General features: G+C 44.3%; 65 protein-coding genes and 2 pseudogenes (2 of these 67 cut by a window edge). 10 read left to right on the top strand and 57 right to left on the bottom strand.

The annotated features are described in order from the left end of the window. Window positions 1-1,932: the 3' portion of an ATP-dependent DNA helicase gene (locus LRC_RS01720; RefSeq protein ID WP_014072891.1), read on the top strand. It extends 423 nt beyond the left edge of the window; 1,932 of the gene's 2,355 nt are visible here — the last part of the coding sequence; its start codon lies beyond the left edge, outside the window; its stop codon occupies window positions 1,930-1,932. A 537-nt stretch (window positions 1,933-2,469) separates the two neighbouring features. Here LRC_RS01720 and LRC_RS01715 read toward each other — a convergent pair. The 4 genes from LRC_RS01715 to LRC_RS01700 form a co-directional block, all read right to left on the bottom strand. Then, window positions 2,470-4,023, bottom strand: a complete 1,554-nt coding sequence (locus tag LRC_RS01715) for an ATP-binding cassette domain-containing protein (RefSeq protein WP_014072890.1) — start codon at window positions 4,021-4,023, stop codon at window positions 2,470-2,472. Further along, complete coding sequence (locus LRC_RS01710) at window positions 4,016-5,629, bottom strand: ATP-binding cassette domain-containing protein (RefSeq protein WP_014072889.1); 1,614 nt, start codon at window positions 5,627-5,629, stop codon at window positions 4,016-4,018. The genes LRC_RS01715 and LRC_RS01710 overlap by 8 nt, the downstream gene beginning before the upstream one ends. Before the next feature lie 107 nt (window positions 5,630-5,736). After that, window positions 5,737-7,113 (bottom strand): flavocytochrome c, encoded by a 1,377-nt coding sequence (locus LRC_RS01705; protein WP_014072888.1) that lies wholly within the window; start codon window positions 7,111-7,113, stop codon window positions 5,737-5,739. A gap of 73 nt (window positions 7,114-7,186) precedes the next feature. Beyond that, window positions 7,187-7,717 (bottom strand): TetR/AcrR family transcriptional regulator, encoded by a 531-nt coding sequence (locus tag LRC_RS01700; protein WP_014072887.1) that lies wholly within the window; start codon window positions 7,715-7,717, stop codon window positions 7,187-7,189. Window positions 7,718-7,905: 188 nt separating this feature from the next. Here LRC_RS01700 and LRC_RS01695 point away from each other — a divergent pair, with 188 nt between their 5' ends. Continuing rightward, window positions 7,906-8,823, top strand: a complete 918-nt coding sequence (locus LRC_RS01695; RefSeq protein ID WP_014072886.1) for an L-lactate dehydrogenase — start codon at window positions 7,906-7,908, stop codon at window positions 8,821-8,823. 441 nt (window positions 8,824-9,264) lie between these two features. Next, entirely contained in the window at window positions 9,265-10,119 is an 855-nt protein-coding gene (locus LRC_RS01690) for an undecaprenyl-diphosphate phosphatase (RefSeq protein ID WP_180376256.1), read from the top strand. An 85-nt stretch (window positions 10,120-10,204) separates the two neighbouring features. Here the strand turns inward: LRC_RS01690 and LRC_RS01685 are convergent, their stop codons facing one another. From LRC_RS01685 to LRC_RS01675, 3 genes are all read right to left on the bottom strand, one after another. Beyond that, window positions 10,205-11,584 (bottom strand): threonine/serine exporter family protein, encoded by a 1,380-nt coding sequence (locus LRC_RS01685; RefSeq protein WP_014072884.1) that lies wholly within the window; start codon window positions 11,582-11,584, stop codon window positions 10,205-10,207. A 109-nt stretch (window positions 11,585-11,693) separates the two neighbouring features. Then, window positions 11,694-12,866 carry an SAM-dependent methyltransferase gene (locus LRC_RS01680; RefSeq protein ID WP_014072883.1) on the bottom strand — a complete coding sequence of 391 codons (1,173 nt, stop codon included), beginning with the start codon at window positions 12,864-12,866 and terminating at the stop codon, window positions 11,694-11,696. An 81-nt stretch (window positions 12,867-12,947) separates the two neighbouring features. Continuing rightward, window positions 12,948-15,128 carry an AAA family ATPase gene (locus LRC_RS01675; protein WP_014072882.1) on the bottom strand — a complete coding sequence of 727 codons (2,181 nt, stop codon included), beginning with the start codon at window positions 15,126-15,128 and terminating at the stop codon, window positions 12,948-12,950. Window positions 15,129-15,222: 94 nt separating this feature from the next. Between LRC_RS01675 and LRC_RS01670 the strand changes: the two genes are divergently transcribed. Then, window positions 15,223-15,483 (top strand): DUF454 family protein, encoded by a 261-nt coding sequence (locus LRC_RS01670; protein WP_014072881.1) that lies wholly within the window; start codon window positions 15,223-15,225, stop codon window positions 15,481-15,483. A 161-nt stretch (window positions 15,484-15,644) separates the two neighbouring features. On the opposite strand, the gene LRC_RS01660 is transcribed toward LRC_RS01670, so the two are convergent. Further along, window positions 15,645-17,717: a DNA topoisomerase 3 gene (locus LRC_RS01660; RefSeq protein ID WP_014072880.1), complete on the bottom strand. Its 2,073-nt coding sequence runs from the start codon at window positions 17,715-17,717 to the stop codon at window positions 15,645-15,647. After that, window positions 17,714-18,289: a DapH/DapD/GlmU-related protein gene (locus tag LRC_RS01655; RefSeq protein WP_014072879.1), complete on the bottom strand. Its 576-nt coding sequence runs from the start codon at window positions 18,287-18,289 to the stop codon at window positions 17,714-17,716. The genes LRC_RS01660 and LRC_RS01655 overlap by 4 nt, the downstream gene beginning before the upstream one ends. 62 nt (window positions 18,290-18,351) lie before the next feature. On the opposite strand from LRC_RS01655, the gene LRC_RS01650 reads away from it, so the two are divergent. Further along, entirely contained in the window at window positions 18,352-18,888 is a 537-nt protein-coding gene (locus LRC_RS01650; protein ID WP_014072878.1) for a sugar O-acetyltransferase, read from the top strand. 112 nt (window positions 18,889-19,000) lie between these two features. Next, window positions 19,001-19,150: a hypothetical protein gene (locus LRC_RS11640; RefSeq protein WP_191976270.1), complete on the top strand. Its 150-nt coding sequence runs from the start codon at window positions 19,001-19,003 to the stop codon at window positions 19,148-19,150. A 26-nt stretch (window positions 19,151-19,176) separates the two neighbouring features. On the opposite strand, the gene LRC_RS01645 is transcribed toward LRC_RS11640, so the two are convergent. From LRC_RS01645 to rpsJ, 37 genes and pseudogenes are all read right to left on the bottom strand, one after another. Beyond that, window positions 19,177-20,142: an alpha/beta fold hydrolase gene (locus LRC_RS01645; protein ID WP_241531297.1), complete on the bottom strand. Its 966-nt coding sequence runs from the start codon at window positions 20,140-20,142 to the stop codon at window positions 19,177-19,179. Between the two features lie 237 nt (window positions 20,143-20,379). Next, complete coding sequence (gene rpsI, locus LRC_RS01640; RefSeq protein ID WP_003698908.1) at window positions 20,380-20,772, bottom strand: 30S ribosomal protein S9; 393 nt, start codon at window positions 20,770-20,772, stop codon at window positions 20,380-20,382. Between the two features lie 18 nt (window positions 20,773-20,790). Beyond that, entirely contained in the window at window positions 20,791-21,234 is a 444-nt protein-coding gene (gene rplM / locus LRC_RS01635; RefSeq protein ID WP_003698907.1) for a 50S ribosomal protein L13, read from the bottom strand. Window positions 21,235-21,389: 155 nt separating this feature from the next. Then, window positions 21,390-22,142 (bottom strand): tRNA pseudouridine(38-40) synthase TruA, encoded by a 753-nt coding sequence (truA, locus tag LRC_RS01630; RefSeq protein ID WP_003696781.1) that lies wholly within the window; start codon window positions 22,140-22,142, stop codon window positions 21,390-21,392. Next, window positions 22,142-22,939: an energy-coupling factor transporter transmembrane component T family protein gene (locus tag LRC_RS01625; protein ID WP_014072876.1), complete on the bottom strand. Its 798-nt coding sequence runs from the start codon at window positions 22,937-22,939 to the stop codon at window positions 22,142-22,144. Before LRC_RS01625 ends, truA begins: the two co-directional genes overlap by 1 nt. Further along, on the bottom strand, window positions 22,932-23,798 hold the full coding sequence (locus tag LRC_RS01620; RefSeq protein ID WP_014072875.1) for an energy-coupling factor ABC transporter ATP-binding protein: 867 nt from the start codon (window positions 23,796-23,798) through the stop codon (window positions 22,932-22,934). The genes LRC_RS01625 and LRC_RS01620 overlap by 8 nt, the downstream gene beginning before the upstream one ends. Further along, window positions 23,774-24,613 carry an energy-coupling factor ABC transporter ATP-binding protein gene (locus tag LRC_RS01615; protein WP_014072874.1) on the bottom strand — a complete coding sequence of 280 codons (840 nt, stop codon included), beginning with the start codon at window positions 24,611-24,613 and terminating at the stop codon, window positions 23,774-23,776. The genes LRC_RS01620 and LRC_RS01615 overlap by 25 nt, the downstream gene beginning before the upstream one ends. A gap of 97 nt (window positions 24,614-24,710) precedes the next feature. After that, window positions 24,711-25,862 carry a hypothetical protein gene (locus LRC_RS01610; RefSeq protein ID WP_014072873.1) on the bottom strand — a complete coding sequence of 384 codons (1,152 nt, stop codon included), beginning with the start codon at window positions 25,860-25,862 and terminating at the stop codon, window positions 24,711-24,713. 325 nt (window positions 25,863-26,187) lie between these two features. Beyond that, window positions 26,188-26,571, bottom strand: coding sequence for a 50S ribosomal protein L17 (rplQ, locus tag LRC_RS01605; RefSeq protein ID WP_014072872.1), 384 nt, complete (start codon window positions 26,569-26,571; stop codon window positions 26,188-26,190). A gap of 30 nt (window positions 26,572-26,601) precedes the next feature. Then, window positions 26,602-27,546: a DNA-directed RNA polymerase subunit alpha gene (locus tag LRC_RS01600; RefSeq protein ID WP_003692979.1), complete on the bottom strand. Its 945-nt coding sequence runs from the start codon at window positions 27,544-27,546 to the stop codon at window positions 26,602-26,604. Window positions 27,547-27,631: 85 nt separating this feature from the next. Next, window positions 27,632-28,018, bottom strand: a complete 387-nt coding sequence (gene rpsK / locus LRC_RS01595) for a 30S ribosomal protein S11 (RefSeq protein WP_014072871.1) — start codon at window positions 28,016-28,018, stop codon at window positions 27,632-27,634. 26 nt (window positions 28,019-28,044) lie between these two features. Next, window positions 28,045-28,410, bottom strand: coding sequence for a 30S ribosomal protein S13 (gene rpsM / locus LRC_RS01590; protein WP_014072870.1), 366 nt, complete (start codon window positions 28,408-28,410; stop codon window positions 28,045-28,047). A gap of 22 nt (window positions 28,411-28,432) precedes the next feature. Further along, window positions 28,433-28,546 carry a 50S ribosomal protein L36 gene (rpmJ, locus tag LRC_RS01585; protein ID WP_003696792.1) on the bottom strand — a complete coding sequence of 38 codons (114 nt, stop codon included), beginning with the start codon at window positions 28,544-28,546 and terminating at the stop codon, window positions 28,433-28,435. Between the two features lie 34 nt (window positions 28,547-28,580). Next, window positions 28,581-28,799 carry a translation initiation factor IF-1 gene (gene infA / locus LRC_RS01580; protein ID WP_003692975.1) on the bottom strand — a complete coding sequence of 73 codons (219 nt, stop codon included), beginning with the start codon at window positions 28,797-28,799 and terminating at the stop codon, window positions 28,581-28,583. Between the two features lie 211 nt (window positions 28,800-29,010). After that, window positions 29,011-29,670: an adenylate kinase gene (locus tag LRC_RS01575; RefSeq protein ID WP_014072869.1), complete on the bottom strand. Its 660-nt coding sequence runs from the start codon at window positions 29,668-29,670 to the stop codon at window positions 29,011-29,013. 164 nt (window positions 29,671-29,834) lie between these two features. After that, window positions 29,835-31,133: a preprotein translocase subunit SecY gene (secY, locus tag LRC_RS01570; RefSeq protein WP_003692973.1), complete on the bottom strand. Its 1,299-nt coding sequence runs from the start codon at window positions 31,131-31,133 to the stop codon at window positions 29,835-29,837. Window positions 31,134-31,136: 3 nt separating this feature from the next. Further along, window positions 31,137-31,571, bottom strand: coding sequence for a 50S ribosomal protein L15 (gene rplO, locus LRC_RS01565; RefSeq protein ID WP_003698906.1), 435 nt, complete (start codon window positions 31,569-31,571; stop codon window positions 31,137-31,139). A 33-nt stretch (window positions 31,572-31,604) separates the two neighbouring features. Continuing rightward, window positions 31,605-31,787 carry a 50S ribosomal protein L30 gene (rpmD, locus tag LRC_RS01560; protein WP_003696799.1) on the bottom strand — a complete coding sequence of 61 codons (183 nt, stop codon included), beginning with the start codon at window positions 31,785-31,787 and terminating at the stop codon, window positions 31,605-31,607. A 17-nt stretch (window positions 31,788-31,804) separates the two neighbouring features. Next, window positions 31,805-32,305, bottom strand: a complete 501-nt coding sequence (gene rpsE, locus LRC_RS01555; RefSeq protein WP_003692966.1) for a 30S ribosomal protein S5 — start codon at window positions 32,303-32,305, stop codon at window positions 31,805-31,807. 21 nt (window positions 32,306-32,326) lie between these two features. After that, on the bottom strand, window positions 32,327-32,692 hold the full coding sequence (rplR, locus tag LRC_RS01550; protein WP_003692965.1) for a 50S ribosomal protein L18: 366 nt from the start codon (window positions 32,690-32,692) through the stop codon (window positions 32,327-32,329). Between the two features lie 37 nt (window positions 32,693-32,729). Next, complete coding sequence (gene rplF, locus LRC_RS01545) at window positions 32,730-33,266, bottom strand: 50S ribosomal protein L6 (protein WP_014072868.1); 537 nt, start codon at window positions 33,264-33,266, stop codon at window positions 32,730-32,732. A 31-nt stretch (window positions 33,267-33,297) separates the two neighbouring features. Next, window positions 33,298-33,696, bottom strand: coding sequence for a 30S ribosomal protein S8 (gene rpsH, locus LRC_RS01540; RefSeq protein ID WP_003692961.1), 399 nt, complete (start codon window positions 33,694-33,696; stop codon window positions 33,298-33,300). Window positions 33,697-33,727: 31 nt separating this feature from the next. Next, window positions 33,728-33,913: a type Z 30S ribosomal protein S14 gene (locus tag LRC_RS10380; RefSeq protein WP_003692960.1), complete on the bottom strand. Its 186-nt coding sequence runs from the start codon at window positions 33,911-33,913 to the stop codon at window positions 33,728-33,730. A 12-nt stretch (window positions 33,914-33,925) separates the two neighbouring features. After that, window positions 33,926-34,468, bottom strand: coding sequence for a 50S ribosomal protein L5 (rplE, locus tag LRC_RS01535; protein ID WP_003692959.1), 543 nt, complete (start codon window positions 34,466-34,468; stop codon window positions 33,926-33,928). Window positions 34,469-34,496: 28 nt separating this feature from the next. Further along, window positions 34,497-34,817 carry a 50S ribosomal protein L24 gene (gene rplX, locus LRC_RS01530; protein ID WP_003692957.1) on the bottom strand — a complete coding sequence of 107 codons (321 nt, stop codon included), beginning with the start codon at window positions 34,815-34,817 and terminating at the stop codon, window positions 34,497-34,499. 35 nt (window positions 34,818-34,852) lie between these two features. Then, a complete protein-coding gene (rplN, locus tag LRC_RS01525) occupies window positions 34,853-35,221 on the bottom strand; it encodes a 50S ribosomal protein L14 (RefSeq protein ID WP_004050293.1) in 369 nt (122 codons plus the stop codon). Between the two features lie 62 nt (window positions 35,222-35,283). Then, entirely contained in the window at window positions 35,284-35,550 is a 267-nt protein-coding gene (rpsQ, locus tag LRC_RS01520; protein WP_003692954.1) for a 30S ribosomal protein S17, read from the bottom strand. 27 nt (window positions 35,551-35,577) lie between these two features. After that, window positions 35,578-35,772 (bottom strand): 50S ribosomal protein L29, encoded by a 195-nt coding sequence (gene rpmC / locus LRC_RS01515; RefSeq protein WP_003696805.1) that lies wholly within the window; start codon window positions 35,770-35,772, stop codon window positions 35,578-35,580. After that, complete coding sequence (gene rplP / locus LRC_RS01510) at window positions 35,762-36,193, bottom strand: 50S ribosomal protein L16 (protein ID WP_003692951.1); 432 nt, start codon at window positions 36,191-36,193, stop codon at window positions 35,762-35,764. Before rplP ends, rpmC begins: the two co-directional genes overlap by 11 nt. A gap of 3 nt (window positions 36,194-36,196) precedes the next feature. After that, a complete protein-coding gene (gene rpsC, locus LRC_RS01505) occupies window positions 36,197-36,853 on the bottom strand; it encodes a 30S ribosomal protein S3 (protein WP_003692949.1) in 657 nt (218 codons plus the stop codon). A gap of 13 nt (window positions 36,854-36,866) precedes the next feature. Beyond that, window positions 36,867-37,216 (bottom strand): annotated as a pseudogene (gene rplV, locus LRC_RS01500) (50S ribosomal protein L22). A 17-nt stretch (window positions 37,217-37,233) separates the two neighbouring features. Next, window positions 37,234-37,512, bottom strand: coding sequence for a 30S ribosomal protein S19 (gene rpsS, locus LRC_RS01495; RefSeq protein WP_003692946.1), 279 nt, complete (start codon window positions 37,510-37,512; stop codon window positions 37,234-37,236). 48 nt (window positions 37,513-37,560) lie between these two features. Beyond that, window positions 37,561-38,394 (bottom strand): 50S ribosomal protein L2, encoded by an 834-nt coding sequence (gene rplB / locus LRC_RS01490; protein ID WP_003692944.1) that lies wholly within the window; start codon window positions 38,392-38,394, stop codon window positions 37,561-37,563. A gap of 24 nt (window positions 38,395-38,418) precedes the next feature. Next, window positions 38,419-38,706 carry a 50S ribosomal protein L23 gene (rplW, locus tag LRC_RS01485; RefSeq protein ID WP_003692943.1) on the bottom strand — a complete coding sequence of 96 codons (288 nt, stop codon included), beginning with the start codon at window positions 38,704-38,706 and terminating at the stop codon, window positions 38,419-38,421. After that, window positions 38,706-39,329, bottom strand: a complete 624-nt coding sequence (gene rplD / locus LRC_RS01480; protein WP_003692941.1) for a 50S ribosomal protein L4 — start codon at window positions 39,327-39,329, stop codon at window positions 38,706-38,708. The genes rplW and rplD overlap by 1 nt, the downstream gene beginning before the upstream one ends. Window positions 39,330-39,354: 25 nt before the next feature. Further along, window positions 39,355-39,975 carry a 50S ribosomal protein L3 gene (rplC, locus tag LRC_RS01475; protein WP_014072866.1) on the bottom strand — a complete coding sequence of 207 codons (621 nt, stop codon included), beginning with the start codon at window positions 39,973-39,975 and terminating at the stop codon, window positions 39,355-39,357. Window positions 39,976-40,006: 31 nt separating this feature from the next. Further along, entirely contained in the window at window positions 40,007-40,315 is a 309-nt protein-coding gene (gene rpsJ / locus LRC_RS01470) for a 30S ribosomal protein S10 (RefSeq protein ID WP_003692937.1), read from the bottom strand. Window positions 40,316-40,598: 283 nt separating this feature from the next. On the opposite strand from rpsJ, the gene LRC_RS01465 reads away from it, so the two are divergent. Beyond that, window positions 40,599-41,144, top strand: a complete 546-nt coding sequence (locus LRC_RS01465) for a cysteine hydrolase family protein (RefSeq protein ID WP_014072865.1) — start codon at window positions 40,599-40,601, stop codon at window positions 41,142-41,144. Window positions 41,145-41,601: 457 nt separating this feature from the next. Here the strand turns inward: LRC_RS01465 and LRC_RS01460 are convergent, their stop codons facing one another. From LRC_RS01460 to rpsL, 10 genes are all read right to left on the bottom strand, one after another. Next, window positions 41,602-42,750, bottom strand: a complete 1,149-nt coding sequence (locus LRC_RS01460) for a hypothetical protein (protein ID WP_014072862.1) — start codon at window positions 42,748-42,750, stop codon at window positions 41,602-41,604. 2 nt (window positions 42,751-42,752) lie between these two features. Further along, the gene (locus LRC_RS01455) at window positions 42,753-43,922 is read right to left on the bottom strand and encodes an ATP-grasp domain-containing protein (RefSeq protein WP_014072861.1); all 1,170 of its coding nucleotides are present in this window, start codon (window positions 43,920-43,922) and stop codon (window positions 42,753-42,755) included. After that, entirely contained in the window at window positions 43,919-45,175 is a 1,257-nt protein-coding gene (locus LRC_RS01450; RefSeq protein ID WP_014072860.1) for an ATP-grasp domain-containing protein, read from the bottom strand. Before LRC_RS01450 ends, LRC_RS01455 begins: the two co-directional genes overlap by 4 nt. A gap of 11 nt (window positions 45,176-45,186) precedes the next feature. After that, window positions 45,187-46,359 carry an MFS transporter gene (locus tag LRC_RS01445; RefSeq protein ID WP_014072859.1) on the bottom strand — a complete coding sequence of 391 codons (1,173 nt, stop codon included), beginning with the start codon at window positions 46,357-46,359 and terminating at the stop codon, window positions 45,187-45,189. A 214-nt stretch (window positions 46,360-46,573) separates the two neighbouring features. Then, window positions 46,574-48,133, bottom strand: a complete 1,560-nt coding sequence (tnpC, locus tag LRC_RS10375) for an IS66 family transposase (protein WP_082271488.1) — start codon at window positions 48,131-48,133, stop codon at window positions 46,574-46,576. A 29-nt stretch (window positions 48,134-48,162) separates the two neighbouring features. Beyond that, window positions 48,163-48,495, bottom strand: a complete 333-nt coding sequence (tnpB, locus tag LRC_RS01430) for an IS66 family insertion sequence element accessory protein TnpB (protein WP_014073767.1) — start codon at window positions 48,493-48,495, stop codon at window positions 48,163-48,165. Between the two features lies 1 nt (window position 48,496). Beyond that, window positions 48,497-48,697 carry a hypothetical protein gene (locus tag LRC_RS01425; RefSeq protein ID WP_014073217.1) on the bottom strand — a complete coding sequence of 67 codons (201 nt, stop codon included), beginning with the start codon at window positions 48,695-48,697 and terminating at the stop codon, window positions 48,497-48,499. A gap of 225 nt (window positions 48,698-48,922) precedes the next feature. Further along, window positions 48,923-51,013, bottom strand: a complete 2,091-nt coding sequence (gene fusA / locus LRC_RS01420; RefSeq protein ID WP_014072856.1) for an elongation factor G — start codon at window positions 51,011-51,013, stop codon at window positions 48,923-48,925. A gap of 97 nt (window positions 51,014-51,110) precedes the next feature. Beyond that, window positions 51,111-51,581 (bottom strand): 30S ribosomal protein S7, encoded by a 471-nt coding sequence (gene rpsG, locus LRC_RS01415; protein ID WP_003692838.1) that lies wholly within the window; start codon window positions 51,579-51,581, stop codon window positions 51,111-51,113. A 55-nt stretch (window positions 51,582-51,636) separates the two neighbouring features. Beyond that, window positions 51,637-52,053 (bottom strand): 30S ribosomal protein S12, encoded by a 417-nt coding sequence (gene rpsL / locus LRC_RS01410; RefSeq protein ID WP_003692835.1) that lies wholly within the window; start codon window positions 52,051-52,053, stop codon window positions 51,637-51,639. Between the two features lie 272 nt (window positions 52,054-52,325). Here rpsL and LRC_RS11785 point away from each other — a divergent pair. The 3 genes and pseudogenes from LRC_RS11785 to rihC form a co-directional block, all read left to right on the top strand. After that, window positions 52,326-52,544, top strand: a pseudogene (locus LRC_RS11785) (prepilin peptidase); the annotation flags it as partial. A gap of 60 nt (window positions 52,545-52,604) precedes the next feature. After that, complete coding sequence (locus LRC_RS11780; protein ID WP_235315735.1) at window positions 52,605-53,039, top strand: hypothetical protein; 435 nt, start codon at window positions 52,605-52,607, stop codon at window positions 53,037-53,039. A 30-nt stretch (window positions 53,040-53,069) separates the two neighbouring features. Beyond that, window positions 53,070-53,981, top strand: a complete 912-nt coding sequence (gene rihC / locus LRC_RS01400; RefSeq protein WP_014072854.1) for a ribonucleoside hydrolase RihC — start codon at window positions 53,070-53,072, stop codon at window positions 53,979-53,981. A gap of 69 nt (window positions 53,982-54,050) precedes the next feature. On the opposite strand, the gene rpoC is transcribed toward rihC, so the two are convergent. After that, window positions 54,051-57,504 carry the 3' portion of a DNA-directed RNA polymerase subunit beta' gene (gene rpoC, locus LRC_RS01395; RefSeq protein WP_041819799.1) on the bottom strand. The gene runs 221 nt beyond the window's last position, so only the last 3,454 of its 3,675 coding nucleotides appear in the window; the start codon falls outside the window, past its right edge; its stop codon occupies window positions 54,051-54,053.

Below are 57,504 nucleotides of genomic sequence, written 5' to 3'. Positions count from 1 at the left end.
TCCAAAAAAACCGTTGTCGTCACGCGCAAAGAAGCTTCAGAAATTTTCAACCAGGCCGTGTCCGAATATCAAAAGTGGCTCGAACTTGAAAACGTTCTGCGTGAACAAAGGCAGAAAAGTCTCAAAATGCTCAAGTTTCCCTTTGATAAATACAGAAAAAACCAACGCGAGCTGGCCGTTTGCGTCTATAAGACCATCGCTTCGAAAAAACGCCTCTTCGTTGAAGCTCCGACCGGGACCGGAAAAACCGTTTCAGTGCTTTTTCCTGCCTTAAAGGCCATGGGCGAAGAAAAATGCAGCCGCATCTTCTACCTCACTGCCAAACAAAGCACGCGCAAGTCCTGCGAGGACGCAATTGCGTTGATGAAACCCAATCTTCGTTCAATTACTCTGACTGCCAAAGACAAGATTACGTTTGACGAGGAAAAAGATCTGCCGGACGATCAAAACCCTTATTTTATCGGATACTACGATCGCATTCGCCCGGCCATGCAGGACGTTTTGAAACATGAAACGATGATTACGCGAGACGTCATCGAACGCTATGCCAGACTGCATCAGGTCGATCCGTTTGAGTTTTCGCTTGACCTCAGTCTTTTTTGCGACGTCATCATCTGCGATTACAACTATCTTTTTGATCCTTTGGTCTATTTGCAGCGTTTTTTTACGGACGAGCATCCGGACTGCTGCTTTTTGATCGATGAGGCTCACAACCTTGTCTCAAGAGCAAAGGAAATGTACGCCTCAAGCCTTTTGGAAGAATCGTTTCTTCTTGCCGAATCGGAAGTCAAAAAACTCGCCCGCACGAACAATATTGCAAGAAAGATCAAGGATGTTTCGGCAGTCTTTGAAACGCTCAAAAAACCCATGCAGGAATTCAATCAAGCGTCTTTGATCATGAAAGAACAGCTCGACAGCCTGTTTGATCCGCTTGAAAAATTCATCGACTTCACCCAGGAATGGATGCGCGACAATCCCGATCAAAGCCAATACCCCAATCTTTTGAACTGCTTTTTTGAAGCCTATTCCTTCGTTAAAATCAGCGGCTTTTACAATGAAACTTTCAGAACGAAACTTGTCTATGATAACGATAACCGGTTGCTTGATTTAAAAATTTTTTCGCTCAATCCTTCTGCTTTGCTTGACCAAAGCCTGAACCTCGGCGGATCAAGCGTCTTGTTTTCTGCAACGCTCAGTCCGCTTGAATACTATCAGGAAATGCTCGGCGGATTCGACAGTCTGATTTATTCTTTGCCGTCTCCGTTTGATTCAAATCACTTGAAAGTTTTGATTGACGACAAAACGCAGGTTACGTACCGCAAAAGAGAAGAAAATCTTCCAACGATCGTTTCAAAACTCAAGATCATGGTTGAGGCCCATTGCGGCAACTACCTCGTTTTTTGCCCGTCATACTCCTATCTTGAAAAGCTCCACGAAACATTCCGCACTGCATTTCCAAACGTCAAGACCATCATTCAGGAAAACTCCATGTCTGAAGAACAAAGGCGAGCTTTTTTAGAAAGTTTTGCAGAAAAGCCAAAGGAGCCTTTGATCGGATTCGCAGTTCTCGGCGGCATCTTCTCCGAGGGAATCGACCTCAAAGGAACCAGACTTTCCGGCTGTGCCATCATCAGCGTCGGGCTTCCGATGCTAAACGACGAAACGGATGAGCTCAGAAAATACTTTGATGAAAAAAATTTCGACGGCTTTCAGTATGCCTATCAGCTGCCGGGCCTGAACAACGTTTTTCAAGCTGCCGGACGCGTCATCAGAGGCGAACGCGACGTCGGCGTCGTCTTGCTGATCGACGAGCGCTTTGCTGAACGCAGGTATGTTCAATTCTATCCGCAATTTTGGAACAACCTGGAATACGTGCACGGAAACGAGCAGCTGAGAAATTCGTTGAATAACTTCTGGAACATTCAGGGCTGAACAAACAGTCCCCGGAAGCGGATTTCCTTTGCCAAATGCAGCAATTGATAAATCAGCGCGCCAAGATTTTCGGTTATTTCCATCATGGCAGGAAATTTCGGGTCTTTGTCAAATGGTGTTGATGACCTCGAAAACTTCACTTCAGAAATGGAGTGGAGTTTTTTGTTCTCGTCGGTTTCTCCTGTGTTTTTTCAAATTGGTACAGTTACGTATCAACACCGCCTGCGTTTCCGCTGGCGTAGATTCATGTATGAATTCCTGCCGTTGATTCGCAGAGGTCGCAGCGCGTTCGAGCTTTGCGAATCAACGGTGGATGTTACGCAACGTTAGACGGAAACGAAGGTGGGAATGATAGATTCAGCTGCATTGGTATAGTTTCATTTTATCGCATTGCGAAGATATTTTGTGAATACAAAAAATGGTGTTGAAAAATCATCATCAACACCATTTAGTATAGACCCATGAAATTCGCAATCAATTGCAAATCATCCGGTTTTTCGATTTGAGGCATAGTTTTTTTCAAAGCCTCTTTGTCAGTTATTCCATCTGCATCACCGAAAAACTTCCGGAAAGCCCTTCCGTTCTGTGCGTGACCATCAGCACGCTGCAATCAAGTCCGCTTAAAACGGAAACCACCCTTCTTTCCGTTTTGGCGTCAAGATTTGCAAGGGGCTCGTCCAATAGAATCAATGGCTTGAAATCAACAAGAACCCGGGCAATTCCGATCAGCTGGCGTTGCCCGGCCGAAAGGTTTTTGCCGCCGTTTTCAAGCTGATGGTCCATTCGATCTTCAAAGGATGCGCACAAGTCGTCAATTCCTAAAACTTCGGTCACGTGACGCAGCTTTTCTTCTGAAATATTTCTGCCAAGCAGGATGTTTTCCTTCACGCTTCCTTTGAAAATCTGATTTTTTTGCGGAATGAGCGAAACGAGTTCCGTTGAATCGACATATTCTTTGGGAATGACGATTTCCCCGGAATCAGGAATCAGATCAACGTTTAAAAGTTTCAAAATCGTCGACTTGCCGCAGCCGCTTTTCCCGACAAGCGCAACCTTGACGTTTTGGGCAAGATCCAAAGAAAAGCTCAGATTGCTCAAAACCTTTTCTTTTCCGTTCTCATAGGAGAAATCGACTCCGTCAAATGCAACGCATTGATCATCAACGTGTTTTTGAATGCCTCTGACCTCTTTTTGATTCAGAAATCCTTCGATGCGTTTTTCAGAAACCCTTTGGCGTTTCAAATCGGCATAATAGCTCGGCGCCTCATAAAACATCCAGGTAAAACTGTTCGTCAAAAGCGTAAAACTGATGAACTGTCCGACAGTCAGCTGATTGATGCTGATCAGATAAACCTCCGTGACAAGCGACAACACGTCAAACAACAATCCGAAAAAGACCGAACTTGTTGCCAAACGCCACTGAATCATGCTGTTTTTGTACTGGTTTTCCAAAAATTCCTGGTACGAACGCTTGAACAGATCAACTCCGAATGACTTTCGGTCGTTGATTCTCAAATAATCTTTCGCATTGAACAAAGATGACAGCATCGTTTGCAATTTTTCCTGGCTGCTTTGTTTTTCCTCTTGGCTTGACAAAATCAGCTTGCCAAAAATTTTGGGTCCAAAAAACGACATCAATGACAGCACGATAATAATCAGCGTCAACGGAACCGATGTAAAGACGCCAAAGAACAACGCAGCGACAAATGAGCTGATTCCGCTCAACAGGCTCGTCAGCGTGAGCGGAATTTCTGAAGCAAATAACTGACAATCGGACAAAACCAAAGTCAGCCACTTCGAATCATCGTTTGACAAAGGCTTTTTTTCTTTTAGCAGCAAAAAATCAGACAGTTTCTTTTCAAAGTCAAACGCGATCATTTTGCCTTTTTCAGCCGCAAAATACCTCAGCAGGATGATTGCAAAACAAAGCAGCAGCAATGGTCCGATCAAATGCCAAACAGCGTTCAGACCGTTTTTTTCATCAATTCCTGCCAAAAAACGTGCCAGAAAGAACTCAAGCATCGCGCAAAGAATCGCGCATGTCCAGACAACGGACGTTTTTTTGACTGTTTCCTTAATGCTTTCAGTCATTTTTCTCACCCCCAAGCGAAATGACAGCGTCTTCTTTTTCGATAAGATCAAAGGTATGAGCAATGATCACGATGCCGCGTTTTCTTTTTTCTCTTCTCAACACCCTGAGCAGTATCTCCTGGCTCTTGGCATCAATATCGGAAAACGGCTCATCCAAGAAAATGAACGGCTTGTCTTCCAAAAGCGCGCGCGCAATCGAAATCCTTCTGATCTGACCTCCAGAAAACATCCCCTCATCATCGATTTTTGTTTCCAGTCCCTTCGGCAAGTCCGCGATTCTTTGCCACATGTCCAGTTCTGACAAAACTTCCTTGATTTTTTCTTCTCTGACGTTGTTTTTGCCAAGCGTAAGATTTTCTTTCAAAGTCGTTCTAAAAAGCGTGCTTTCCTGCGGAACGAACGAAATCTGAGATGAACCGATGCAATCAATCGATTCTTCGCGGCAAACAAATTTGATCTGACCTGAAGTCGGCAAAAGCTCTCCTGCGATGAGTTTTAGCAGCGTCGTTTTGCCGGCACCGTTTTTTCCGACCAGAAAATACAGGGTTCCGCGCTCAAGCAGCAATGAATAATCATCGATGACTTTCTTCTCTGCATTTTCATAAGCGAAATCAACGTGACTCAGTTCGATTTTGTCGCAAGTTTTTGCCACGGCTTCGGCTTTTTTGGGTACGTTTTCGTTCAGCTGATGTTCAACTCGCTTGTATGAGGCATCCTGTCTTGCCAACGCATCAAGCGTATACGGCAGATAGAGGAATTGGTAAAAGATCGACCCGATGCCGGCATTCCAAAGTCCGATCATCGTCCCCGTTTCAATCATCCCCCTGCTGACAAGCACGATGCCCAAAGCAACCGTAATAATTTCAGCAACGTATACGCCGCCAACCATCAGTCCTTGGTTTCCTGAAGCATAGCGCGCGTAACGCTCATAACTGCCGCGTTTTTCGTCAAAATATTTTCCGTGTTCGTTCATTGCCCAGGGAAAAACTTTTAAATTCCGCAAAACGGGAAAACCTTTGCTGATTTCTTCCAAAAAAGTCTTGTGAACGTCGTCTTTTCCAAGGTACGCCCCATTTTCCGCGCTGCTTCGTTTAAAGAAGTACTTGCTCAAAAAATAAAAGACGACACTGATCGCAATAAACGCAAACCCGTACGGGACCGAAAAACAAACGATGTAGATCATTCCGTACAAAACGTTGAATGAAAAATCAAGCATCGGCAAAACGCCCGCAATAAATGAGGAAGAAAGCACCTCAGCATCGTTGTTTATCATGTTCAAAACGTTTCCGCTCGTTTTGCCCTTGGAATCCGCGCCAAACATGTCTTCGACGATTTTGACCCCGATTCCCATGCTGAGCGTCATTTTGACCTTTTCCTGGATGCATGCGGACCAGTAATACGTCAAAATATAGATGATGACGCCGACAATCATCAGACAAAGCGCGTCAAAAACTTCCGAAACCTTGCCGGACATTGCGGAAGAAATTCCTTTTTGAAGCAAAAACGAAACGTAAACGTTGAATCCCGCCATGATAAAATGCACGAAAAAAAGCAGCCAGACGCTTTTTTTGTCGGAAAACTCGATTAGCTTAAGATATTTTTTCATTAAAACTCCCCCCTCCCAAGTTATATTTTATTGTTTTTTTATTTTTTTGCAATCTTTTTCTAATAAAAAAACAACCCGCTTTTTTTGCGGATTGCCCTTCATTTTGCCTATTTATTTTTGCTCTCAGCTGCAGCCCGCATCCCTGCCTGACGACCGAAGATGATCGTTTCAGAAATCGAATTGCCGCCGATTCTGTTGTTGCCGTGCAGACCGCCGCAAACTTCGCCGCATGCGAACAGCCCGGAAATGACGTTGCCGCTCTTATCCAAAACGTGCGTCTGCTTATCGATGTGAAGACCGCCCATCGTGTAGTGAATGGCAGGCGCAATATGAATCGCATAGTAGGGAGCCTGATTCAATTCGCGTTCCATGCCCGTCTTTCTGCCGAATTCAGAGTCCTGTTTCTTTTCGACGGCTTGATTCCACTTTTCAAGCGTCTGCTTCAGATCATTTTCCTTGACGTTAAGTTTTTTGGCAAGCTCTTCCAAAGTTCTGGCCTCAACGACCAGACCTTGTTTTTGATAAAAATCAACGGCTTTGACGCGTTTTTTGACTTGCGAATCAAACACCAGATAAGCACTCTTTTCTTTGAGAGCAGTGATTGCGTCAGAAACGATGCGGCGCGTGGACAGTTCATTGACGAACCTCTTGCCGTTTCCGTCGACCAAAACGGCGCCTTCTCCGCGCACTGCCTCACCGATCAGATAAGCGTGATCCGTATCCTGTTGAACGGTCGGATGAACCTGAACCAGATCCATCTGCACGACTTCTGCTCCGACCTCTTCCGCGAGCTTGATTCCGTCGCCCGTAGCTCCGGCGTGGTTCGTGGTTCTGTATGCTTTAAGATCAGGACGATACTTGGCAATCAGGTCTTTTGAAGCGGAAAAGCCGCCCGTCGCAAGGACCACCGCCTTGGCATAAACGTTTCTTCGGGCCGTTTTGACGCCGCAGACCGCACCCTTTTCATCCGTCAGAAGACGTTCGGCCTTCACGCCGCAGACAACGGGGATTTCGAGTTCTTTGGCTCGCTTCATCAAATTGTTGACCAAAAACGCGCCGATCGGTGCCAGACTCTTCGGTCGATGCGTTCTCATCCTGCTCATGCCGCCGGTAATCGTCAGATCGTCCAGTACGATGCCGTGAGCAGCAAGCCAGTCAATCGCAAGCGCACCGTGCGATGCAAAATATTCCAAAAGCTCCGGATCGTTGAGCTTTCCTCCGCCCTTGTACGTTTCTTCATAGAAGTCATGCCAGTCTTCGACAATGCCGTGCTTAAGCTGAACGATTGTTTCGGAAGCATTCATCCCGGAAGAAGCGCGCATGGAATTTCCGCCAAACGTCGCCATCTTTTCAAGAATCACCGGCTTTACCCCCAGCTCGCGCGCCTGAATCGCACACGTCAGGCCTGCGCACCCTGAGCCGATTACAATCAAATCGTAGTCTTCTTTAACCGAATCGTTCGGTTTATTTGCAGTATTCGCCAAAATAATGCTCCTTCTTTCGTATATTCTACTATAATCTTAACGAAAACCGACTTTTACCGCAACAATCTTTTGATTACAAATGCTTCATATTCTTCACGAACTCGCTGAGCTCTTTTGGACTCATCTGATAGTTGCTGTCGACCCACTCAAACATGAGCGTCAGACATGCGCCGGAAATCATTTTGGCCGTAAGTTCCTTATTCGTGGAAGATTCAATCTCACGTTGGACCCATCCGATGCTGTGCAGCCTTCCCTCTTCGTCAGCTTTGAGCAGCTGACGGCTGAGCATCTTGACCATCATCCAAAACAGCGTTCCGTTGTTGTTATTGATGGAAACGTTTCTGAACAGTTCCTTATCGTTGACGATAATTGCAATAATTGAATCAATCACGTCGTTTTCATCAATTCTTGCAATCATCAGCCTTTCAAACGAATAGTACATCAAATCATATTTATCCGTAAAATAGCGATAAAACGTGCTCCTGTGCACTTTTGCTTCCTGACAAATCTGATCGACGGTAACTTTTTCAATCGCCTCATGCTTGAGCAAATCGCGCAGACTGTCTGCCAGAGCCTCTTTTCTTTCTTCTTGTTGTTGAGTCAATTAAAACACCTCGCAAACCATTACTGACTTGATTTTATCATGAAAATACAGTGCATGGCACTAAATCGTCAACGGGCGCCTAAAAAATCGGACATTTTGTCAAAAGACTGAATTTGCCCTTTAATTTTGATTAAAGGAGGATTATAATTAACTAAATTAGATCAATAAATTAATTGGGGGCTTTCTTTATGAGAAAATTTGCCGTTATCGGTTTGGGCCACGTTGGCGCAACCGTTGCATATACTCTTGTCACAAAAGGTTTGGCTGATGAACTTGTTCTGATTGATTCAAACGATGACAAATGCATGGCTGAACAATACGATCTGCTCGACTCTCTTGGTCGCCTTGATACTCATACGAAAATCAAGGTGCAGGATTATTCCGAATTAAAGGACGCAGACATTATCATCACTGCATTTGGCAACATCGCCGCATTGTCCTTGGACGGCGATCGTTTCGGAGAATTCAACTTCAACACTGCCGCAGCTGCAGACGTCGGTCCAAAGATCAAGGAATCAGGATTCAACGGCGTTATCGTCAACATCTCCAACCCGTGCGACGTTATCGCAACGCTGCTCCAAAAGTACACGGGACTTCCAAAGAACCAAGTCTTTGGTACAGGGACCTTCCTTGACACGGCACGCATGCAGCGCGCCGTTGGTCAAGCACTCAATCAGGATCCAAAGAACGTTACCGGCTACGTCATGGGCGAACACGGCGAATCACAATTTACGGCATGGTCAACGGTTCGAGTTGCCGGCCATCCGATTGCCGAAGTTGCAAAAGAAAACAATCTTGACCTTGAAGACCTTGACAAGCAGGCTCGTCGCGGCGGCTGGCTCGTCTTCTCAGGCAAACGCTACACTTGTTATGCCATCGCAACTTGTGCCATCAAGCTTGCCTTAGCAGTTCTCTCTGATGCGCACCTTGCATGTCCGGCCTCAGTCTACCTTGAAAAGTACGGCTGCTACGTCGGCTATCCTGCCGTTATCGGTGCTGAAGGCGTCGTTTCGGTAAATTACACGGAACTTCCTGCCGAAGAAGAAGAAAAGCTCCAGAGCTCCGCTGAATTTATCGCAAAAAAGGTCAAGTCTCTCGAAGACTGATTCATAAATTGTTTTGATGAGGCTTGAAAAAACTCTGCCTCAAATTAAAAGAGGCCGGAAAAAAATTCTGTCTTAAATCGAAAAACCGGATGATTTGCAATCAATCGCAAATCTGATCCGGTTTTTTTGCGTATGCAGGACGATCGCCTTCAATGATGGAAATTACCCAAAAATAGTTTGGCGCGCTGATTTATCAGGCACTGCATTTGGCAAAAGCTCTGCCGTTTACGGACACATCGATAAAAATTGGCTCTTTGTCCGTAAAACTTGAATGAAATTCTGGCACATTAGTCGAACAGCCACGCTGCATATTCCGATTTGCCTAACCATTTCTTAAACTTTATGGCTCATTCTTTTCAAACGCTTGTCAGCCATATTTTCATAGACTATAATAAGGAAGTTAATCAATCAAGATATATTCAGAAAGGACTTTTAATCATAATGATAATTGAACTAATCAAAGCCTTCCTGTTCGGTATCGTTGAAGGCATCACCGAATGGCTTCCGATCAGCAGCACGGGGCACATGATCCTGCTTGATCAATTTGTCAAATTGGACGTTTCAAAATCATTTTACAGCATGTTTGAAGTCGTCATTCAGCTTGGAGCCATCATGGCCGTTGTCGTCATCTACTGGAACAAAATCTGGCCGTTCCATAAAAGCAGGCAAACGGGTCCGCTGGCTCCGACCGGAATTTGGCGCTATGTCGACAAGGACATCATCATCATGTGGATCAAAATCGTGATTGCCTGCCTTCCAGCCGGCATCATCGGCGTTGCTTTCAACGACACGTTTGAAAAACTTTTCTATAACCCGGTCAGCGTTGCAATTGCGTTGATTGTTTTCGGGATCGCGTTCATTTGGGTCGAAACGGTTCACAAAAACAAGCGCGCCAAAATCAGTTCGCTTGCCGAGCTTTCATACTATACGGTTATTTTGATCGGTTTCTTCCAGTTGATTGCCGCTGTTTTCCCGGGAACGTCTCGTTCAGGCGCAACAATCGTCGGGGCCTTGATTCTTGGCGTTTCAAGAACCGTTGCCACAGAGTTCACGTTCTTCCTGGCAATCCCGGTCATGTTCGGCGCTTCATTGTTCAAGCTGTTGAAATTCGGTTTCGTCTTCTCATCTGCTGAACTTTTGATTTTGATCGTCGGTTTGATTACTGCATTCGTTTCATCAATCATCGTTATCAAATTCTTGATGCAATATATCAAAAAACACGACTTCAAGGTCTTCGGATGGTATCGCATCGTCCTTGGCCTGCTGGTGCTGCTTTACTTCTTGGTCATCAAGTAGATTTTTGGCACTGCATTTTTCATTAAAATGACAACAAAAAAAACCAGGATTCAAAAATGAGTCCTGGTTTTTTTGCTTTCAAAAATCAGTTGCAATATCTCCACTTGTCATCCGTGATGATTCGGGCAACGATCAGCCCGAGCGGCAAGAACATGACGATCAAAAGCGCCTTCGTCAGCCACAATGCCCCGTCAGAAATCGACGTGACGCCGATGTTGTAGATTGCACGGTACATGTAAAGCCCGGGAACCATGATGACGATTGAAGGCACCGTCAGCGAAATGCGCGGATAGTGCATCCTCTTATATACGTATGATGCGAGCAGTCCGGCGGTCAAGGCGCCGAAAAATGCAGCGACGCCGGGCGCCATCCCGCATAAATCAACCAGTTCAAGGCGAAGCGTATTGGCAACGGCTCCGATGCAGCCTGCAATGGCAGCCATTTTACGCGGAGAATTGAACATGATCGAGAAACCGTAGACCCCGCAAAAACTGGCAATGACCCGTAAAAACATCAATTGCAAAACGGTCAATTGAAGCGGCATGAAGTTTTCCGGCTGCAAGTGGACCACAAGCGCGGTTACCCAGCCGACAAGCGTTGCGACCCCGATGATGACGATTGCGTGAGCCAGTCGCTCAAGACCTGAACGCATGTCCATTTTGGCAATGTCAAGGCCGCTCGTAATGAACGGAAATCCCGGGATAACGAACAGCATTGCACCGATATAGCCGGCTTCGTGTCTGGCCGCAACGTTAAACAAAAGCTCCATCGCATGAAAAGACAGCGTATATGACAGGCAGGCGACCATTACGCTGACTGCCACGCACGCCAAAAGCGTAATGTGCTTGTCAAGCATCTTGCGTCTCGTATAATTTCCTAATCCGGCTCCGATAAACGAACCGATCATTTCAATAATGCCGCCGCCAAGCAAAAAGACGAAGGCACAGCATGCAAGCGCAGATGCCAAGCCGACTTGATACGGTTTGTAATTGCCAGGAGTTGCCTGAATCTTGTCGAGTTCGTCATGAATCTCTTCAAGCGTCATCTTAGTTTCCTTGCGGTTGATTCTTTTGACAAAATGCTCCATTCGGGTCAATTTATCGGTATTGACGCCCGTCGTCGGAAGAGACAGGGCTTGCGTATAGGACTGACCGTCCTTGTCGATGCATGTGAACTCGATTGAAATCAATCCGATATCTGCCGAACAGACAAGGCCTAATTTTCTGGCCATGACGTTCATTGAATCACGAACACGCCATGCTCCGGTTCCGCAAGAAAGCATCATCAATCCAACTCGTCCCACGACGGCTGCTTTTGCCGGAAGACTGGCCGTTCTGGCCAAATCATGATCGTCTTCCGGAATAAAGTCGTGCCAAGGCATCGCCATGTGATGTTTGTGATGCTTTTGATGCTTCTGAGACAAGTGAATGCTGCTTCTTTGCCTCAGCTCTTCTTCTTTGCTCATGTCAATTTCCTCCAAATATCTTCCTCTTAAAAACACCTTCAATTTTAGCACAGTTTGAAAAACTGAAAAAGACTCGGAAAAGATGTAAGCGCATCCCCGAGTCTTTTTGTTATTTGTACATGTATTCTCTGGTCCAAGGCAGGTTTTTGCCACTTGCGCCTTTTGAAATCAAGTATTGAACAACGTCAATATTGCCTGATGCAAACGAAGCCGCGCATGCCTGCAGATAAAGATCCCACATTCTGATAAAGCGTTCGTCTTCTATTTTTTTGACTTCGGGAAGTTCTTTTCTGAAATTCTCATCCCAAATTTCCAATGTTTTCTGATAATGTCTGCGAAGCATCTCAAGATCTGCCACCTGCATGCCGGCGTCAATAATGTGCTGAATGTTTTCACAAAGCCCCGGAACGTATCCGCCCGGGAAAATGTACTTGTCGATCCAGGCATTGGATGCTCCGCCCTGTTGGCGCGTGATTCCGTGAATCAGTGCTACACCGTCATCTTTCAAATAATCGGAAACGACTTGAAAATATTGGCCAAGATTTTCTTTTCCGACGTGTTCGAACATTCCGACGCTGGTAATGTAATCAAACGGTTCATGCTTTAATTCGCGGTAGTCTTCAAGATACACGTGTGCTTTGTCTTCCAGGCCTTCGACTCTGATTCTCTTTTTGACGAATTCGTACTGCTCTTCGCTCAGCGTGATTCCGGAAACCTCAAGTCCGTACTCTTTGCATGCGCAAAACATCAAAGTACCCCAGCCGCAGCCGATGTCAAGCAACGTCTTGCCAGGTTTTGGCTGCAGCTTGTTCAAAATATGGTGCACTTTGTTCAGCTGAGCCTTTTCAAGCGAATCATCCGAATGCTTAAAATAAGCACAGGAATAAGTCATCGTCCGATCAAGCCAGAGCTTATAAAAATCATTGCCGATGTCATAATGGCTCTGCACGTCTTCCATGCTCTTTTTTTCGGTATGGGCATGCTTTTCGACAAAATGCGCCAGCTTTGAATCGTTCATGAAGCTTCCTGCTGATTCGTATGCCGACTCAATTAAAGCTTCAATCGAGCCTTCAATCTCTATTTCTTTGTTCATGTAAGCTTCGCCAAGAGCAAGCGAGGCATTGCTCAATAAATCCTTTGGTCCAAAATTTCTGTGAAAGATAATTTTAACGACAGGTTCTCCATCACCATACTTTTCAACATTGCCATTGGCATAGGTAACCTGAACGGGAATATTGAACGAGTGCCTGAGAACTTCTTTCAAAAAAATATTATCCAGCATACAAGATGCCACCCTTCTGAATTTTACATAACATCGACCTTATCCTAACATTGTTTTTTGAAAAATTCACGCAATAAGGCTTCAGAAAGCATAAATGTTAGCTTTTTCTCGTGTCGGAGTTTCCAGCGCCAGACACAAATCATCAAGCGTCATCTCAACGAAACACAGCTCTTTTTTCGTTCTGGAAACCGCCGTATAGGCAAGTCCGTAATCAACCGCTTCAAGCACGTAAACGCGTTTGGCGCCGCTTCCCTGTGCTTTATGAATCGTCAGCGCATACGCCAAGAGCAGATCTTCCTTGGCGCGCCAAATCGGCAGCACATATTCCTTTTGGTCCGTTTTGACGACGACTTTGCCGTTTTTGTTCTTTTCGCCCGGAAGTTCAAGGGAAACGATCTTGCCAAATTCAGAGTTCGTATAGCCATACTTTTGATACTGATCGTCGTTTCTATAGAAGACGACCTCTGCTCCAACAAAAAAGCCGCCACGTCCGTAACCGTTCTTATACTCGAAGGGGACAACGTTTTGTTTGCCTTTTGAAAGCACTTTGAAAAACTGTTCGTTGATTCTGCCGACCGTTGCATTGCGATAAGCAATAATCATGCAGTCCTCAAGCGGCAGGTGCTTCAGCTTGTAAGCAATCATGTCGTCTGCTTTTGACTGCTTGAAGACGTGCAGCTGCTTGAGGTTTTTCGTATTCTTATAGCGGCACTGCGCAATAAACATGCGCACTCGTTCATCCTTGCAGCGCAGGTTGGCCTGAAAATCAAAGTGCGATCCGGATTGAATCAACAGCTGCATGACGTTGCCGCATACTTCAAGCGCATCCTCATCCTGACTGACCGGAGGAAGCTGCTTGTCATCGCCTAAAAAGATGAAGCGATAGTCGTTTCCGACGTATTGCAGCAGCGTTTTCAGCATGTCCTGCGTAACCATTGAAATTTCATCAATCACGATAACGTCATAGTCGTCCCCGTCGATCAGCTCGCTTTGACTGTTTTCAAGCTCATAGATCACTTTTTGAATCGTTTCGTTGTGCTTGAAACCGCACTTTTCCAGATTGATTCGCGCTTTGTGCGTCGGGGCAAGCGCCAAAACCCGCTCATGATCCAAAATCTGCCCAAGCGTATACGTCTTGCCGCTTCCGCCGACTCCAAGCAGGCTGATGATGCGATGCTTGTTTTGAAAGATCCAGTGGATAAACCTGAACTGTTCTTTTGTCGGCCGATATTCTTTTGGAGGATGCCGGAACGGCAGCTTTTGTCTGGTCGTTTGCTTCAAAAGCTTTTTTATCAACCGTTCACCCAGACATTTTTCTTTAAGGTGCACCGTATTTTGGCAATTTTTGTCGCAAATAAAGCCGAATTTCCTCAGCTGCTCTGCATTTTCCAAAACGTGCTCGGAAGAAAGCGGCATGACCTCGCCCTGTTTCTTCAAATAAACCAGATCGTCGCAGCCTTTGAGGTGACGTTTGGCCTGCGTGTCGAGCAGGTCGTTTTGAAGCAAAAGTTTTTCGATCATCTCACGTGAAAAGATTTTCGTCAGCAAAAGCGCAAAAACCTTTGACTTCTCCCACTTTGTCTTGAAAAAGCGATCTTCTTCCAAATAATCATTGAACGAGGAGCGCAGATACAAGCTTCCGATTTCAGGCAGGTATTTTTTGTAATAGCCTCGATCGTCCAAAAGCGCAACCGACATGAACCCTTTGAACTTGACCTTTTTTGGCTTCGTGACCTCTAATTCGTGCCACTTGCCGTCACAAAATTTTTTCTTTTGCTCGTCGGTCATCCCGTTGATGAAAAATTTCACCTTTTCATATTCCTTGAGATCCGTTTTGGCAATCGGCGTCTTGTTTTTGGCGAGCTGCAAAAATTTGAAACGCATCTTTTTTGAAAAAGAAGTTTCATCAATTTTTGCGATTTTCTCCTTTAAGCCGGCAAGTTTTTCAGCACCATGCTCTGATGCCTCCTGCAAAGAAGATGCCGCTTTTTCCTTATCTTGCCTGCTTACATAAATTTTTGTCAGCAGTTTCCATGCCTGCCCTTGATTTTTCTCCGTGTCGTTTTTCGTATGCAGTTCAAGGAATTCTTCTGCTTCGTCAAATTCCCGCAAAAAATAATGGCACTTGCCCAAGTAGTAGCAAACGGACAAAAAGCCGGCATTTTCTTGAAAAACGCGCTCAAAAAATGCCATGGCCTGCTGATAATCTTTTGCCTTGATTTTGGCGATTCCTTTTTGATACGTTTCGGCAAGCTTATCCATGAAAGCATTTCCTTTCTTAACAAATTCTTATTTCATTTATAATACTTTTTCCTAGAATAATATGATACGCTTTATCCCAGAAAAGTTTCAAGGAGTGATTTTTTTGGTACGTCGTTTATTATGGTTGCTGATGTCTGTCATAAGTTTTTTGCTCCTGGTCGTCGGAATTGTTTTTCCGATCGTGCCGCAAGTCCCGTTCCTTCTCGCATTTTTATACAGTCTTTCAAAATTTTCGCCGCGGTTTCACAAGTGGCTTTTGAACACGAGAGTTTACCGCTGGCTAAAAGGCTTCATGAATAATGAAAAAGAAAAAATCGGCATGAAACGCTTGTCAAAAAGCAAAGTCAAGATTTAAAAAAAGAGGTCGGAAACGGCCTCTTTTTTGTTTGCTCTTGATGCCGCATGCAGTGTCTGCACCGCCAAAAGCAAAAGAACACCCCACGCAAGCGAAGCGTTCTTTTGACGACTGCTGAAAACGAGTCTGATTTGCCGACAAATGATTCTCGTTTCCGTTGATCATTTTTCTTCCATGGCTTTTTTCAATGCCGCAGCCAATGCGCTTTCCTGCGGCTCGTCGTCTTGATTGATTTTTTTCAGCAAGCGACGTTCTTCGTGCCTGCTCATCTTCTTTTTGCCTTTTTTGCCGCCGAGTTTTTCAGTCGTTCCGTCATACTTGCAGCGGAAATATTCGCCTTTTTCTCCGGAGACGATCAGCATCTTCTTGTGGCACTGCGGACAGCGGTGATTGGAAACTCTGGCTTCGGCACGGCGTTTGTAGTCGCACTCTGCATTTGAACAGACCAAAAGCTTGCCGTCCCTGACCTTCTTTTCCTTCAAGAAAGCTCCGCATTCAGGGCATTTCTTTTGCGTCATGGAGAAGTCCTGGTACTTTTTGGTCGAATTCTTGACTTCGCTGACGAGTTTTTTCGTATCGTCTTTGATTTCTGCGATGAACTTCTGGCTTGAAAACTTGCCCAAAGCAATTGCTTCAAGCTGCTTTTCCCATTTTTCGGTCAGTTCCGGCGTCACCAGGGACGGATTGACCAGTTCGAGCAGCTGGCGGCCTTTGCGCGTTACGCGCAAAAAGTTGCCGGAGCGTTCCATTAGTTCTGACGACACGAGTTTTTCGATGATTTCTGCGCGCGTTGCCGGAGTTCCCAGACTGTATCTTTCCATCAAAGCAAGCAGGCCGCCTTCGGTCAATGGATTCGGTGGCGTCGTCAGCTTTTCCTTGACTTCAAAAGTTCCCTTGATTTGTTGTCCTTCTTTAAAATGCAGTGCTTCGCCCGACGTCTGCGCATTTTCTTTCCATCCCTTTTGCAAAACGGTCGTCTTGGAAAAATTGAACCTGCGATTGGCAAAGGAAACGGTGATTTTTTCTTTTTGCTCGCGATACTCAGGCGCAAAAAGCATTACGAACCGTTTGACGATCATCCCGTAAATTCGATGCTCATCGCTTGACAGCTTGGCATAGTCGGGACGCTGCTCAGTCGGGACGAGCGCATGGTGATCGGTCACTTTTTCGTTGTTGAAGACCTTTTTTTGAACGACTTTTGCGCCCTTTTTAGCATATTCCAAAGCTTCCGGCACCATTGAGCCGACTGCCTGCAGGCGTTCTTTCATCGTCGAAATCATGTCGGTCGACAAATATTTGCTGTCCGTTCGCGGATAGGAGACGATTTTGTGAACTTCGTAGAGACTTTGCACGACGGACAAGGTCTTTTTGGCAGAATAGCCGTACTTTTCGTTCGCCGCACGTTGAAGCTCGGTCAGATCATAAGGCAAAGGTGCTTTTTCGGAGTGCTCCTTGACGGTGATTTTTTCGACCTTGCCGATTGTTCTTTCAAGTTCCGAAACGATTTTTTGCGCTGCTTCTCTGTTCTTGATGCCGTAAGGATTTTTTTGTTCCATCAGTGCCTTTTGATTCGATGCGTTCAACGCAATCTGATAGTATTTTTGCGGAATGAAGCTTGAAATTTTGTCTTCCTGCTTCAAAACCAAGGCCAAAGTCGGCGTCTGCACGCGCCCGGCCGACAAATTGTCCTGATATTTCACGGTCAAGGCACGCGTCACGTTGAGGCCGACAAGCCAGTCTGCAGTTGCGCGCGCCAATGCCGATTGATACAGATCATCATAATCAGAAGCAGGTTTCAGCCTGGCAAACCCTTCCTTGACGGCTTTTGTCGTCTGAGAAGAGATCCACAAACGCTTGACCGGCTTGTTGAACCTGACGTACTGCAGAATCCAGCGTGCCACAAGCTCGCCTTCTCTTCCCGCATCCGTTGCGATCACGGCTTCCTTGACGTCCGATCTCTTTGCCAGACGTTCGATTGCCTGCAGCTGATGCCTCGTTTTCGGCAAAGGCTTCGTTCCGATGAACTTCGGAAGCATCGGCAAAGTCTCAAGCTGCCATTTTTGCCAATCCTTGTTCAGATCTTCCGGCATTTTGAGCCCGAGCAGGTGCCCCAATGCCCAAGTGACGATCACGCCATCTCCTTCAAAATAATCCTTATGTTTTTCCGTTGCTCCGAGAATCTGACTCAAATCTCTGGCAACGCTCGGCTTTTCAGCCAAAATCAGTTGTTTCATTTACTTTCCCTTCTTGCGGGATCGCCCGCACAAATGCTGTCTGCTTCAATTCTGCCCAAAACGACGCTGCCCGGTCTAATCCAGACATTGTCTTCAATAATCGTCCCCGGCAAAACGACCGAGTTGCTTTCGATCACAACGTTGTTTCCGATTCTGATCGGAAGCTCGCTGCACCAGTGATCGCAACGCAGCTTGGGATCTTTTGCATGATTGCTCGTGTAGATTCCGACGTTTTCTCCGATGGTGACGTTGTTTCCGATCGAAACCTCGTTGCAGTCGATGATTTTTAAGCCGCAGCCTGCGTCAAAGTCGTCGCCGATGCTCAGATTAAAGCCGAATTCGGTAATGAACCCGTCAGCGATGCTTGGATTTTTGCCCAGTTTTTCAAACAAGGACCTTAATTCGTCAATGTCCGTTTCATTGCGGTTGTAGCGTCGACACGTCTCATAGGCAAAATTTCTTGCGCTTTCAATCAGCGGATCGTAATCATAATAGAGACGTCCGCTATTCGTAATCTTTTTGACGTGTTCTGTTTCTTCTTTGGTTAATTTATGTCGTCTGTTCAGATCCATTGCAAATTCCTCTTTTTTAATTATAACAGTTTTTTGCTAAAATATAATTTGAGGTGATGATTATGGAAAATTACTACAGCCTTACGGATGAAAAAATCATCCAGGCAAGGAAAAGAGCACAAAAATTGTGCGTTGAATACAACGAAAAAGTCAATCAAAAAAATTTTTATGATGAAGCATTGCTTAACGCGCTGCTCAAAAAAGTCGGCAGAGATCCCTACGTTGAACCGAATTTCCGCTGCTTTTTGGGTTCAAGGATCGAACTTGGCGATGAGGTGTTTTTGAACCATGACGTTACGCTTCAGGACATGGCGGAAATCACAATCGGAAACAACGTCAACATTGCGCCGAGAACAGGCATCTTCACTGAATTCTGCCCGAAAGACAAAGAACTCAGAAGGAAAAAAATACGCTACGCCAAACCGGTCGTGATCGAAGACGGCGTCTGGCTCGGCGGAAACGTGACCGTCTGGGGCGGAGTCACGATCGGCAAAAACAGCATCATCGGAGCAGGTTCGGTCGTCACGGCAGACATTCCGGAAAACGTGATCGCAGTCGGCAATCCTGCCAAAGTCATCAAAAAAATCGAAGCAGACTAAAAGCTCGCGACCTGGGGGTGTCGCGAGCTTTTTTCGGGTATTCAAAACTACTGTTTGTCGTTTAATTCAACCAGATGACCGTTTTTGCTGTAGACGATCCGAACACGCCTTTGTGGATCAAAACCAACCGCGGTTTCGGCTATTCGTTTGCAGGCAAGATAAAAATCAAGGCATAAAAAAAGCCGAACAGGGCGGTTCGGCATTTTTTGCCAAATTCAGTGCTGCGCATCCACTGCTCAAAAACCCGGATGATTTCCAGTAAATTGCAAATCATCCGGGTTTTTCGTTTTATTCGTAAAATTTCAGCAAAGTCGCATAGTATTCTTCCAGAATTTCAGCCGAACAGTTGAACAATTCGTGCTTTGCTTCAGGAAACTGCTTGAGTCTGACGAATCTGCTTTTCTCGGCAAATTCCGTTTGTCCCGAAACGTCAACCATCGCATCGTTTCCTGACGAACAAAGCAGCACGGGACATTTGATCCTGCCTGCATTTTGCATGAGCTGTTTTTCCGCGTTCAACGCTGCCAAAACCCATGAATAGGTTGCGCCGTTCGTTTGATACTCTGCATTTTTCAGGCGCTGCTTGAACTGATACGAATAGCGCGCCTCGGACAACGCGCAGCTGTTCTTGAAATCAGGCCGTTCGTCGAATCTTTCCTGTCCGATTGCCAGTCGCTTGGCGCGATGAAGAGCTTTTTGCACCAGGCAGAGCGGCCTGGCGACCTTTTTTAACCGCGGCTCAAGTGCCATCCTCATCATCGGCGAGCTCAGCACTGCTTTTTTGAACGTTTCCGGGTATTTTTCCAAATACAGCGCACCGACGCAGCCGCCCATCGAGTGCGCAAACAACATCAAATCAAGCTTTTTTTCCATCATTTTGGAAACCTCATCGGTAAACAATTTCAAGTCTTCGACATACTCGTCAAAATTTCCGACGTAAACCGCATCCTTGTCCGAAACTTCGCGAAAAGACTTCCCGAATCCTCGCTGCTCATAGAAGAACACGGCATATCCCGCATGATAAAAATCGTAAAACAGCTCGTGATACTTGCCAAAAAATTCGCAAAAACCATGCACGAAAACAAGCGCTTTTTTTGGTTTTTCCGGAATCGCACAGTATGCTTGAAGCTTTTTTCCGTCATAGCTGTCAAACGCAAAATCCGTGACGTTTTCTTCAATCCACGGCTTGACTTCCTGCTCCATAAAACGTTCACAGTCCTCGTCCTTGAACGGAACCATCCTTACTTCGTTCAAATCATGTACCCCTTCCAAAGCATCTTTTCGAAACTGAAATTAAAAAATAGTTTCCAAAGGAAATTATACTATGGAATTCGGCTCTTTTTATGTACAGAGTTGGTAAAATGTCGGTAAGGGAATATGCTTTTACGAAAAGTTGCCCACTCGTTGCCGAATCACCAGCGCATCCCCAAACACGCCAAAAAAGCACCCGCCCCCATAGAGCGAGTGCTTTTTCCTTGCGATAATCGAAAATTAACGCTTGGAGAATTGTGAAGCCTTACGAGCTTTCTTAAGACCTGGCTTCTTACGTTCTTTCATACGTGCATCACGTGTCAAAAGACCTGCACGCTTGAGAACGCCACGGAAATCTGGGTCAACTTCGAGCAATGCACGAGCGATACCATGACGTGTAGCGCCTGCTTGGCCGGAGAAACCACCGCCGTTTACGTTTACCAAAACGTCATATTGACCTTTTGTTTCCGTAACAGCAAATGGTTGTACCATAACTTCGCGTAAGTTTGCAAACGGAACATATTCTTCTGCAGGTTTGCCGTTCATCGTGATCTTGCCTGTACCAGGAACTAAGATTACACGAGCGACAGAGTTTTTACGACGGCCTGTGCCGCGATATTGTACTTGTGCCAAAATCGTTTTCCTCCTAGGTTAGATTAAGTTAGTGATATCCAAAACTTCTGGGTTTTGTGCTGCATGCTTGTGATCTGCGCCACGGTATACATGAAGCTTCTTAGCTTGTTGACGGCCAAGGGAACCCTTTGGAAGCATGCCCTTAACGGACAATGCGATAAGCTTTTCCGGATCCTTTTCACGGTAATCACCAGCTGTACGAGCCTTCAAGCCGCCTGGATGGTTTGAGTGATGGTAATAAATCTTGTTCTTGTCTTTACGACCTGTCAAAGCAACCTTTTCAGCATTGACAACGACTACGTAATCGCCTGTATCAACATTTGGTGTAAATGTTGGTTTGTTCTTGCCGCGTAATACGGAAGCCACAACAGCTGACAAACGACCCAAAGGCACGTCTGTTGCGTCTACGACATACCACTTACGTTCTACTTCGCCTGGTTTTGCAATATATGTTGTACGCACGTTAATTTCCTCCATTTGATGTATACATGTTTGACATACAATAAGATTAACGGGGCTTACTGTGGGGCAAACAATACCAAATACTATATTACGATTTTTATTCGATATAGTCAATTGAAATTCTCTTAAAAATTTAAAGAATCTGCAATTTTTCCTTAGTCATAATAGACTTCTTTTAAATACAGTCCGCTGGCAGGCGCCGTTTCGCGACATTCGTTTCGATCCTTGACTTCGTACAATCTCAAAAAATCATGCACCGGGCGTTTGCCGTTGCCGATTTCAAGCAGCGTTGCCACCATGATTCTGACCTGGTTGTACAAGAAGCCGTTGCCGCAAAATTCAAAGATGATTTCGTCGTTTTCCTTGTCTTCTCTGACGGTTGCCTCATAAATCGTGCGAACGTGATTTTTCGTCTGGCTGCCGGAAGCAACAAAGCTTGAAAAATCATGCGTTCCCACCAGATCGGGCATGGCTTCCTTGATTTTTTCAATGTCCAACGGATATTTGTAGTGACCCGTGTAAAAACGCTTGAACGGGTTCGTGAAGCGCCCGCGACTGACACGGTACATGTAGCGCTTGCCATGCGTCGTAAAACGAGCATGGAAGTCGTTTGGAACGATTTCGCATCCGACAACCTCGCAGTCGAGCGGAAGCATTGAATTCAGCCCCTTGAGCATTCCTTCTGCCGGAATGTCATGCGGAAAGTCAAAATGCACGACCTGTCCCAAAGCGTGCACGCCGGCATCCGTTCTGCCGGAGCCGTAAATCGTGATGTAATCAGAATTTTTGCTCATCTTGTTGACGGCAGCCTCAAGTACCGATTGCACGGTTCTTTGATTCGGCTGTACCTGAAAACCGGCAAAATTGGTGCCGTCATAAGCAAGCGTAATCTTGTATCTTCTAGTCATTAAAATTTCCTCAAAATAAATAGCAGAATCGTCACAATCGCAAATAAAATCACCGCAATCGTGTCGATTTTGGTCCAAACCTGCACTCTGTATTTCGTCCGGCCTTCACCTCCGCGATAACCGCGTGCTTCCATTGCCGTCGCAAGTTCTTCCGCACGGTTGAACGAACTGACGAACAGCGGAATCAACAGCGGAATCACGGCCTTGATCCGTTGCATCAGAGTCCCTTCCGAAAAATTGACGCCGCGCGATCTTTGCGCATTCATGATCTTTTCCGTTTCGTCCATCAGAGTCGGCACAAAGCGCAATGCGATCGAAAGCATCAAGGAAATTTCGTATACCGGAACCTTGATGGCCTTGAGCGGCTTCAAAAGCGACTCGATCGCATCGGAAATTTCAAGCGGCGCAGTCGTCAGCGTCAAAAGCGTCGACATGAAAATGATCAAAACGAAGCGACAAAAGACGTAAAAGCCGTTGACAATCCCAAAATGCGTCAGGAACAGCGGACCGAAAGACCAATAGACATGGCCGCCTCTTGTGAAAAACACCTGCAAAAGCACGGTAAAAACGATCAAACCAAGCAAGGGCTTGACGCCTTTGATGAAAAATCCGATGCCAAGGTCGGAAAACTTGACGCACATCAAGACAAATGCCGTAAGCAACAGATACGTCTGCCAGTTGTTGCACAAAAAGATGATTGCCACAAAATAGAAACTGAGCACCAGCTTGCTTCTGGCATCCATTCGGTGAACCAAAGAATCACCGTTGACGTAGCGCCCAAGCAAAAGCTTATTCATCTGCAGAACCCCCTTTTATCCTGTCCGCCAGGATCTGCGCCAATTCTTTTTTCGTCAGCGGAAGAGAATCAAATTTCATCCCGCTTGCCATCAGTTTTTCGGCAAACTTGGTCGTCTGAGGCAGATCGAGATGATGTTCTCTGAGCCATTCAGGTTTTGAAAATAAAGCTTTTGGCGTCGTATCGGCAATCAGTCTGCCATGTTCCAAAACCAGCGCATGGTCGGCATAATCAGCGACATCATTCATCTGGTGCGTTACCAAAATGATCGTCATCCCGTTTTTGTGAAGTCTTGAAAAAAGCCGCATCATTTCCAAACGACCCATGGGATCAAGTCCTGCCGTCGGTTCGTCCAAAACCAAAATTTTCGGCTCCATTGCCAAAATGCCGGCAATCGCCACGCGCCGCATCTGCCCGCCGGAAAGCTCAAACGGAGACTTGTCCAAAACCTCATCGGGAAGATCGACCATTTTGGCCATTCTGACTGCGATTGCTTCTGCCTCCTCGTCTGACTTGCCGAAATTTTTCGGAGCAAACGCAATATCTTTTTTGACCGTTTCTTCAAACAGCTGCGCTTCAGGAAACTGAAAAACGAACCCGACTTCTTTTCTCAAATCGCCGAGCTCCTTGTTTTGCGTTTCCGGCGTAATCTGACGTCCATTGATTTCCAGGAATCCTTCAGTCGGCTTCAGCAAGCCGTTCAAATGCTGCATCAGAGTCGACTTGCCGCTTCCGGTGTGACCGATGACGGCGGTATAGCTTCCGTCTGTTATCTCAAGCGAAACATCCTCCAACGCCTTATGTTCCATCGGCGTGCCCGCCTGATAGCTGTAGCTTAATTTTTCAACGCGGATCGGCATAACCAGTCAACCATCCCTTCTTCATCCAAATATTCATTCGGAACATCGATTCCTTTTTCTTTCAGCTCTTCTTTCAACGCTTCGGGGTACGGCAGATCAAGTCCGATTTTCGTCAGCAGATCACCGCTCGCAAAAATTTTTTCCGGAACGTCATCATCAATGACCCTGCCGTCGTTCAAGACAATGACGCGATCGGCCAGGCTGGCTTCATCGATGTCGTGCGTGATCGAAATAATGGTAAAGTTTTCCTCATCGTTCAGCCGACGCATCAGTCCGACGATGTCTCTTTTTCCTTCCGGATCCAGCATGCTTGTCGATTCGTCAAAAATAATGATCTTCGGTCTGACGGCCAGAACGCCGGCAATCGCCACGCGCTGCTTTTGCCCTCCGGAAAGACGCACGGGCTCGTGTTTTGCAAATGCGGTCATATCGACTGCTTCCAAAACTTCTTTGACGCGCTTTTGCATTTCTGAGCGCGGAATCCCCCTGTTCTCCATGCCAAATGCCACGTCTCCTTCAACGTCCGCGCCAACGAACTGGTTGTCGGGATTTTGGAAAACCATGCCGATGCGTTCTCTGACGTCCCAGACGGTTTCTTCTGTCAAATGCAGTCCGTCGACTTCAATCGACCCGGATTCAGGCATGAGCAGGCCGTCAATGCACCGTGCCAAGGTCGACTTGCCGCTTCCGTTGTGGCCGATCAGTGCGACCCATTGGCCTGCTTCAATTTCTAAATTAACGTTATCCAGTGTTTTTCTTTCCTCTTCAGCTGAATATGAAAATGTCAGATTTTTAATTTTAATTATTGAGCTCAATCTGTTTCCCCGCTCTCATCATGTTAAAAATATCATACCACATTTTACAAAAAAAAAAGCCGTGTCGCAAATTGTCAACTTGCGGACACGACGATTTCTAGATTGCCTGTTCATCGATCCAGGCCTGATAAAAAGTTTCTTCTTCTTCGGTAATGCATGGCTTGTAGGCATTCAATTCAAACTGCGCCTGATCATATCTTCGCCAAAGAATCGTGCTCAAAAAAGTCAGTCCCAGTCTGTAATCGTGAGCTTTCTTTTGATTCATCCGTGCGATTTTTTCCTGCAGATCAGCAAAGAGCGCAAGCGCACGGTCGCGCCGATGCAGGCCGACATTGCATGACAGCCGCAAATATTCGAGTTCGGTACTGTATTTTTCAGAAGAGATCGTATCCATGTAGGCCATGCACTCATCAAAAGTTTCGACCCTGAAAAGGCAATACGCGATCTGAAGCTCGTCAATCGGCCTGAAATCCAAGATTCTGGTATCAGCCAGCGAGATGATCGTCTTGTAAATACCGAGCAATTGTGACGCCGCCAGGAGATAGACCGCTTGTTTGCGCCGTTTGACAACCTTTAATCGGTAAGAAATCTTTCCTGCTGCAAAATACAGTGCAAAAAAAGCGCAGGCACCGGCAAAAACCAAATTATTCCAAGCAAAATCGCAAACGCTGCTAATCAAAACAATGGTTGTCAGCACCAGTGACAAAATGCTTCTTCGCAAGCAGGCGTTAAAACGACCGATGATTTCATTTTCAATAAATTTTTCGACCGTCGAATCAACGACGTAATGAACGTTTTTTATCAGACGCGAAGAAACGGCTTCAAATGAGCGTTCTTTTTGTTCATGTCTTGAATCATTTTTTAACATGAGCCATGTCAGACAAGCCCCGCATCCCCAGACCAAAGAGAGACAAAAAAGCAGCAGCGCACCGCTTAAGAAATCTTCTTCCGTCATGAAATAAAGCAGCAAGCTTATCGAAAGCATCAGCCATGATGCGGTCTCAAACAAGTTTCTCAAAAGCAGACTATGTATCCACTCGTTCCAGCTGTCGAAGCTTTTTTCAGGCATCACCAAGACGGTAATCTGCCATAGATAAAAAAGCATCGCAAAAATCCCGGCAATTGCATAAATCATGGAAAATTTCGATTCATAGAGTTTGGTCTTGTATATATATGCATTAAAGAACAGGAAAACGCTCCAAAAACTTGCCAATATGATCGTCATCCCGCGCCAAATTTTGATTTTCATTTAAACATTTTCAAGAATAACAAAATTATTCGTTCCTTTCGTACAAAACAATAGAGAATTGGCAATATTATGTTTCATTGTACAAAAATTATTTGAAGTTTACTAGAAAAACTCACGATAAAAAACCAACTTTCCTACATGAACCAAACACAACTAAAAAAGGCTTGGACGTCATCTCCAAGCCAAAAAAAAATCACTTTTTACAATGAAGGTTTCACAGGTTCCGCAACCTGCTACTTAGGACTAGACTCGGATTTTAACCCAACATCGTAACGCCCAGTTATCATTGTAAAAGTGACAATTTTTTTATCTGATTGCTATTGAATTAGTCAACTAATTCAAGCACAGCCATCTTTGCAGCATCGCCGCGGCGAGCATCCATCTTGATGATGCGTGTGTAACCACCGTTACGGTTTTCGAAACGAGGTGCAACATCGTCAAAAAGTTTTTGCAAAGCAGTTTGAACAACGACCTTGTCTTCTTCTTCCTTAACGTCTGCAATAACATTCATCATGAATGCAGCTGCACGACGACGTGAAGCGAGATCGCCCTTCTTGCCTAATGTGATCATCTTGTCAGCAAACTTGCGTACTTCTTTAGCACGAGTTTCTGTTGTAACAATACGACCATTAACGATCAAATCAGTTGTCAAGTTGCGTAACATTGATTTGCGGTGTGCGCTTGTGCGTCCTAATTTGCGGTAAGCCATGAACAGATTCCCTCCCTTAATTAAAAAATATTAGTCATCATGACGTAATGATAAACCAAGATCTGCCAACTTAGCCTTGACTTCTTCCAATGACTTGCGGCCCAGATTACGAACCTTCATCATGTCAGATTCAGACTTGTTTGTCAAAGCCTGCACGGTATTGATGCTTGCACGCTTCAAACAGTTGTATGAACGAACGGACAAATCGAGTTCCTCAATTGTCATTTCGAGCATTTTTTCTTTGTGCGTTTCTTCTTTTTCGACCATGATTTCAGCATTCTTAGCTTCATCTGTCAAATTAACGAATAACGCCAAATGCTCCGTTAAGATCTTAGCGGACAGACTAATTGCTTCGCTAGGCGTGATTGAGCCGTTAGTCCATACGTCTAATGTTAATTTGTCATAATCATTTTTTTGACCAACACGTGTTTTTTCTACTTGGTAGTTGACACGTTCGATCGGGGTATAAATCGAGTCGATTGCTAATACGCCGATTGGCATATCATCTGCCTTAGCCTTGTTTTCGTTTGCGGAAACGTAGCCACGACCTTTGTTTGCAGTCATCCGTGCATGGAATGAAGCACCATCAGCAACCGTGCAGATGTAAAGATCCGGATTGAGGATTTCAACATCGCTGTTCGTGCTGATATCGCCGGCAGTAACTTCCTTAGGTCCAACAATATCGAATTCCAATGATTGTGGTTCTTCGGAGTTGAGTTTCAATGCAACTTTCTTGAGATTCAAAATGATTTCAGTCACGTCTTCAAGCACACCTTTTACAGTGGAGAATTCGTGCAAAACGCCATCAATTTGAACGTCTGTGATAGCAGCACCTGGTAATGAAGAAAGCAGGATACGACGAAGCGAATTGCCTAATGTCGTACCATAGCCACGTTCAAGCGGTTCAATGACAAACTTGCCATGGTTATTGCTTTCTTCAATTTTGTGAATTTTTGGTTTTTCAAATTCGATCATTCTTATCTTTACCCCTTTCAAAACGTAACGTGTAATCTGGCGAAAACATTATGAAGTGTACCCTCAAAATGAATACTGATCCACATTAAACACGACGGCGTTTTGGAGGACGGCATCCGTTATGAGGCACTGGTGTAACATCCTTGATAGATGTAACTTCAAGACCTGTTGCTTGAAGCGCACGAATTGCTGCTTCACGACCGGAACCAGGACCTTTGACTGCGACTTCAACGTTCTTCATACCATGATCCATTGCGCCCTTAGCAGCTGCTTCAGCTGCCATTTGTGCGGCAAACGGTGTGGACTTACGTGAACCCTTGAAGCCTAATGCACCTGCAGATGACCATGCAACAGCGTTACCATGAACGTCTGTGATCATAACAAGTGTGTTATTGAATGTGGAATGAATATGTGCAACACCGCTTTCGATATTCTTCTTGACACGGCGCTTGCGAGCTTTCTTTACTGCCATGAAATAGCTAACCTCCTTACTCTAGATTATTTCTTCTTACCGGCAATAGTTACCTTAGGACCTTTGCATGTACGTGCATTGTTCTTCGTGTTTTGTCCACGAGATGGCAAATGACGACGATGGCGAAGGCCGCGGTATGAGCCGATTTCAGAAAGACGCTTGATGTTGAGGGATACTTCACGACGAAGGTCACCTTCTACCTTGTAGTTGTCAACAACTGCACGGATCTTGTCTTCTTGATCAGAAGTCAAATCACGAACACGAACATCTTCTGAAACACCTGCTTCTGCCAGGATATTCTTAGCAGTAGTATCACCGATACCGTAGATGTATGTTAAGCCGATTACGATACGCTTGTCACGTGGTAAATCGACACCTGCAATACGAGCCATTTATTTTCACCTCCTTAAATTATTAGCCTTGACGTTGTTTGTGCTTAGGATTGTCACAAATAACCATAACGCGACCCTTGCGCTTGATTACTTTGCAATGTTCGCACATCGGTTTAACTGATGGTCTTACTTTCATTAATCATACCTCCTGAATAGTTTCGAAGTACAATCTATTTAAAGCGATAGGTAATGCGACCCTTAGTCAAATCGTAAGGGGACATTTCAACCGTAACCCTGTCACCTGGTAAAATACGAATGTAGTGCATGCGAATCTTGCCAGAAACGTGAGCAAGAATCTCGTGTCCGTTTTCGAGTTCAACTTTAAACATCGCATTGGGCAACGTTTCTTTAATCGTACCCTCAATTTCAATCACATCATCTTTCGCCACGCAAAAGTACCTCCTTAAATTTTGGTTTTAAAACTTTACACGTCAAAATGTGAGAAGCTTTTTTGGAGTCCCACCTTTTTCCGCAGGGCAATTCCCAAATTTGGGCAAACTGCACCTATTGAAAAGATAAACCTGAATTATCATATCACAATAGACTTGTGGTTGCAAGCACTACTGCAAAAAAATAACAATTCAGGTTCTTTTGAAAAATTTATTTGATTTGGTCCAAAATTTCCTTGATGTCAGCGAAGACCTTGTCGATATCCTGGTTGCCGTTTACTTCATGAAGCAGGCCTTGTTTCTTGTAAAAATCAAGCAATGGCGTGTTCATCTTGATGTTAACGTCAAGACGATTCTTGACCGTTTCAGGTTTGTCGTCTTCTCTTTGGAAGAATTCGTGACCGCCGCAACGATCGCAAGTACCTTCAACTTTTGTCGGGTTGAAAACCTTGTGATAAGTTGCACCGCAATCGCGACAGATGTAGCGACCTGTCAAACGTTCCATCAATGATTCAGGATCAACGTGAATGTTGATGACGCAACTGAGCGACTTGCCAAGTTCCTTGCCGAATTCATCCAAAGCTTCTGCTTGAGCCATGTTGCGCGGAAAGCCGTCCAACATATAGCCGTCATTCACGTCATCTTTTGCCAAACGTTCCTTAACGATACCATTCGTAACTTCATCAGGAACAAGTTCGCCCTTATCAATAAACTTCTTAGCCTCAAGGCCCATCGGCGTACCGTTCTTCATTGCGGCGCGGAAAATATCACCTGTTGAAATGTGCGGAATCTTGTATTCATCCACGATTTTTTCAGCTTGAGTTCCCTTGCCGGCGCCAGGAAGACCCATCAACATAAGATTTAATGCCATGACAATTTCTCCTTTATTATTCAATGTCCTACTCGTTCATTATACCTTAAATATCCGTTCAATAGTAGGAAAAATAATGCTGCCGCTTAAAAATGCAGCGCGTTGAAAGCTCTGCATTTCATAAAAAAAGAAGCCGGGAAAACCCGACTTCTCATCTAGCAGCGTTAGGCTTCGTCACGAATGAAACCAACATATTCACGCTTCATCATCATACCTTGTAATTGACGCATTGTTTCGAGGGTAACCCCGACAACAATCAGCAGACTCGTACCACCTAATCCGATCGACTCATCCAAGCCCCAAACGGAGGATGCAATCAATGGGATCAAGGAAACAAGCCCCAAGAATAATGAACCAACGGAACTCAAACGCATTAAGAGACCTGATACATACTTCTCCGTTTCCTTGCCCGGCCAGACAGAAGGAATATAACTGCCTTGCTTTTGCAAGTTTTCAGCCAATTTTTCAGGGTTGACCTGAACAAAGGCATAGAAGAATGTAAACACAATGATCAAAACAGTATACAGAATCATACCTGAAGTCGTCTGCATGTTGAAAAGATTGCTCATCACCTGATACCAAGTATCTTCTGAGTGATTTTGAGTAAAGAGCATCAAAATCGTCTGCGGCGTAGCAATAAATGAACTTGCAAAGATAACCGGAATAACACCGGCAATGTTGATCTTCAACGGAAGATACGAACTCTCTGAAGCTCCTGCAAGACGTCTCGTATATTGAATCGGAATCTTGTAATTAGCCTGTTGGACGTAGGTTACAAACGTTACGATAACCAAGATGACCAATGCAAGAACGACAACATACAAAATTGGCTGCCAGATACTGGAAGCACTCTTGAATTGTTCAACGTAAATCTGATGAACACCAACGGGAACGCGAGCCAAAATACCCGCCATGATAATCATGGAAATTCCGTTGCCAAGACCGCGTTCCGTAATCATGTCACCTAACCAGGTCGTGAACATGGTACCACCAGTCAAAATGATACCGATACTGATATACGTTTTAACACCTGGATGTTGGACCAGATTCAAGCTACTCATGTAGTTGAAACCGGCCGTAATACCGATTGATTGTATAAACGCAAGCACGATCGTTAAATATCTCGTATATTGGTTGAGCTTACGACGACCAACTTCCCCTTGTTTACCCAATTCAACAAATCGCGGAACAATGTCCATTTGCAACAATTGAATAACGATTTGAGCAGTAATATATGGAGAAACTCCCATTGCGAGAATGGAGTAGTTTGTCAAACCGCCACCGCTAAAAGTATTCAAGATACTAATTAACCCTGAAGACGCAACGCTTTGCAAAGCTTTAGCGTTGATCCCAGGGACAGTGATGTAAGTGCCTAAACGAAATACAATCAAGACACCTAAGGTAAATAAGATTTTTTGACGAATCTCTTTTACAGCAAAGGCGTTCTTCATTGTTTTAAGCATTTATTACATCACCTCAGCTGTACCGCCTGCTGCTTCGATGGCTGCTTTGGCAGATGCAGAGAACTTGCTTGCCTTGACAGTAAGCTTCTTTGTCAATTCACCATTGCCCAAAACCTTGATACCATCTTTTTCATCTTTAACAACACGTGTTTCAACCAACAATGCTGGCGTAACTTCCGTGCCGTCTTCAAATTTGTTTAATGTTTCCAAGTTAACAATTGCGTAATCCTTGCGATTTACGTTCTTGAAACCGCGCTTAGGCATACGACGGAACAATGGCATTTGTCCACCTTCAAAACCTACACGCACCTTGCTACGAGCCTTTTGACCTTTTTGGCCACGGCCTGCAGTCTTACCATTGCCGGATGAAGTACCACGACCTACGCGGTTGCGCAATTGACGTGAGCCTTCTGCTGGCTTTAATTCATGTAATTTCATTAGGGTTGGCACCTCCATTCTTCTAAATAATAATTATTTAGCCAATTCAACGTCCACTAAATGATTGATCTTGCGGATCACACCACGCATAGCAGCATTGTCAGGAACAACGACAGAGCTATTGACACGTCCAAGGCCAAGGCCCTTAACGATATCGCGTTGGTTTTGAGGACGTCCGATGACAGAACGAACTAATGTAACTTTCAAGTTAGCCATGAATTTGTCCTCCTTAATTATTCTGCTAAATGCTGTACGGAAACGCCGCGCATTGCAGCAACTTCTTCAGCATCCTTCATTCTTGACAAACCATCCATTGTTGCGCGAACAACGTTGATTGGTGTGTTGGAGCCCAATGATTTACTTGTAACATCAGCAACTCCGGCAAGTTCCATAACGGCACGAACTGCACCGCCGGCTGCAACCCCAGAACCTGCTTCAGCTGGCTTAAGCAAGATGCGGCTACCGCTGTATTGACCGACAACTTCGTGAGGAAGTGTTGTTCCGACCATTGGAACTTTGATCAAGTTCTTACGAGCAGCATCAACAGCCTTGCGAATAGCTTCTGGAACTTCTTGAGCTTTACCTGTACCGAAGCCCACGTGACCGTTGTGGTCGCCAACGATAACCAAAGCTGCAAAACGGAGGCGACGGCCACCTTTAACAACTTTAGTGATACGGTTGATTGCAACGACGCGGTCTTCTAAATCTAATTGAGCTGGATCAATAAAAGTCATAAACGTTATTTCCTCCTTTTCCTAAAAGTCTAAGCCGTTTTCGCGCGCAGCTTCAGCCAAAGCTTGCACACGACCATGATAAAGGTATCCGCCACGGTCAAATACAACTTCTTTGATACCCTTGTCTGCAGCACGCTTAGCAACTACAGCACCAACTGAAGCAGCTTGTTCAGTCTTTGTGCTGCCGCTAACTTCACTGTCTAAAGTAGAGGCACTAACTAGCGTCACACCCGCTACGTCATCAATAACTTGAGCGTAGATGTTTTTGTTTGAACGATAAACATTTAAGCGTGGGCACTCAGCAGTACCAGAGATCTTACCACGGACACGCGTATGACGTTTTTGACGTGTCTTATTCTTGTCTGGTTTTGAAATCACAATTTTCACCTCTTAATTAAAATTAAAACAGCATCATGCTGCAAGATTATTTACCAGTCTTACCTTCCTTACGACGAACAAATTCGCCAACGTAACGAATACCTTTGCCCTTGTAAGGTTCTGGTGCACGAGTTGCACGAATGCGAGCTGCACAATCGCCAACTTCTTCCTTATTGATACCGGAAACGATAATTGAAGTTGCAGATGGTGTTTCATAAGTAATGCCATCTTCTTCTTCAAATTCTACAGGGTGAGAATAGCCAACGTTCAAAACGAGCTTCTTACCTTGCATTTGTGCACGGTAACCAACACCACGAAGTTCAAGTTCCTTCTTGAAACCTTCTGAAACGCCAACAACCATGTTGTGGAAGTTTGCACGCGTTGTACCGTGCAATGATTTAGACTTGTTGTCATCAGATGAACGTTCAAAAGTTACAACGTTGCCTTCAACGTTGATTTTGATCAAATCTGAAAATTCACGAGTTAATTCACCTTTAGGACCCTTGACAGTCACAACGTTGCCGTCTTGCTTGACTTCAACTCCTGCAGGCAATTCAACTGCTTTATAACCAATACGACTCACGGAATGGACACCTCCTTGCGGTTAATTTATATTACCAAACGTAAGCAATTACTTCGCCGCCAATTTTCTTAGCGCGTGCATCTTTGTCTGTCATGACACCTTCAGATGTTGACAGGATAGCGATGCCCAAGCCGTTAAGAACCTTAGGAACAGCGTCTGCTTTAACGTATGAACGCAAGCCTGGCTTAGAGATACGACGAAGGCCAGAAATTACGCGTTCGTTATTTTTACCATATTTCAAGAATACGCGGATGATGCCTTGCTTGTCATCATCGATGTATTCAACATCACGGATAAATCCTTCATTCTTAAGGATTTCAGCGATGTCACGTTTCATCTTTGAAGCAGGAACTTCTACGGATTCGTGCTTTACCATGTTGGCATTGCGAATACGTGTCAAGAAGTCTGCAATTGGATCAGTCATTGCCATGTTGTTTGCCTCCTTTTATAGAATATTTGGATTACCAGCTAGCCTTTTTCATGCCAGGGATTTGACCCTTGTGGGCAAGGTCGCGCAGGCAAACACGGCATAACTTAAATTTACGATATACAGAATGTGGACGACCACAGCGTTCGCAACGTGTGTAAGCTTGTGTCGAGAACTTGGCTGGTCGATGATTTCTTACAACTTGTGACTTTTTAGCCAATGTAATACCCCCTTATTTAGCGAATGGCATTCCGAGTTGTGTCAAAAGTTCGCGTGATTCTTCATCAGTATTGGCTGTCGTAACGATAACGATATCCAAACCGCGTACTTTATTAACATTATCAAAATCAATTTCAGGGAAGATCAATTGTTCACGTACACCCAATGTGTAGTTGCCGCGACCGTCAAAGGCGCGCTTGCTTACACCGTGGAAATCACGCACACGTGGCAATGAAACTGAAACCAACTTGTCTAAGAATTCGTACATACGTTGGCCGCGAAGCGTAACTTTGGCACCGATGGCCATGCCTTCGCGAAGACGGAAACCGGCGATAGACTTCTTAGCACGTGTAATTACAGGCTTTTGACCAGCAATCAGTGTAAGTTCTTCGACAGCTTCATCCAAATTCTTAGCGTTTGCTACAGCATCACCAACACCCATATTGATAACGATCTTATCAACCTTTGGGGCTTGCATGATTGATGTGTAATTGAATTTTTCCATCATTGATGGAACGATTTCTTTATCATATTTTTCTTTTAAACGATTGACCATGAAGAATAGTTCCTCCTTTCTCGACTAATTAGTCTTCTTTATATTCGATAGCATTTCCGGATTTCTTGGAAACACGAACTTTCTTGCCATCAACAACCTTGAAGCCAACACGTGTTGGTTCGTTTGTAGATGGGTCAATGAGCATAACGTTAGAAACATGAATTGGTGCTTCAAATTCAACGATACCGCCATTTGGGTTTGCGTTGTTTGGCTTTTGATGTTTCTTAACGACGTTTACGCCTTTAACGACCACGCGATCCTTGGCAGGCAATACGCGTAATACAACGCCTTCCTTGCCCTTGTCCTTACCGGCGATCACTTTAACTTTGTCATTGCTTTTGATGAACATTCTGCTTGCGCACCTCCTTGCCTGATATACGGTTATTACAATACTTCAGGTGCTAAGGAAACAATCTTCATGAAGTTTCCGTCACGTAATTCACGAGCAACCGGCCCGAAAATACGTGTACCCTTAGGTGACTTATCATCACCGATGATTACAGCGGCATTTTCATCAAACTTGATGTAAGAACCGTCTGCACGGTGTGCACCAGACTTTGTACGAACAACAACAGCCTTGACAACATCGCCTTTTTTGACAACGCCACCTGGTGTTGCTTGTTTAACAGTAGCAACAATAATGTCACCGATATTTGCAGTCTTCACACGAGAACCGCCCAAGATCTTGATAACCAAGATTTCACGAGCACCTGAATTATCAGCGACTTTCAAACGACTTTCTTGTTGGATCACAGTATGTGACCTCCTTTCGCTATTAGATAGATCAGAATACGAATGTTAAGTTGATTATCAGATTAGATAATAACTGCTTTTTCAACGATTTCTAATAAACGGAAACGTTTTGTAGCTGACAATGGGCGTGTTTCCATAATCTTGACGATGTCGCCAACTTTTGCTTCGTTGTTTTCGTCATGTGCCTTGTACTTCTTGGAATACTTGACACGCTTGCCGTAAACTTTGTGGTTAACATAAGTTTCAACAACAACTGTGATTGTTTTATCCATCTTGTCAGAAACGACACGTCCTTGATAGACTTTGCGTTGGTTACGACCTTCACTCATGCGCGATTAGCCTCCTTCTTCGTATTCTTACTTGTTTAATTCTTTTTGACGCAATACTGTCTTGATGCGTGCAATCGACTTGCGAACTTCCTTTAAGCGAGCCGTATTTTCTAATTGACCGGTAGCTAATTGGAAACGCAGGTTGAATAATTCTTCTTTGAATTGCTTTTCTTTTTCAAGCATTTCAGCAGTGGTTAATTCATTAAGTTCATTAATCTTCATTTGATTCGCCACCTACCTCACGTTTTACAAACTTTGTCTTGACTGGGAGTTTGTGTGATGCCAAACGCAATGCTTCACGGGCAATTTCTTCAGAAACGCCGCCGATTTCAAACATAACCTTGCCGCGCTTAACTGGAGCTACCCAACCTTCTGGAGCACCTTTCCCAGAACCCATACGAACACCGATAGCCTTAGCTGTGTAAGACTTGTGAGGGAAAATCTTAATCCAAACTTTCCCACCACGCTTCATATAACGAGTCATTGCAATACGAGCAGCTTCGATTTGACGGTTTGTGATCCAATGTGAATCAAGAGCCTGCAAACCAAATTCGCCGAAAACAACTTCCTTGCCGCCTTTAGCTTCACCACGCATCTTACCGCGGAATTCACGACGGTGCTTTACACGTTTTGGTACTAACATAGATTATTTCCCTCCTTTGCTGTTATCTTTCTTTTCTGGCAAAACTTCGCCACGGTAAATCCATACCTTAACGCCCAATTGGCCGTATGTCGTGCGAGCTTCAACCCATGCATAGTCGATATCAGCACGCAATGTGTGCAATGGAACGGTACCTTCTGAGAAACGTTCGACACGAGACATGTCAGCACCGTTCAAACGACCGGCAACTTGGACCTTGATGCCTTGTGCGCCAGCACGCATCGTACGTTGGATAGCTTGCTTCATGGCACGACGGAAAGCAACACGGTTTTCCAATTGTTGCGCAATGCTTTCGCCAACAAGCTTAGCATCCAAATCAGGCTTCTTGATTTCCACAATGTTGATGTGTACTCGCTTGCCTGTCAAATTGTTCAATTCTTTACGAAGCTTTTCTACTTCAGAACCGCCTTTACCGATTACCATACCTGGCTTAGCTGTATGGATTGAAACGTTAACGCGCTTTGCTGCACGTTCAATTTCAACGGTAGAGACAGAAGCGTCGGCTAACTTCTTTTCAATGTATTTGCGGATGTGCAAATCTTCGTGAAGGTTTGATGCAAAGTCTTTTTCAGCGTACCATTTTGCATCCCAGTCACGAATGATACCAACACGTAACCCTGTAGGATTAATTTTTTGACCCACGCGTTATCCCTCCTTATTTAACAGATACAACAACTGTGATGTGGCTTTTGTGCGCTTGTTGATTGGAGAAGCAGAACCCTTAGCACGAGGACGGAAACGCTTCAATGTTGGTCCTTCGTTTGCATAAGCTTCGCTTACATACAAATCTTCAACATCCAAATCAAAGTTGTTTTCTGCGTTCGCAATTGCAGATTTCAATACTTTTTCAACTAAGAAAGCACCGGATCTTGGTGTGAACTTCAAGATGCCCAATGCTTCAGCAACACTCTTACCGCGAATAAGATCGATCACAAGACGTGCTTTACGTGCAGGGATTCGAACTGTCTTGGCAGTTGCTTTTGCTGATGTTACTTGTTCAGCCATTTTTTATCCTCCCTTGATTACTTGCCTGTCTTCTTATCGTCTGCTGCATGGCCGTGGAACGTACGGGTTGGAACGAATTCACCCAATTTATGTCCTACCATATCTTCTTGAATGTAAACTGGAACATGCTTACGTCCATCATACACAGCAATTGTGTAGCCAATGAAGCTAGGGAAGATCGTGGAACGACGTGACCATGTCTTGATAACTGACTTCTTTTCTTGATCAGCTTGTGCTTCAACCTTCTTCATCAAATGTTCATCGACGAAAGGTCCTTTTTTCAAACTACGACTCAAAGTATGTCCTCCTTTCGGAACATTAACCGCCTTTATGCGGCATGGAGATTATTTCTTGTTGCGACCGCGAACGATCAACTTGTTAGAACGAGCTTTCTTGGAACGAGTCTTGTTGCCGGCTGTCTTCTTGCCCCATGGAGACATAGGAGATGGACGACCAACAGGAGCTTTACCTTCACCACCACCGTGTGGGTGATCGTTAGGGTTCATTACGGAACCGCGAGATTGTGGACGCTTGCCCATCCAACGGGAACGACCAGCTTTACCGATATTGATCAATTCGTGTTGTTCATTGCCAACAGCACCGATCGTTGCACGGCATGTTACGAGGATCATACGAACTTCGCCGGATGTAAGACGAACGATTGCGTACTTGCCTTCCTTACCAAGCAATTGTGCTGACGTACCGGCTGAACGAACCAATTGACCGCCCTTGCCAGGCTTAAGTTCGATGTTGTGAATAACGGTACCGACAGGGATGTTTGCCAATGGCAAAGCATTACCTACCTTGATATCAGCTTCTGTACCGGATTGGATTTCTTGGCCAACTTTAAGGCCCTTAGGTGCAAGGATGTATGATTTAACACCATCAGCGTAAACAACCAATGCAATGTTAGCTGAACGGTTTGGATCATATTCGATTGCTTTAACTGTTGCAGGAACATCATCTTTAATACGCTTGAAGTCGATCAAACGATATTGACGCTTATGGCCACCGCCACGGTGACGCACTGTGATATGACCGTAAGAGTTACGACCTGCAGTCTTGCTCTTCTTGGCAAGCAATGACTTTTCTGGCGTAGTCTTTGTGATTTCAGCGAAATCTGAACCAGTCATGTTGCGACGACCGTTAGAGGTTGGTTTGAATTTCTTGATTCCCACTATATTTCCCTCCTATTAATTATTTTATTCTTCGTCGAATAATTTGATTTCATTTGATTCGGCAGTCAAAGTAACGATAGCCTTACGACGCTTCTTTGTGTAGCCTTCGTAGCGACCCATGCGCTTCTTTTTGCCTTTAACGTTCATAACGTTGATCTTAGCAACTTTAACGTCAAAGATGTCTTCAACAGCAGCTTTGACTTGCGTCTTCGTTGCGCGTGTATCAACGTCAAACGTGTAACGCTTGTTGTCCAATTCAGACATTGATGCTTCTGTGATAACTGGACGTAAAATTACATCACGTGATTCCATTATGCAAGAACCTCCTCTACTTGAGAAAGAGCTCCCTTTGTGATGACCAACTTGTCGTTGTTAACAACATCCAATACGTTCAAGCCCTTAGCTGGGATAACTGTAACGTTGGCCAAGTTGCGAGCAGCCAATGCAGCTGTCTTGTTGTCATCTTCAAGAACTACTAAAACTTTGGATTTAACGTCTAAGTTGTTCAAAACTTCTGCAAAAGCCTTTGTCTTTGGTGCTTCAAATGTCAAAGCATCAACAACAACCAAGCTGTTGTCCAAGACCTTTTGAGAAAGGACGGACTTGATTGCCAAACGACGAACCTTGCGTGGAAGCTTGTATGCGTATGAGCGTGGTGTAGGACCGAAAACAGTACCACCACCAACCCATTGTGGTGAACGGATGGAGCCTTGACGAGCACGACCTGTACCCTTTTGACGCCATGGCTTCTTGCCACCGCCGCGAACAGCGCTTCTGTTCTTGACAGCGTGTGTGCCTTGACGCAATGATGCGCGTTGCATGATAACTGCGTCGAAGACAACATTGTTATTTGGTTCGATACCGAAAACTGCATCGTTCAATTGAACGTCACCGTTTTGTGTACCATCTTGCTTAAATAATGCTACTGTAGGCATGTGTATTTTTCCTCCCTTCCTCTAATTATTTAACCGTACTCTTGATTGTAACGTATGACTTGTTTGCGCCAGGAACGTTACCCTTGATCAAAAGAACGCCATTTTCCGTATCAGCTTTAACGATGTCCAAGTTTTGGATCGTAACTCTCTTGCCACCCATACGTCCTGGTAACATCTTACCTTTCATAACACGGTTAATGATAACACCCATTGAACCGGGACGACGATGGTAACGAGAACCGTGAGCCATAGGTCCACGACTTTGTCCCCAACGTTTGATGTTGCCTTGGAAACCATGTCCTTTGGACGTACCTGTTACGTCTACGATGTCGCCTGCTTCGAAGAGATCTGCCTTAACTTCGTCACCGACTTTGTAATCTCCCTGCACATCGCGGATTTCACGAACGAAGCGCTTAGGAGCAGTTTTTGCTTTATCTGCATGACCTTTAGCAGGTTTGTTGACGTTCACTGCGCGTTGATCGTCGAAGCCCAATTGGATTGCGTTGTAGCCGTCGTTTTCGACCGTCTTGACTTGCAATACCACGTTTGTACCAACTTCAACAACCGTTACAGGAACTAATTCACCATTTTCAGTGAAGACTTGCGTCATACCTACTTTTTTTCCTAAGATTCCTTTAGTGGTCATGAGTACACCTCCAATTATTTGAATTTATATATTATAATTTGATTTCGATATCTACGCCTGATGGCAAGTCGAGCTTCATCAATGAGTCAACTGTCTTTGGCGTTGGATTTACGATATCGATCAAACGCTTGTGTGTGCGCATTTCGAATTGTTCACGAGAATCTTTGTGCTTGTGTGGTGAACGGATAACCGTATATAATGTGCGTTCCGTTGGCAACGGAATAGGACCGGAAATTTGAGCACCTGTTCTCTTTGCTGTTTCAACAATCTTATCAGCAGATTGATCTAAAATGCGATGTTCGTATGCCTTCAAACGAATACGAATCTTTTGTTTTGCCATTGTGTTACCTCCCTCGTCTATTTTAAAAACAAGACTAGCTCCGTGAAAATTACCGACACACCTGTGGCAAAGCGGCCGGGTGTGTCGCAACCTTTCACATCATAGCTCATTTCAAAAGTTAAACAACTAAATTTGCACCTGTCCCTTGCACAGGTACCTTTCTATGGTATTACAAACAAAACTGAAAAGCAAGCAAAAATTCTATTTTTCATAACTTTTTTTACGCATGGACTCTTGATCAAATTAAACGTATAATATAGGAAAAAAGCTGCGAGGTATTTCAATGAAAGCTTTACTTGTCATCGACTACACTAACGACTTCATTGCCCCAAACGGTGCATTGACTTGCGGAGATCCAGGGAGAAAAATCGACGACCGCATCAAAGAACTTGCGGACTCTTTTTTAAAGAACGGCGATTATGTCATCTTCCCGACGGACACTCATCAAAAAAACGACCCGTACCATCCGGAAACAAAACTGTCCCCGCCACATAACATCAAGGGCACGAGCGGTCATGACCTTTATGGAAAAACGGCCGAGTGGTTCAATGCCCACAAGGATTCGGATTTTGTCTATCAATTTGATAAAAATCGCTATTCCAGTTTCCAAAACACTAATCTGGACAACTACTTGCGCTCGCGCGGAATCACCGAACTTTGGCTCAGCGGTGTTTGCACCGACATCTGCGTACTCCACACGGCAATTGCTGCCTACAACCTCAATTATTCTTTGACGATTCCCAAAGATGCCGTTGCAAGCTTTGATCAGACCGGTCATGAATGGGCAATGAATCATTTTAAAAACTGTCTCGGAGCAACGATCGTCTGATCTGCCAAATACAGTGCTCAGCCTTCTTTCTACACATATAGAAAAGATTATGCAAAACAAACAGGCAGGAAAAAACTCTGTCTCAAATTGAAAAACCGGATGATTTGCAATTGATTGCAAATCTGATCCGGTTTTTTGTGTATGCATGACAATCGCCTTCCATGATGGAAATAACCCAAAATAGTTTGGCGATAAATTTGACTGAGAGCTTGGCATGCTGATTTATCAGGTGCTGCATTTGGCAAAAGACCTGCCGTTTACGGACACACCGATGAAAATGGGCCTTCTGTCCGTAAATGGCCTGCTCCAAAAATGGCACTTCGTCCGTAAATTTGCATGAGATTTTGACCAGATTGGTTGAGCAGCACTGTATTTAAAAAAGCCGGACATAGTACAGCCTTCGTTCGGCATTTCATTTAATTCAAGAGAGAAACGGGACTTTTTTCCCAGCCTCTTTTTAGCAATACTGATTTTTAGGGTTGGTCATCGTATTTTTTGATTTTTCATAGTAAAAGGCAAAACGTTGTTGAATCGCTTCCTTTTTTATTTCGTTTTTGATGCCCAACGTTTCACAAGTTGAAATTACGTCTTCTTTGGTACATCCAAGTTCTCCGTGAAGGATGTTGAATAAAGCCTCATCAACGATTTTGACCGATTTCAATCTTTTCTTCAGCGTTCGCAGGCACTGTCTTTTGTTTTTAACGAATTTTTTCTCACGTTCGCTGAGATAATCACGACAGTTTCCGTCAACGACTCCGTTTTGACAAAAAACGGTCATCATCTGTTCAAAGTCGATTCCCTTTGTCAGGCATTCTTGGAAGAGTTCTTTTTCAAGTCGTTTGAGCGTGTACCCCTGCTTATTGTTGCTCTCAAAAACAAGCCTCCGTAAATGATCAATCGCATTCAGATTGCCTAAGACAAAGTTAAACGTCCTTTTGTCATCAATAATCTTTATGAAAAATTCATCTCTGCATTTTCCATAAATCTTCAAATCATAAAGGAAATCACCATCATCCATGATCATTTTGATTCTTTCAGGATAAATCACGCTGTCAAGCTGAAAGTTTTTCTTTTGATAATTGACCAAAACGAAGTTCGCAACGGTAACCACGCCGCCCTTATAAGCATAAATCACCTTGATATAGTAATGAATCCCGTCAAAAGGAAGCTTGCAGACAAGTCTGTTTTTATCAATGACGATCGTTTTTTCTTCAGGAATCTGATTGTCGCCAAATAATGCGACCACGCCTGCGTCATCCGGAATAATATAGTAGACGTCAGTTTCATTAAGTCCTAATTCGTCAATCAAAAAACCATTTACGCAATTTTTCAATTCACCCAAGCTGTCGGAAAACGAAAAATCATGGATGCTGACCAGCTTCTGCAAAGGCGTCGACAAGGGATTGACCAAATTTTGCGGAAAAACGTTGCGAAAACAATCCTGAACCTTAAATCCTTTAAAGCGCTTTTCTTCAAGATAGTTATCTTCCAAATCTTCAAATGGAGAAAATGTAAACAAGTGATTATCGTTTCTTATCAAAGGACTGGGGGCCAATTCAACGTACCCTTGATTGATGCACCACTTTTCAAACGATTCGTTAAACAAATCTATGCCTCCTCAATCATTTTGCCAATTCTTTCTGATATTTGATAGATGCTTTCAATATCGTCTTCTGCAAACATGATTAAACACAACAGATCAGAATTTCCAGTTGCGCCTTTCTTTGATGAGCTTCCGTACTGGATGCACTTGAATCTTGCTCCAAGCAGTTTTCCCATATTTTCGGGAATTGCCGTATGGTTGGCATATATTCCGACAACTGCTGCGGCTTGCTTTGGCTGCGGGATTTGCTTCATTTTCAAATATTGTTTTCCGTTTTTCAACTCCCAGTAGGTTTTGCGATAGTCCTGGCCAAAAGCTAGTTCCACTATTTCCGGAATATGCCATCCCCCCAAGCGCGCTCCGACTTCACAAAACGTCAGCGCATCCGTGACGGAATTATAGAACCATTCCATATGAAACGCAATCGTTCCCTTACCGTTGGTCAATATTTTTAAAACTTCTGCGGTATCTTCTTTCAATCTTGATATTAATGAAGGATTTTTCCAATAATTCTCATTCGTGTGGATTATCGTGTATCTTTCAATATCGCAATTTGAAACCTTGTTCGAATATTGATTGGAGAAGAATTGAATCAATTCGTCCTGATAAAAAACGCCGTCACAAGTAAACATTACATCATAATCAACCGCTTCTTCCAAAATAAGCTCGTCATCCGCCACAAGATTTGCCCTTGTCCGTTCAAACTCAAACTGATTCGTATAAAAATCGACCCCAAGCGACGCCTCTGCTCTTCTCGGCTTGATTACGCCCTTTTCCGGAACTTTTTCAGCTGAAATTTCCGGTGTCATCGCAACAAAATCAGGTTGCTCGATTTTTCCTTGAAGCACGGAACGCATATAATATTTGTCCTTAAACAATGCCAAAGTCGGCTTGTTTTTTTCGCCAAAAAAATAATCATTGATTACGTCGATCCATTCAATATCATTTTCCTTGAGCGTAAAAACTTCATCAAAATCCGAAAACTTTTCAACCAGATCTTGGACAATCCTGAAAACGTGTTTGAAATCTATGCTTTCTGCAATTTCGATCTTTTCTTTCAAAAAGCCAAGTTTCAAGTACCTCTCAAAAGCATTGGCCGTCGTGATGACATATCCGTCAAAATCAGGATCAAACCCGATTGTAGTCGGTGAATACGGATAAACAAATATTTTCACTTTTTATCTTCCTCTTCATAAGCACTGCTAAAATCAACCCACTCGTTGATTTTCCTTAACTCTTGCAAAATTCCATCAGTCGTTTTACCAAATACGGAGACGGCAGCAATCGCGTCAACGCTTGAATGTCCGTAATCGTATTTTCTGCCCGTACGTCCATAAATATAGTAATCATATGCATTTTTTGAAGGCACGTCAAACAACGATTGAGGCGGAAGCTTTGTTAGCACCCCTTTTCCCGGTGCCGTTAAAACAAAACCGCAGCGTCTTTTCGAAAGTTTTTCATCAATTTCTTTCAATAATTCATTTGAAGAATCATGACCCGTCATGTGTTCCAACAAAATTTTGTCAGGATCTATTCCTAAATTGTACACGAACTCTTGATTGATCCTTCCACCGCCGATTCTTGATCCGACTTCAAGAAAAGTTGCTTTTTTCCCATCATGAAATGCTTCCAAATGGACGATTGTGCTTTGGGGCGTTGGCATCGCACGCAAAACGTCTTCAGTCAGTTTTTTCAAATCCAAGGCGATTTTTGATGTCTGCTCAATCTGAATGCTTGCAATCGATTTTTGATCCTGATAACAGAGCGGAGTATTGAAGTACTTTGAAACGACCGAATATTTGATTTCGTTATCCAAAACCAACGCGTCAATGTGGTAGACATCGCCTTCGACAAAGGTTTGCGCGATATAATTCGAAAGGTCGGCCTTACTGGTCAAATCACCCAAGTCATCAGTTTTTTTGATTACGAACGTATCTACCGATCCGGCTCCAAAACGCGGTTTTAAAACCACTGGAAATTTATCTTCCAGTTTCAAAACGTCCTCGATTCCTTCAACTTTAAACGTCTGCGGAACGTTTAGCGACAATTCGCTCGAACAAAGCGTTTCATACATCGTCCATTTATCGCGAAAGGCTTTTGCGCTTTTAACGCTCTGACCATTGATTCCCAATTCTTCACGCAACCGAGCTGCAGGCAGAATCATCTCTTCCGTGTATGCGAAAACAACGTCAATCTTATTTTCGCGATTGATTTTAAGCCCGTTCCAAATAACGTTGTCATCAGTAAATGCTTCAATTGACTTCACTTGGCAAAATTCATCCTGATTATTCAATTTCAGCATCTTATTCATGTTGTTTTCATATTTTGTTTGAGTCAGAATCGTAACCCGCTCGCTTTTGAGTCCGTCCAACCACCCACAAAGATTCATATACCCTTCTCTTAACGGTGAAATTATTAAAACATGCATTGTATATCCCCCTACTCTATATTTTTTATGCTGATTCTGTTTTTCAGTATGATCCAAAGAAGATTCATGCTTGATAGTCCAAGCGCGACAACTACCAATAACCACTTCCATGAAAAAGCAAGCAGATGCCCAAACAAAAATGATGCGATCGGCAAAGCCAGATTGGCAATCAAATACGTCGTTGAAAAAGTTTTGCCGATATATTTTTGCTCAACGTGCGTTTGGATCAAACTTTGAAGCGCAATATTATACCTTGTTATGATTGCGGCCAAAAAAAACATTGCCAAAATGAGCGCTGGAGCTGAAACGGCAAACAACAGCACCATGATCAACCCACACGAAATGACCAAGCCGAGTCGTTCAACCCTTAGCGAAGTATCCAGCTTGATTTTTTTGATCGACAAAGCACCGATTATGCCTCCAACAGCCTGACATGAAATTGCAACACCGTAAACGGAAGCATTATGCAAGATTTTGGTCGTAAAATAAGGCAGCCAAACATTGATTCCCGACAGGAAAAAATTAAGAATGAATCCTGACAAGGCCATAAACAGCAACGGTCCGCTGTTTTTAATCAATTTTATGGTTCCGAGATACCCGTTCGAATTTCCGGCCGTTTTTACACTATCGGCTTTCCGCAAACCAACCATCAACAAGGCACACAAAACAAACGATAATCCGTTTAAAAGCAACGCGCCTTCCAAGCCGATAATCTTTTTTGCAAAAAGCCACGTTGCTGCTGGCGGAATCAAAACCGTACAAAGCTGAGATGCAAAAGTTATGCTTCGATTGAATGCAACTATTCGTGTCTTCTCAACGCTGATTGACGTGATGGTTTTAAAAAGCGGCGAACTGAGATAGCTGCCGATGTTCAAAAGAAATACCAGCAAATAGACCGTCAGTGGTTTGCCAATCAGCTGTTTCTGCTCTAAAAATGCAATGCCGCATACCAAAGAAGATACTGCATTTATCATAATCAAAACCCGCAGCCTAAATGAGCTGTCCGCTAAGTATCCGCCAATAAATGAACAAATCGCTGCTGCAAGCGTCGTGAATGCCATTGTATTCCCCAATATTCTGGCTGAACCAAATATCTGGACAACCCACAAATCAATCACTGCGTTAAAAAATAATGTCCCGGCCGTCGAAATTGTTTTCGACGACAGCAATGCTTTTTCCACCATATCACCTTCAAGAACAAAAAATTCCTTTAAATTAATAATACTCTCACAATTATATCACCTTTTACTTATTTTACAATCGATAAATAATTTGTTTATTGAATAATGTTCACTAAAGACAAGTAAGCGGTCGTTAAAACAGCGGTGTGTACACAAATAGCCCGAGATAGTATTATTATCTCAGGTTATTGCGTATGCATCGTTTTTATTTTCTTATTTATGAGGTAAGATCGATGTTCCATGGGAGAAGTTGGCGGAACCTTTCAGGATCAAATACCTCAATGTTGGTAATCTCCGTTAATACTTTTCTCAAGTATTTTTCAGGATCCAACTGATTAAGTTTGGCCGTATATATCAGCGACAACGCAACGGCATTAGCCCTTGCGCCTTCAAAAGTTGACGAAAACAGCCAGTTTTTTCTCCCCATCACGCTCTCTTTGACAGCACGTTCTGCGCTGTTGTTGGACAATTCAAAATATCCTTTTTCAAAGATGTTCAGAATATGCTTTTCTTGACCCAGGGCGTAGTTTTTGGCTCTTCCCAATGCTGACTTGGCAGATGCGGTAACTGAAGCTATCTTGGAAAATACCCGCTTGACTACAGGAAGGAGTTTTCTTCTTCGATAGTTCAAGCGTTCGTCATCATTGAATTTGGTTGAGAGTTTTCTTTCCAATTCAAAGACTTCATCGATGTCTTTGACTATTTCTCCGCTAAAAGATTTTGAGGCTTTGTAGCTGCTGTTTTTCAAAGAATCGACAAAATAGCGACGAACATGAGCCAGGCACCCCAGGTGTCTGGTCCTGTCGAGAAAATTATATCCGGCATAGCCGTCAGTTTGGACATAACCATTAAAATCGCTCAACAATTTCTTGGCAGTATCGGATGATCTTCCGTCACTGTGAGTAAATGCGGCAATATTTTTTTCTTCAAATTTTCCACTTGTGACAACCCAATAATAAGTGTTTGCTTTTTCTGAAGCCAAAGTATTATAAGGTGTTTCATCCACATGAAGAAATCGCTGCCTTTTCAGCTCTTTCAATAAAAGATCATACAGCGGCGAAAGCTGATTGTTGAAGACGTCGATCATCCATTTTGACATTTGTTGACGAGTCAACGGCAATCCCCTAAGCTTCCACATTGCCTCCTGGCGATAGCAAGGAACTTTGTAGACGTACTTCATCGCGGCAATATGCGCAATGATCGAAGGAGATCCTGTCTTACTGTGACTGATGAGCGAACGGGGCATCGGAGCTTTTGAAATCTTCGAATGATCATCCGAAGAACATTCAGGGCACTTGTATACTGCCTGATGATGTTCGATAAGCCTGAGTTTTGCCGGTACGAACTTCACCTCTTCACGAATCTTAGGATTCGCGACCTGAACGAGACGGGCACAACACTTAGGGCAGGAACATTTTTCATCAGGCATCACATGATTCACAATTTCGACCGGAATTTTTGAAGTATCAATCTTCCGGTTTTTTTTGCGAATCTTTTTGGTATACGATTTTACCGAAGCCTCTTTGGAATCTTCAGTCTTTTCGCTTTGTTCTTCTTCCAGATCAAACAGGTCTAATTGTCTGTCATCTTCTTGAAGACGGCGCGTTTTTTCAGTTTTTTTTCCAAAAAGTTTGCTTGTCAGAAAAGCAATTCGTTCATTCAGTTCAGCGACTTGTTGTTCCAGCTCTTTGATACGCTTATCTTTTTCGTCCATCTCGTTCACCTCCGTTCCGTATGCATGAATTGAATTATACATGAAAACTCCTGCCAAATCCATATAAAAATGTAAGGCAGGAGTATCAATATTTAACAAAGCAGCCCTTTTTCACAAGGAAGAATGGTTTTCTTTTCCTCTACGGAAAATCCGGCCAAGAGTCTGCGCAATTGATGCGCGTTTATCTTTTTGACCTCGCTCTGATTTCTCGGCCACTGAAAGCGTCCGTTTTCGATGCGCTTGTAATACAGCACGAATCCTGTTTTGTCCCAGTAAAGAGCCTTGAAACGATCGGAACGTGTACCGCAAAACAGAAAAATCGCATTATCATAGGCGTCCAAACTGAACGCCTCGGTAACAAGAGCAGCCAATCCGTCTATCCCTTTGCGAAGATCGGTCTTACCGCAAATGAGATAGATTTTCATATTATTTATATTTGGAAACATTTTGATCACGATACCAAAGATAGTTGTTCAAATTTTTGAGAATCTCTCTCGAAGCTCCGTTGTAGATTCGGATTTCAACATCTTCCGTAATAATTTTCGCAGCCATTTCCCTGACCGGTCGATATGTTTCTTTAGGGCTTAGGTCAACAAGGTTGACTTCCACGACGTCATCCAATTTCATATTTAAACCTCCGATATACTTGATGTTTAAAGCATACCAAGACATCAGAGGTTTATGAAGAACGCTTATTTAACGACCGCTTACAAAGATAATATCATACTGTATAAAACACTCAAAAAAGCAATACATTTTGTCAAAACCGATTTACACAATGTCCTTATATTTTTCTGCACAAAAAAACACGTCCCGCATTTCTGCGAAACGTGCTTTTTTCTTCATTAAGAATTAGGCGTTAGCACCATTCTTCTTGATAATTTCTTCTTGGATAGCCTTTGGAACTGGCTCGTAGTGATCCATCGTCATTGTGAACGTACCACGACCTTGTGTTGCGGAACGCAATGTTGTTGCGTAACCGAACATTTCTGCCAAAGGAACGAATGCATTAACAACTTGTGCATTGCCGCGTGCTTCCATACCTTCAACGCGACCGCGACGAGCCGTAACGTGGCCCATAACGTCACCCAAGTTATCTTCCGGAGCAACGATTTCAACCTTCATGATTGGTTCAAGGATTACGGCACCTGCCTTAGGAGCAGCGTTGCGCAATGCCAAGGATGCAGCAACCTTGAAAGCAGCTTCGGATGAATCGACTTCGTGGTAGCTACCATCATAGAGCTTAGCCTTAACGTCGATCAATGGGTAGCCTGCAAGGACACCATTTGCCATAGCTTCCTTCAAACCTTGTTCAACTGAAGGGATGTATTCACGAGGAACGACACCACCAACGATTGCGTTTTCGAATTCGAAGCCTGCACCTTCTTCGTTTGGCGTAAATTCGATCCAAACGTCACCGTATTGACCTTTACCACCGGATTGACGAACAAACTTACCTTGTGCGGAAACTTGTTGCGTAAATGTTTCACGGTAAGCAACTTGCGGTTCGCCGACCTTAGCTTCAACGTGGAATTCACGTTTCATACGGTCAACGATGATGTCCAAGTGCAATTCGCCCATGCCGGCAATCAATGTTTCGCCAGTTTCAGGGTTTGTTTCAGCCTTGAATGTCGGATCTTCTTCAGCAAGTTTTTGCAAAGCAACGTCCATCTTATCTTGGTCTGCCTTGGACTTAGGTTCAACGGAAACTTGGATAACAGGATCAGGGAATTCCATTGATTCAAGAATCAACGGATGCTTTGGATCCGTCAGAGAGTCACCTGTTGTCGTATCTTTCAAACCGATAGCAGCAGCGATGTCGCCAGAGAACACTTCTGGGATTTCCTTACGGTGGTTGGAGTGCATTTGGAGAAGACGACCAACACGTTCACGCTTGCCCTTTGTAGCATTCAATACGTATGAACCAGCTTCCAAAGTACCTGTGTAAACACGGAAGAATGTCAAACGACCAACGAACGGATCAGTTGCAATCTTGAATGCCAAACCTGCAAACGGCTTGTCATCATCGGCAATCAAATCTTCTTCTTCATCCGTATCTGCATTCGTAGCCTTGTATGGCTTAACGTCAAGAGGTGATGGAAGGTAGTCGTTGACACCGTCAAGCATCATTTGAACACCCTTGTTCTTGAAGGCAGAACCTGCAAATACAGGGTATACGTCCAAGCTGAGCGTTGCTTTACGGATAGCAGCCTTGATTTCTTCCTTTGAGATTTCTTCGCCGCCAAGATATTTTTCCATGATTTCGTCATCAACGTCAGCCAATGCTTCGATCATTTGATCACGGCGTTCTTCAGCTTCTGCTTTGTATTCTTCAGGAATATCAACAGTATCCCACTTTGAACCCAATTCGTCTTCGTCATAAAGGTCAGCCTTCATTTCAACCAAGTCGATAACACCTTCGAAGTTGTCTTCAGCACCGATTGGCATTTGAACAGGCAATGGGTTTGCTTGGAGACGATCCTTGATCGTGCTTACCGAGTAATCGAAGTTGGCACCGATCTTATCCATCTTGTTAACGAAAACGATACGTGGAACGCCGTATGTCGTAGCTTGACGCCAAACGTTTTCTGTTTGTGGTTCTACACCGGATTGAGCATCCAAAACAACTACGGCACCATCAAGAACACGGAGGGAACGTTCAACTTCGACAGTGAAGTCAACGTGTCCTGGGGTGTCGATGATGTTGATGCGGTGATCTTTCCATTGAGCCGTTGTAGCAGCTGATGTAATTGTAATACCACGTTCTTGTTCTTGTTCCATCCAGTCCATTTGTGAAGCGCCATCATGTGTTTCACCAATTTTGTGAATCTTACCTGTGTAGTACAAGATACGTTCGGTTGTTGTCGTCTTACCAGCATCGATATGGGCAACAATACCGATATTACGTGTTTTTTCCAAAGGGAATTCACGCTTGTTTGCCATTTGAGATTTCTCTCCTTCCAATATTGATTAATTAAGGTTTCTCTCAAAAAAATGACTATCATAAGATTTGTATAAATCATATAATAGCCATTTCAAATTACCAACGATAATGTGCGAATGCGCGGTTGGCTTCAGCCATCTTATGTGTATCTTCGCGCTTCTTAACTGCTGCACCCGTATTGTTTGCAGCATCCATGATTTCGTTTGCCAAACGTTCTGGCATCGTATGTTCGCCGCGTAAACGTGAGTAGTTTACCAACCAACGAAGACCCAATGTCGTACGACGATCAGGGCGAACTTCGATTGGAACCTGGTAGTTGGAACCGCCGACACGACGTGCCTTAACTTCCAATACAGGCATGATGTTCTTCATTGCTTCTTCAAAGACGTCCAATGGTTCATTACCTGTCTTTTCCTTAACAATATCAAATGCTTCGTATAAAATCTTTGATGCTGTCCCGCGCTTGCCGTCCAACATAAGACGGTTGATCAAACGTGTAACCAATTTTGAGTTGTAAATTGGATCTGGAAGCACTTCGCGTTTTGAAACGCCACCTTTTCTTGGCATTACAACGACCTCCTCAAATTCTCGTAGTTTTCGTTAAATTAAATTCAGTGATTGATTATTTCTTCTTAGGTCTCTTTGCACCGTACTTGGAGCGGCTTTGCATACGGCCATCAACACCGGCAGTATCAAGAGCACCACGAACGATGTGGTAACGAACACCAGGCAAATCCTTTACACGACCGCCACGAATCAAAACAACGCTGTGTTCTTGCAAGTTGTGGCCGATACCTGGGATATAAGCCGTAACTTCGATCAAGTTGGACAAACGAACACGAGCGTACTTACGCAAAGCTGAGTTAGGCTTCTTTGGTGTCATCGTACCAACACGAGTAGCAACCCCACGTTTTTGAGGAGCAGGATTGTTTGTTTGAACTTTCTTGTAACTATTGTACCCAAAGTTTAAAGCTGGGGAATTAGATTTTGAACCTTTAGATTGACGACCTTTACGGACCAATTGGTTAATTGTAGGCATCTAAAGCTTCCTCCTTCCTGATTTCAGATTGATTTTTTAAGTACACACATCCAGGAGTTTCTTTTTTGCTTTTAAAAAAAGAACGTCCTAATGTACGCCTTGCTTTGTGCTAACTTGCTCACAGCCAGCACGATCTCGATTTCTCGAGAGAACTGTTCACATAAAGCACCTTGTATAGAGTACCACGCTTTTATGGCCAGTGTCAAATCTATTTTCAATTTTTTCTTCATAAAGCAAATTTTTTTAAGCATTTTGCGACTTTAGTTATCGAGGTGATAATTTTGCTGTTGATTTTTCTGATTGCCTTTTTTATCGGCGCATCCCTTGCGTCCTTTGCCGGCTGCGTCGCCTGGCGTTTTGCAAACAACGTCCACCAAACGATTCCGCGTTCGTTTTGTGAAAATTGCAGACATGCGCTTTGCTTTTGGCAATTGATTCCAGTTGTCGGATACTTGCTTCAAGGCGGAAGGTGCGCATTTTGCAAGCATAAGATTCCTGGCCATGAGACGCTGATTGAAATTGTGTTCGGACTTTTTTGCGGAAAGATTTTTTTGCTTCATCCGGATTCCCCCAACCTGCTCACTCTGTTTCTTTCAGCCTGGCTGCTTTTTTTGGCCTGGACGGACGCCTTGAAGTTTTGCGTGCCGGCTGCTTCGCTTTATGGTGGCGGAGCGCTGCTTCTTTTATGCCGTATCGATGCTCTTGCGCAAAGAGATGCCATCGATTGGTGTTTTTTACTGTTGCTCTTTTGTTTGATGAAACTATTTGAACAAAAGCAAATGTTCGGAGCAGCAGATACTTTCGTCTGCTTGATTTTGAGCGTTCTTTTCGGCATTCAGAATTTTTGCTTCCTATTGTTTCTTTCGTGCTGTCTGATTATCCTTCATTATGCTTTTTTCCACCAAAAAATGCTGCCCTTCATCCCTTTTATCTTATGCTCGTACTTATTTTTCGGTTGTTTCTTCCCCCAGGTAATTAATGTATAATAATTTTGATTAATCTTTGGAGGAATCATTATGACGTACAGAATTTTGATTGACTGCGATCCGGGAATCGATGATGCCTGTGCTCTTTCGTGCGCACTGACGGATCCGGAAATATCTTTGGAATTGATTACGACTGTTGCCGGAAACGTTGCTGTCGACAAAACGACCAAAAATGCGCTGCGCCTGGTCGAATTTTTCAACAAAGACGTGCCTGTCGCTGCCGGAGCCAGGAAACCGCTGCTAAAACAACTTGAAGATGCTTCCGAAGTCCATGGCGAATCGGGCATCGATGGCTATGATTTTGGCGAACCTTCGATTAAGCCATTCTCAGATGATGCCGTTTCAATTTTGAAAGACAAGCTTTTGCATAGCAACGTTCCGCTGACGATCATTGCAACCGGTTCTTTCACCAACCTCGGTCTTTTGCTTTCGCTTTACCCCGAGGTCAAACCAAAAATCAAAGAGTTCATCTTGATGGGAGGATCTCTTGCCCAAGGAAACATGACAAGCGTTGCCGAGTTCAATGTTTTCACTGACCCGCATGCGGCCAGAATCGTTTTTTCATCAGGAATCAAGACAACCATGATTGGGCTTGACTGCACGCTGTCCGGAAGAATTTCCGATGAAACAAAAGATAAGATCAAGCTCTTGGGCAAAGCCGGAAACATGCTTGCCTCAATCATCGAACGCGACATCGATCATGATGAAACGGGCACTGCCATCCATGATTTGCAAACCATTTTTTATTTGCTGCATCCTGAAAGATTCACGGACAAAAAATTTTGGGTTGACGTTGTTTGTGAAGGACCCGCCATCGGCGCAACCGTTGCGGATATCAGAAAGGCATACCACGACAAGACAAACGTCAACGTTTGCCTTGATGTGGACACCGATGCATTCAACAAGTGGTTCCTGGAAGAAGTCGAAAAAAATATGCAGTAGCTTTTCGGCTCTGAATTTTTTATAATCAGATACAAAAAAACGACTGGAAAATTTCCAGTCGTTTTTCTTTTAATCTTCGCTGTTCAAATTGTTGGCTTTGGCAACATCTTCCAAGGTAGAAACGCCGTCATCTTTGAGTGAATAAACGCCGCTTGCAACTTTAGCAGGAGCATCTTCTTCAGGGACGATGTCACGATATTTCTTCATGCCAGTACCGGCAGGAATAATCTTACCGATAATGACGTTTTCCTTAAGGCCAACCAACGGATCGTTCTTGCCGCGGATTGCAGCATCCGTCAAGACACGAGTTGTTTCCTGGAATGAAGCAGCAGACAAGAAACTGTTTGTTTCCAAGGAAGCCTTCGTAATTCCAAGAAGAACGGGACGTGCCGTTGCCGGAATTCCGCCATTAACAAGTGTTTCAACGTTGTTGTCCTTGAAGTCGTTGAGATCAAGCAACGTACCAGGGAGCATGTTCGTGTTGCCAGGATCCATGATGCGAACTTTTCTGAGCATTTGACGAGCCATAACTTCGATATGCTTATCAGAAATTTCAACACCTTGCATACGGTAAACCTTTTGAACTTCACGCAAAATGTAGTTTTCGGTTGAAAGAACGTCACGAACCTTGATCAATTCCTTCGGATCGATTGAACCGACCGTCAACGGATCGCCACGGTGCACGCTGTCGCCTTCAGCAACCTTAAGCACGGCCGTAAACGGAATGTTGTACGTGCGTTCATCCGTATCGCCCTTGACCGTAACGACTTTCGTACGTTCTGCCGGATTTTCTTCAACGCTTTCGACGATACCAGTAACTTCAGTAATCGTCGCACGACCTTTAGGATTGCGTGCTTCAAAAATTTCCTGAACACGAGGAAGACCTTGCGTAATATCGTCACCGGCAACACCACCAGTGTGGAACGTACGCATCGTCAACTGAGTACCGGGTTCACCGATTGACTGAGCAGCCACTGTACCGACGGCTTCACCGACTTCAACTTCGTCGCCGGTGGCCATGTTGCGACCATAGCAATGTTCGCAGACACCGTGACGCGTGTTGCACGTGAAGGCAGAACGAATCGTAACTTGCTCTACACCTGCATCAACAACCTTTTGTGCAAGTTCTTCATCCATCATCACGTTGGCAGGAACGATGACTTCGCCTGTCTTAGGATCCTTGACGGACTTCATTGTGTAACGACCAAGAATACGATCATAGAGCGGTTCAATCATTTCGTTTCCTTCACGAATTGCAGTTACGTCAAGGCCGCGGTCCGTTCCGCAATCAGTTTCACGAATGATGACATCTTGAGCAACGTCAACAAGACGACGTGTCAAGTAACCGGAATCGGCAGTCTTCAGAGCCGTATCGGTCATACCCTTACGAGCACCGTGAGTCGAAATGAACATTTCCATCACTGACAAGCCTTCACGGAAGTTGGCAATAACAGGAAGTTCCATCGTCTTGCCGTTAGGAGCGGCCATCAAGCCACGCATGCCGGCAAGCTGCGTAAAGTTCGAGATGTTGCCACGAGCACCGGAATCACTCATCATTTGGATAGGGTTGGAAGGATCCATGTTTTCAATCAGTTTGGCTTGAATCTTATCTTTTGCTTCATTCCAAATAGCGATAACACGGTTGTAGCGTTCGTCTTCCGTAATCAAACCGCGACGGAACTGTTTTGCGACGTTGGCAACTTCCTTGTGGGCATTGTCGATGATTTCAGGCTTTTCCTTCAAATCAGTAACGTCGGCAATTCCGACAGTCAAACCTGACTTCGTTGACTCGTAATAGCCCAAATCCTTCATTCTGTCCAAAAGTTCCGCAGTCGCCGTAACTTTGTAATCCTTGTAGACTTGCGCAATGATATCTGACAAGAAGCCTGATTTGAACGGTCCGACAAGTTCATGGTTCTTCAAGTATTCATGAATGTCTTCGCCAGGTTCGAGGAAGTACTTGTCAGGAGTACCAACAGTCAAGTTTTCTTCAGAAGGTTCGTTCAAGTATGGAAAATCATCAGGCAAGATCTCATTGAAGATTGCCTTGCCGGCAGTCGTTACGAGGATGCGCCCTTTTTGGAAATCAGTAAACGGCTTGCCTGCCTCTGCCAATGAAGATGTCTGCAACCCGATCCGCGTATGCAAGTGAACATAGTTGTTTTGGTATGCGGTTCTGACTTCGTTGACGTCTTTGAAAATCATGCCTTCGCCTTCACGATTTGCTTCTTCAATCGTAATATAGTAGTTACCGATCGTCATATCCTGAGATGGCGAAATGATTGGCTTACCATCTTTAGGCGCCAAAATATGGTGAGCAGCAAGCATCAGCAAACGTGCTTCAGCCTGAGCTTCATCTGACAACGGAACGTGGATGGCCATTTGGTCACCGTCAAAATCGGCGTTGTAAGCTTCGCAGGCAAGCGGATGAAGACGCATGGCTTTTCCGTCGACAAGCGTTGGCTCAAAGGCCTGAATTCCCAAACGGTGGAGCGTAGGGGCACGGTTCAACAGAACCGGATGTTCTTTGATAACGTCTTCCAAAACATCCCAGATGTCGTCGTCGCGTCGATCAATCTTTCGCTTGGCATTCTTAATGTTTGATGCCATTCCGCGTTTTACGAGCTCATGCATCATGAACGGCTTGAACAATTCAAGCGCCATTTCGTGAGGAATGCCCATTTGGTTAAGCTTAAGCTTAGGACCAACGTCGATAACAGAACGTCCTGAATAATCGACACGCTTACCAAGAAGGTTTTGACGGAAACGACCTTGTTTACCTTTAAGCATGTGCGACAATGACTTGAGGGGACGATTGCCGGGACCCGTAACGGGACGACCGCGACGACCGTTATCAATCAAAGCGTCGACAGCTTCCTGCAGCATACGCTTTTCATTTTGAACAATGATGCCAGGTGCATGAAGTTCAAGCAGACGTTTCAAACGATTGTTACGGTTGATGACGCGACGATACAAATCGTTCAGATCAGAAGTAGCAAAACGTCCGCCTTCCAATTGAACCATTGGGCGAAGATCAGGCGGGATAACAGGAATCGCATCCATGACCATCCATTCAGGACTGTTGCCGGAGCTCAAAAATGCTTCCAAAATATCCAAACGACGTACGGCGCGTGTACGTTTTTGACCCGTAGCTTCTTTCAATTCTTCCTTAAGTTCTGCACATTCTTTTTCAAGATCAACATCTCGAAGCAAAGTGCGAATTGCTTCGGCACCCATTGCGGCCTTAAATGACTGACCGTATTCCTGGCGCTTTTCGCGATATTCGCCTTCGGTCATGAGTTGTTTCTTTTCAAGGGGCGAATCACCCGGATCAGTAACAACGTAAGAAGCAAAGTAGATTACTTCTTCAAGGGCGCGAGGACTCATGTCAAGCACAAGACCCATGCGACTTGGAATCCCTTTGAAATACCAAATGTGCGTTACCGGTGCTGCAAGTTCAATATGACCCATACGTTCACGACGAACTTTTGAACGAGTAACTTCAACGCCGCAACGATCGCAG

It is taken from the genome of Ligilactobacillus ruminis ATCC 27782, from assembly GCF_000224985.1.
GTDB classification, from domain to species: domain Bacteria; phylum Bacillota; class Bacilli; order Lactobacillales; family Lactobacillaceae; genus Ligilactobacillus; species Ligilactobacillus ruminis.
Note: the sequence above shows the minus strand (reverse complement) of the source record. Positions and strands in the feature narration are given on the sequence as shown.

Bases quoted from the DNA above. Each gene is read 5' to 3' on its own strand.
- LRC_RS01425 (WP_014073217.1), bottom strand. From the start codon at position 48,697: ATGAAATTGGATGACGTCGTGGAAGTCAACCTTGTTGACCTAAGCCCT.
- truA (WP_003696781.1), bottom strand. From the start codon at position 22,142: ATGACTAGAAGATACAAGATTACGCTTGCTTATGACGGCACCAATTTT.
- LRC_RS01690 (WP_180376256.1), top strand. From the start codon at position 9,265: ATGATAATTGAACTAATCAAAGCCTTCCTGTTCGGTATCGTTGAAGGC.
- rpmJ (WP_003696792.1), bottom strand. From the start codon at position 28,546: ATGAAAGTAAGACCATCAGTTAAACCGATGTGCGAACATTGCAAAGTA.
- rplO (WP_003698906.1), bottom strand. From the start codon at position 31,571: ATGAAATTACATGAATTAAAGCCAGCAGAAGGCTCACGTCAATTGCGC.
- rpsL (WP_003692835.1), bottom strand. From the start codon at position 52,053: ATGCCTACAATTAACCAATTGGTCCGTAAAGGTCGTCAATCTAAAGGT.
- rplQ (WP_014072872.1), bottom strand. From the start codon at position 26,571: ATGGCTTACCGCAAATTAGGACGCACAAGCGCACACCGCAAATCAATG.
- rpmD (WP_003696799.1), bottom strand. From the start codon at position 31,787: ATGGCTAACTTGAAAGTTACATTAGTTCGTTCTGTCATCGGACGTCCT.
- rplD (WP_003692941.1), bottom strand. From the start codon at position 39,329: ATGCCTACAGTAGCATTATTTAAGCAAGATGGTACACAAAACGGTGAC.
- LRC_RS01715 (WP_014072890.1), bottom strand. From the start codon at position 4,023: ATGACTGAAAGCATTAAGGAAACAGTCAAAAAAACGTCCGTTGTCTGG.
- rpsM (WP_014072870.1), bottom strand. From the start codon at position 28,410: ATGGCTCGTATTGCAGGTGTCGATTTACCACGTGACAAGCGTATCGTA.
- LRC_RS01680 (WP_014072883.1), bottom strand. From the start codon at position 12,866: ATGCTGGATAATATTTTTTTGAAAGAAGTTCTCAGGCACTCGTTCAAT.
- rpsK (WP_014072871.1), bottom strand. From the start codon at position 28,018: ATGGCAGTAAAGAAAGCTCGCAAGCGCCGTGTCAAGAAGAATATCGAA.
- rihC (WP_014072854.1), top strand. From the start codon at position 53,070: ATGACGTACAGAATTTTGATTGACTGCGATCCGGGAATCGATGATGCC.
- LRC_RS01625 (WP_014072876.1), bottom strand. From the start codon at position 22,939: ATGAATAAGCTTTTGCTTGGGCGCTACGTCAACGGTGATTCTTTGGTT.
- rpsH (WP_003692961.1), bottom strand. From the start codon at position 33,696: ATGGCAATGACTGATCCAATTGCAGACTTCTTGACACGTATTCGCAAT.
- rpsJ (WP_003692937.1), bottom strand. From the start codon at position 40,315: ATGGCAAAACAAAAGATTCGTATTCGTTTGAAGGCATACGAACATCGC.
- LRC_RS01675 (WP_014072882.1), bottom strand. From the start codon at position 15,128: ATGGATAAGCTTGCCGAAACGTATCAAAAAGGAATCGCCAAAATCAAG.
- rplW (WP_003692943.1), bottom strand. From the start codon at position 38,706: ATGGAATCACGTGATGTAATTTTACGTCCAGTTATCACAGAAGCATCA.
- LRC_RS01610 (WP_014072873.1), bottom strand. From the start codon at position 25,862: ATGAAAATCAAAATTTGGCGCGGGATGACGATCATATTGGCAAGTTTT.
- LRC_RS01650 (WP_014072878.1), top strand. From the start codon at position 18,352: ATGGAAAATTACTACAGCCTTACGGATGAAAAAATCATCCAGGCAAGG.
- tnpC (WP_082271488.1), bottom strand. From the start codon at position 48,133: ATGGATTTGGCAGGAGTTTTCATGTATAATTCAATTCATGCATACGGA.
- secY (WP_003692973.1), bottom strand. From the start codon at position 31,133: ATGCTTAAAACAATGAAGAACGCCTTTGCTGTAAAAGAGATTCGTCAA.
- LRC_RS01600 (WP_003692979.1), bottom strand. From the start codon at position 27,546: ATGATCGAATTTGAAAAACCAAAAATTCACAAAATTGAAGAAAGCAAT.
- rpsQ (WP_003692954.1), bottom strand. From the start codon at position 35,550: ATGAGTGAAGGTCGTAACCAACGCAAAGTCTATCAAGGACGTGTCGTT.
- LRC_RS01695 (WP_014072886.1), top strand. From the start codon at position 7,906: ATGAGAAAATTTGCCGTTATCGGTTTGGGCCACGTTGGCGCAACCGTT.
- rpsG (WP_003692838.1), bottom strand. From the start codon at position 51,581: ATGCCAAGAAAAGGTGGCGTTTCAAAACGCGAAGTGCTTCCAGATCCA.
- LRC_RS01685 (WP_014072884.1), bottom strand. From the start codon at position 11,584: ATGAGCAAAGAAGAAGAGCTGAGGCAAAGAAGCAGCATTCACTTGTCT.
- LRC_RS01575 (WP_014072869.1), bottom strand. From the start codon at position 29,670: ATGGCATTAAATCTTATGTTGATGGGTCTTCCTGGCGCCGGCAAGGGA.
- rplE (WP_003692959.1), bottom strand. From the start codon at position 34,468: ATGGTCAATCGTTTAAAAGAAAAATATGATAAAGAAATCGTTCCATCA.
- rpsE (WP_003692966.1), bottom strand. From the start codon at position 32,305: ATGACTTTTATTGATCCAGCTCAATTAGATTTAGAAGACCGCGTCGTT.
- LRC_RS01450 (WP_014072860.1), bottom strand. From the start codon at position 45,175: ATGCATGTTTTAATAATTTCACCGTTAAGAGAAGGGTATATGAATCTT.
- LRC_RS01620 (WP_014072875.1), bottom strand. From the start codon at position 23,798: ATGCCGATCCGCGTTGAAAAATTAAGCTACAGCTATCAGGCGGGCACG.
- LRC_RS01465 (WP_014072865.1), top strand. From the start codon at position 40,599: ATGAAAGCTTTACTTGTCATCGACTACACTAACGACTTCATTGCCCCA.
- rpmC (WP_003696805.1), bottom strand. From the start codon at position 35,772: ATGAAGATTAATGAACTTAATGAATTAACCACTGCTGAAATGCTTGAA.
- rplX (WP_003692957.1), bottom strand. From the start codon at position 34,817: ATGTTCATCAAAAGCAATGACAAAGTTAAAGTGATCGCCGGTAAGGAC.
- tnpB (WP_014073767.1), bottom strand. From the start codon at position 48,495: ATGAAAATCTATCTCATTTGCGGTAAGACCGATCTTCGCAAAGGGATA.
- fusA (WP_014072856.1), bottom strand. From the start codon at position 51,013: ATGGCAAACAAGCGTGAATTCCCTTTGGAAAAAACACGTAATATCGGT.
- LRC_RS01710 (WP_014072889.1), bottom strand. From the start codon at position 5,629: ATGAAAAAATATCTTAAGCTAATCGAGTTTTCCGACAAAAAAAGCGTC.
- rplC (WP_014072866.1), bottom strand. From the start codon at position 39,975: ATGACCACTAAAGGAATCTTAGGAAAAAAAGTAGGTATGACGCAAGTC.
- LRC_RS01445 (WP_014072859.1), bottom strand. From the start codon at position 46,359: ATGGTGGAAAAAGCATTGCTGTCGTCGAAAACAATTTCGACGGCCGGG.
- LRC_RS01655 (WP_014072879.1), bottom strand. From the start codon at position 18,289: ATGGATCTGAACAGACGACATAAATTAACCAAAGAAGAAACAGAACAC.
- rplP (WP_003692951.1), bottom strand. From the start codon at position 36,193: ATGTTAGTACCAAAACGTGTAAAGCACCGTCGTGAATTCCGCGGTAAG.
- LRC_RS01660 (WP_014072880.1), bottom strand. From the start codon at position 17,717: ATGAAACAACTGATTTTGGCTGAAAAGCCGAGCGTTGCCAGAGATTTG.